General features: G+C 73.1%; 50 protein-coding genes and 1 tRNA gene (1 of these 51 running past the window's edge). 28 read left to right on the forward strand and 23 right to left on the reverse strand.

Annotated features, from left to right (window positions below):
• Together ACR807_RS02955 and ACR807_RS02960 are read right to left on the reverse strand one after the other, a co-directional pair.
• Positions 1 to 2,331, reverse strand: partial view of an NACHT domain-containing protein gene (locus ACR807_RS02955; protein ID WP_438919611.1) — the 5' portion only. 642 nt of this gene lie to the left of the window's left edge; 2,331 of the gene's 2,973 nt are visible here — the first part of the coding sequence; its start codon is at positions 2,329 to 2,331; its stop codon lies off the left edge, out of view.
• A 95-nt stretch (positions 2,332 to 2,426) separates the two neighbouring features.
• Positions 2,427 to 3,449: a hypothetical protein gene (locus ACR807_RS02960; protein ID WP_438919612.1), complete on the reverse strand. Its 1,023-nt coding sequence runs from the start codon at positions 3,447 to 3,449 to the stop codon at positions 2,427 to 2,429.
• A gap of 282 nt (positions 3,450 to 3,731) precedes the next feature.
• Here ACR807_RS02960 and ACR807_RS02965 point away from each other — a divergent pair, with 282 nt between their 5' ends.
• From ACR807_RS02965 to ACR807_RS02990, 6 genes are all read left to right on the forward strand, one after another.
• The gene (locus ACR807_RS02965) at positions 3,732 to 4,865 is read left to right on the forward strand and encodes a DUF1707 domain-containing protein (RefSeq protein ID WP_438919613.1); all 1,134 of its coding nucleotides are present in this window, start codon (positions 3,732 to 3,734) and stop codon (positions 4,863 to 4,865) included.
• The gene (locus tag ACR807_RS02970) at positions 4,858 to 8,676 is read left to right on the forward strand and encodes an FkbM family methyltransferase (RefSeq protein WP_438919614.1); all 3,819 of its coding nucleotides are present in this window, start codon (positions 4,858 to 4,860) and stop codon (positions 8,674 to 8,676) included. The genes ACR807_RS02965 and ACR807_RS02970 overlap by 8 nt, the downstream gene beginning before the upstream one ends.
• A gap of 96 nt (positions 8,677 to 8,772) precedes the next feature.
• Entirely contained in the window at positions 8,773 to 9,411 is a 639-nt protein-coding gene (locus tag ACR807_RS02975; protein WP_438919615.1) for a hypothetical protein, read from the forward strand.
• Complete coding sequence (locus tag ACR807_RS02980; protein ID WP_438919616.1) at positions 9,404 to 10,363, forward strand: hypothetical protein; 960 nt, start codon at positions 9,404 to 9,406, stop codon at positions 10,361 to 10,363. Before ACR807_RS02975 ends, ACR807_RS02980 begins: the two co-directional genes overlap by 8 nt.
• Positions 10,360 to 11,463, forward strand: a complete 1,104-nt coding sequence (locus ACR807_RS02985) for an acyltransferase family protein (RefSeq protein WP_438919617.1) — start codon at positions 10,360 to 10,362, stop codon at positions 11,461 to 11,463. Before ACR807_RS02980 ends, ACR807_RS02985 begins: the two co-directional genes overlap by 4 nt.
• Before the next feature lie 135 nt (positions 11,464 to 11,598).
• Positions 11,599 to 13,194, forward strand: coding sequence for an acyltransferase family protein (locus ACR807_RS02990; protein WP_438919618.1), 1,596 nt, complete (start codon positions 11,599 to 11,601; stop codon positions 13,192 to 13,194).
• Here the strand turns inward: ACR807_RS02990 and ACR807_RS02995 are convergent, their stop codons facing one another.
• Positions 13,195 to 14,505 (reverse strand): alginate O-acetyltransferase AlgX-related protein, encoded by a 1,311-nt coding sequence (locus ACR807_RS02995; RefSeq protein ID WP_438919619.1) that lies wholly within the window; start codon positions 14,503 to 14,505, stop codon positions 13,195 to 13,197.
• A 367-nt stretch (positions 14,506 to 14,872) separates the two neighbouring features.
• On the opposite strand from ACR807_RS02995, the gene ACR807_RS03000 reads away from it, so the two are divergent.
• The gene (locus tag ACR807_RS03000; RefSeq protein ID WP_438919620.1) at positions 14,873 to 15,247 is read left to right on the forward strand and encodes a hypothetical protein; all 375 of its coding nucleotides are present in this window, start codon (positions 14,873 to 14,875) and stop codon (positions 15,245 to 15,247) included.
• 130 nt (positions 15,248 to 15,377) lie between these two features.
• Here ACR807_RS03000 and ACR807_RS03005 read toward each other — a convergent pair whose 3' ends face one another.
• From ACR807_RS03005 to ACR807_RS03030, 6 genes are all read right to left on the reverse strand, one after another.
• A complete protein-coding gene (locus ACR807_RS03005; protein ID WP_438919621.1) occupies positions 15,378 to 16,037 on the reverse strand; it encodes a response regulator transcription factor in 660 nt (219 codons plus the stop codon).
• Positions 15,934 to 16,830, reverse strand: coding sequence for a sensor histidine kinase (locus ACR807_RS03010; RefSeq protein ID WP_438919622.1), 897 nt, complete (start codon positions 16,828 to 16,830; stop codon positions 15,934 to 15,936). The genes ACR807_RS03005 and ACR807_RS03010 overlap by 104 nt, the downstream gene beginning before the upstream one ends.
• A gap of 63 nt (positions 16,831 to 16,893) precedes the next feature.
• Positions 16,894 to 17,070 carry a DUF397 domain-containing protein gene (locus ACR807_RS03015; RefSeq protein ID WP_438919623.1) on the reverse strand — a complete coding sequence of 59 codons (177 nt, stop codon included), beginning with the start codon at positions 17,068 to 17,070 and terminating at the stop codon, positions 16,894 to 16,896.
• 16 nt (positions 17,071 to 17,086) lie between these two features.
• The gene (locus tag ACR807_RS03020; RefSeq protein ID WP_438919624.1) at positions 17,087 to 17,905 is read right to left on the reverse strand and encodes a helix-turn-helix domain-containing protein; all 819 of its coding nucleotides are present in this window, start codon (positions 17,903 to 17,905) and stop codon (positions 17,087 to 17,089) included.
• 357 nt (positions 17,906 to 18,262) lie between these two features.
• Positions 18,263 to 20,053, reverse strand: a complete 1,791-nt coding sequence (locus ACR807_RS03025) for a gamma-glutamyltransferase family protein (RefSeq protein ID WP_438919625.1) — start codon at positions 20,051 to 20,053, stop codon at positions 18,263 to 18,265.
• A gap of 66 nt (positions 20,054 to 20,119) precedes the next feature.
• Positions 20,120 to 21,427, reverse strand: coding sequence for a UDP-glucose dehydrogenase family protein (locus ACR807_RS03030; RefSeq protein WP_438919626.1), 1,308 nt, complete (start codon positions 21,425 to 21,427; stop codon positions 20,120 to 20,122).
• Positions 21,428 to 21,710: 283 nt separating this feature from the next.
• Between ACR807_RS03030 and ACR807_RS03035 the strand changes: the two genes are divergently transcribed.
• A complete protein-coding gene (locus ACR807_RS03035; RefSeq protein ID WP_438919627.1) occupies positions 21,711 to 22,463 on the forward strand; it encodes an SDR family NAD(P)-dependent oxidoreductase in 753 nt (250 codons plus the stop codon).
• 194 nt (positions 22,464 to 22,657) lie between these two features.
• Here ACR807_RS03035 and ACR807_RS03040 read toward each other — a convergent pair whose 3' ends face one another.
• Entirely contained in the window at positions 22,658 to 24,292 is a 1,635-nt protein-coding gene (locus tag ACR807_RS03040) for a TM0106 family RecB-like putative nuclease (protein WP_438919628.1), read from the reverse strand.
• A 159-nt stretch (positions 24,293 to 24,451) separates the two neighbouring features.
• Between ACR807_RS03040 and ACR807_RS03045 the strand changes: the two genes are divergently transcribed.
• From ACR807_RS03045 to ACR807_RS03070, 6 genes are all read left to right on the forward strand, one after another.
• Complete coding sequence (locus tag ACR807_RS03045) at positions 24,452 to 24,892, forward strand: DUF6474 family protein (RefSeq protein WP_438919629.1); 441 nt, start codon at positions 24,452 to 24,454, stop codon at positions 24,890 to 24,892.
• Positions 24,893 to 24,960: 68 nt separating this feature from the next.
• Positions 24,961 to 25,503: a hypothetical protein gene (locus ACR807_RS03050; RefSeq protein WP_438919630.1), complete on the forward strand. Its 543-nt coding sequence runs from the start codon at positions 24,961 to 24,963 to the stop codon at positions 25,501 to 25,503.
• Between the two features lie 30 nt (positions 25,504 to 25,533).
• Complete coding sequence (locus ACR807_RS03055; RefSeq protein ID WP_438919631.1) at positions 25,534 to 26,286, forward strand: YcnI family copper-binding membrane protein; 753 nt, start codon at positions 25,534 to 25,536, stop codon at positions 26,284 to 26,286.
• On the forward strand, positions 26,283 to 26,840 hold the full coding sequence (locus ACR807_RS03060; RefSeq protein ID WP_438919632.1) for a copper resistance CopC family protein: 558 nt from the start codon (positions 26,283 to 26,285) through the stop codon (positions 26,838 to 26,840). Before ACR807_RS03055 ends, ACR807_RS03060 begins: the two co-directional genes overlap by 4 nt.
• Entirely contained in the window at positions 26,837 to 27,859 is a 1,023-nt protein-coding gene (locus ACR807_RS03065; protein WP_438919633.1) for a CopD family protein, read from the forward strand. Before ACR807_RS03060 ends, ACR807_RS03065 begins: the two co-directional genes overlap by 4 nt.
• Positions 27,860 to 27,933: 74 nt before the next feature.
• Complete coding sequence (locus ACR807_RS03070) at positions 27,934 to 28,734, forward strand: NAD(P)H-binding protein (RefSeq protein ID WP_438919634.1); 801 nt, start codon at positions 27,934 to 27,936, stop codon at positions 28,732 to 28,734.
• Positions 28,735 to 28,740: 6 nt separating this feature from the next.
• Here the strand turns inward: ACR807_RS03070 and ACR807_RS03075 are convergent, their stop codons facing one another.
• From ACR807_RS03075 to ACR807_RS03085, 3 genes are all read right to left on the reverse strand, one after another.
• Complete coding sequence (locus ACR807_RS03075) at positions 28,741 to 29,034, reverse strand: hypothetical protein (RefSeq protein ID WP_438919635.1); 294 nt, start codon at positions 29,032 to 29,034, stop codon at positions 28,741 to 28,743.
• Positions 29,035 to 29,132: 98 nt separating this feature from the next.
• Complete coding sequence (locus ACR807_RS03080; protein WP_438919657.1) at positions 29,133 to 30,023, reverse strand: aminoglycoside phosphotransferase family protein; 891 nt, start codon at positions 30,021 to 30,023, stop codon at positions 29,133 to 29,135.
• A gap of 14 nt (positions 30,024 to 30,037) precedes the next feature.
• Complete coding sequence (locus tag ACR807_RS03085; protein WP_438919636.1) at positions 30,038 to 31,360, reverse strand: NsdA family TPR-like regulatory protein; 1,323 nt, start codon at positions 31,358 to 31,360, stop codon at positions 30,038 to 30,040.
• Positions 31,361 to 31,635: 275 nt separating this feature from the next.
• Between ACR807_RS03085 and ACR807_RS03090 the strand changes: the two genes are divergently transcribed.
• Together ACR807_RS03090 and ACR807_RS03095 are read left to right on the forward strand one after the other, a co-directional pair.
• Positions 31,636 to 31,953: a hypothetical protein gene (locus ACR807_RS03090; RefSeq protein ID WP_438919637.1), complete on the forward strand. Its 318-nt coding sequence runs from the start codon at positions 31,636 to 31,638 to the stop codon at positions 31,951 to 31,953.
• A 13-nt stretch (positions 31,954 to 31,966) separates the two neighbouring features.
• Positions 31,967 to 32,329, forward strand: a complete 363-nt coding sequence (locus ACR807_RS03095) for a hypothetical protein (protein ID WP_310310641.1) — start codon at positions 31,967 to 31,969, stop codon at positions 32,327 to 32,329.
• A 543-nt stretch (positions 32,330 to 32,872) separates the two neighbouring features.
• Here ACR807_RS03095 and ACR807_RS03100 read toward each other — a convergent pair.
• From ACR807_RS03100 to ACR807_RS03110, 3 genes are read right to left on the reverse strand one after another with little or no spacing between them, the layout of a single operon-like run.
• Positions 32,873 to 33,664, reverse strand: a complete 792-nt coding sequence (locus ACR807_RS03100; protein ID WP_438919638.1) for an SDR family NAD(P)-dependent oxidoreductase — start codon at positions 33,662 to 33,664, stop codon at positions 32,873 to 32,875.
• Positions 33,665 to 33,683: 19 nt separating this feature from the next.
• Positions 33,684 to 34,916, reverse strand: coding sequence for an MFS transporter (locus ACR807_RS03105; protein ID WP_438919639.1), 1,233 nt, complete (start codon positions 34,914 to 34,916; stop codon positions 33,684 to 33,686).
• Positions 34,913 to 36,172 (reverse strand): family 1 glycosylhydrolase, encoded by a 1,260-nt coding sequence (locus ACR807_RS03110; RefSeq protein WP_438919640.1) that lies wholly within the window; start codon positions 36,170 to 36,172, stop codon positions 34,913 to 34,915. Before ACR807_RS03110 ends, ACR807_RS03105 begins: the two co-directional genes overlap by 4 nt.
• Before the next feature lie 102 nt (positions 36,173 to 36,274).
• On the opposite strand from ACR807_RS03110, the gene ACR807_RS03115 reads away from it, so the two are divergent.
• Positions 36,275 to 36,889 carry a TetR/AcrR family transcriptional regulator gene (locus ACR807_RS03115; protein WP_438919641.1) on the forward strand — a complete coding sequence of 205 codons (615 nt, stop codon included), beginning with the start codon at positions 36,275 to 36,277 and terminating at the stop codon, positions 36,887 to 36,889.
• 6 nt (positions 36,890 to 36,895) lie between these two features.
• Here the strand turns inward: ACR807_RS03115 and ACR807_RS03120 are convergent, their stop codons facing one another.
• Positions 36,896 to 38,083, reverse strand: a complete 1,188-nt coding sequence (locus ACR807_RS03120; protein ID WP_438919642.1) for an amino acid deaminase/aldolase — start codon at positions 38,081 to 38,083, stop codon at positions 36,896 to 36,898.
• A gap of 72 nt (positions 38,084 to 38,155) precedes the next feature.
• Here ACR807_RS03120 and ACR807_RS03125 point away from each other — a divergent pair, with 72 nt between their 5' ends.
• The gene (locus ACR807_RS03125) at positions 38,156 to 39,505 is read left to right on the forward strand and encodes a D-arabinono-1,4-lactone oxidase (protein WP_438919658.1); all 1,350 of its coding nucleotides are present in this window, start codon (positions 38,156 to 38,158) and stop codon (positions 39,503 to 39,505) included.
• Here the strand turns inward: ACR807_RS03125 and ACR807_RS03130 are convergent.
• The 3 genes from ACR807_RS03130 to ACR807_RS03140 all read right to left on the reverse strand — a co-directional run bounded on the left by ACR807_RS03130 (position 39,460) and on the right by ACR807_RS03140 (position 41,273).
• The gene (locus ACR807_RS03130) at positions 39,460 to 40,098 is read right to left on the reverse strand and encodes an NAD(P)H-binding protein (protein ID WP_438919643.1); all 639 of its coding nucleotides are present in this window, start codon (positions 40,096 to 40,098) and stop codon (positions 39,460 to 39,462) included. The genes ACR807_RS03125 and ACR807_RS03130 overlap by 46 nt on opposite strands.
• A 14-nt stretch (positions 40,099 to 40,112) precedes the next feature.
• Entirely contained in the window at positions 40,113 to 40,730 is a 618-nt protein-coding gene (locus ACR807_RS03135; RefSeq protein WP_438919644.1) for a hypothetical protein, read from the reverse strand.
• A 457-nt stretch (positions 40,731 to 41,187) separates the two neighbouring features.
• Positions 41,188 to 41,273, reverse strand: a tRNA-Leu gene (locus ACR807_RS03140).
• Positions 41,274 to 41,389: 116 nt separating this feature from the next.
• Between ACR807_RS03140 and ACR807_RS03145 the strand changes: the two genes are divergently transcribed.
• The 7 genes from ACR807_RS03145 to pknB all read left to right on the forward strand — a co-directional run bounded on the left by ACR807_RS03145 (position 41,390) and on the right by pknB (position 51,131).
• The gene (locus tag ACR807_RS03145; protein ID WP_438919645.1) at positions 41,390 to 42,574 is read left to right on the forward strand and encodes an FHA domain-containing protein; all 1,185 of its coding nucleotides are present in this window, start codon (positions 41,390 to 41,392) and stop codon (positions 42,572 to 42,574) included.
• Between the two features lie 71 nt (positions 42,575 to 42,645).
• Positions 42,646 to 43,110, forward strand: a complete 465-nt coding sequence (locus tag ACR807_RS03150; RefSeq protein ID WP_438919646.1) for an FHA domain-containing protein FhaB/FipA — start codon at positions 42,646 to 42,648, stop codon at positions 43,108 to 43,110.
• The gene (locus ACR807_RS03155) at positions 43,107 to 44,537 is read left to right on the forward strand and encodes a PP2C family protein-serine/threonine phosphatase (RefSeq protein WP_438919647.1); all 1,431 of its coding nucleotides are present in this window, start codon (positions 43,107 to 43,109) and stop codon (positions 44,535 to 44,537) included. The genes ACR807_RS03150 and ACR807_RS03155 overlap by 4 nt, the downstream gene beginning before the upstream one ends.
• A gap of 4 nt (positions 44,538 to 44,541) precedes the next feature.
• A complete protein-coding gene (locus ACR807_RS03160; protein WP_438919648.1) occupies positions 44,542 to 46,005 on the forward strand; it encodes an FtsW/RodA/SpoVE family cell cycle protein in 1,464 nt (487 codons plus the stop codon).
• The gene (locus ACR807_RS03165) at positions 46,002 to 47,471 is read left to right on the forward strand and encodes a peptidoglycan D,D-transpeptidase FtsI family protein (protein WP_438919649.1); all 1,470 of its coding nucleotides are present in this window, start codon (positions 46,002 to 46,004) and stop codon (positions 47,469 to 47,471) included. Before ACR807_RS03160 ends, ACR807_RS03165 begins: the two co-directional genes overlap by 4 nt.
• Positions 47,471 to 49,018, forward strand: a complete 1,548-nt coding sequence (locus ACR807_RS03170) for a serine/threonine-protein kinase (RefSeq protein ID WP_438919650.1) — start codon at positions 47,471 to 47,473, stop codon at positions 49,016 to 49,018. The genes ACR807_RS03165 and ACR807_RS03170 overlap by 1 nt, the downstream gene beginning before the upstream one ends.
• Positions 49,019 to 49,109: 91 nt before the next feature.
• The gene (pknB, locus tag ACR807_RS03175; protein ID WP_438919651.1) at positions 49,110 to 51,131 is read left to right on the forward strand and encodes a Stk1 family PASTA domain-containing Ser/Thr kinase; all 2,022 of its coding nucleotides are present in this window, start codon (positions 49,110 to 49,112) and stop codon (positions 51,129 to 51,131) included.
• Positions 51,132 to 51,244: 113 nt separating this feature from the next.
• Here the strand turns inward: pknB and ACR807_RS03180 are convergent, their stop codons facing one another.
• On the reverse strand, positions 51,245 to 51,889 hold the full coding sequence (locus ACR807_RS03180) for an aminodeoxychorismate/anthranilate synthase component II (protein WP_438919652.1): 645 nt from the start codon (positions 51,887 to 51,889) through the stop codon (positions 51,245 to 51,247).
• 66 nt (positions 51,890 to 51,955) lie between these two features.
• Between ACR807_RS03180 and ACR807_RS03185 the strand changes: the two genes are divergently transcribed.
• Complete coding sequence (locus ACR807_RS03185) at positions 51,956 to 53,302, forward strand: FAD-dependent oxidoreductase (RefSeq protein WP_438919653.1); 1,347 nt, start codon at positions 51,956 to 51,958, stop codon at positions 53,300 to 53,302.
• A 3-nt stretch (positions 53,303 to 53,305) separates the two neighbouring features.
• On the opposite strand, the gene ACR807_RS03190 is transcribed toward ACR807_RS03185, so the two are convergent.
• Both ACR807_RS03190 and ACR807_RS03195 read right to left on the reverse strand, forming a co-directional pair.
• On the reverse strand, positions 53,306 to 53,464 hold the full coding sequence (locus tag ACR807_RS03190) for a hypothetical protein (protein WP_170185175.1): 159 nt from the start codon (positions 53,462 to 53,464) through the stop codon (positions 53,306 to 53,308).
• Entirely contained in the window at positions 53,464 to 54,810 is a 1,347-nt protein-coding gene (locus ACR807_RS03195; RefSeq protein ID WP_438919654.1) for a class E sortase, read from the reverse strand. Before ACR807_RS03195 ends, ACR807_RS03190 begins: the two co-directional genes overlap by 1 nt.
• Before the next feature lie 578 nt (positions 54,811 to 55,388).
• On the opposite strand from ACR807_RS03195, the gene crgA reads away from it, so the two are divergent.
• Positions 55,389 to 55,655 (forward strand): cell division protein CrgA, encoded by a 267-nt coding sequence (gene crgA, locus ACR807_RS03200; RefSeq protein WP_306744149.1) that lies wholly within the window; start codon positions 55,389 to 55,391, stop codon positions 55,653 to 55,655.
• A gap of 215 nt (positions 55,656 to 55,870) precedes the next feature.
• Positions 55,871 to 56,275, forward strand: a 405-nt coding sequence (locus ACR807_RS03205) for a PH domain-containing protein (RefSeq protein ID WP_438919655.1), incomplete at its 3' end; no start/stop codon positions are given.

The raw sequence follows: 56,275 nt of genomic DNA on the forward strand, positions 1-56,275 counted from the left end.
ACCCTCCGGATCGCCTGCGACGTCGACTTCCGCGCCCAGTGCGACCAGGTTGGCCGAGTAGAGGGCCAAGCGGCGGATGTGGTCGACCGGTGTCGGGCTGTACAGCTCGTACCTCTGCGAGGTAGGCCGTCTCCGGTACGAGGCGTACAACTCGGTCAACAGTCGTCGCACGGGCTCCTGCTCATCGCGGAAGCCGGAAAGGATCTCCCCCACGAACCCCAGAGTGGATTTGCGTACCGCCAACACCTGGTGGGACAGAACGGCGCGGAGGAGGTCGTCATCAGGTTCGCGTGCACCGAACTTTCCCCCATAGGCCGCGTCGGCGGCGACACGGAGGGCACGCACCACGAACCGGGCGACGAGGTACTCGACGAACGTGGCGTGCAGGAATTCGTAGGCCCGCTCGGCGGTGTCGTCCCCCAGCAGGTTCGCCTCCGCCGTGTGCACGAAGAAGAACTCGCCCAGCAACCGCTTTCCCTGCCCCGATGCCCCGCGCGATACGACTTCCAGGGCTTCCAGGTCCGCTTGGAGGTCCGCCTCGCGCAGGTGCTGCACGCCCCGGTTGACCATGGCCAGCGCAGCGACCGACAACCGGTGGACCTGCTCCTCCACCTCCGCCTCCACGTCACCCGGCGGCACGGAGCGCTTCGAGACCTCGCGACGGGCGAAGTTGTCGAAGATCCGCTCGTACAGCACCGACTTCGACGTGCCCTCCTCCAGGACCGGCGTGGTCGGGTCGGCCGCGTAGATCGCCAGCATCAGCAGCAGCAGCGGTTGGCCGGCCAGGTCGGGCTGCCGCAGCGCCTCCTCCCTGGTCAGTGCCCGCACGCGGCCGTCGCCGACCGCCGCCGCGTTGGTCCGTCGCCAGACGTCGAGCCAGGTCCCGATCTGCGCCTCGTCGAACTCCTCCAGCTTCACCACCGTCACGCCGTCCGGGATGGTCACGCGGTCGGCCACGACGGTCCGCGACGTCACGACGAACGCCACCGGCCGGTCCTGCAGCGCCTCGACCCGCTGGAACTCGGCCACCTCCCGCAGGTAGGCGCTCCGGTCGTGCTGCGCGGCCTGGAGCAGTTCGTCCAGGCCGTCGAGGATCACGACCCGCAGCGCGTTCGCGCTCTGGTCGGTCAGCTCGTGCCACCGGACCCGGCGGTGCGTCGCGTTGTCGAGCGCCTGCTGGACCTGGTCGAGGATCGGCGCCTCGGCCTCGACCGACCGCAGCGGCACGCGGACGACGGTGTGGTCGGCGGCCGGCAACCGGGCCGCCAGGACCTTGGTGAGCAGCGATTTCCCCGCTCCCGGGTGGCCGAGCAGGAGCAGCGGCACGCGGGTCGCGTCCGGGGAGAGGAGGTAGGACGTGATCATCACGTCGAAGTCGTCCGCCACCGGCAGCTCGTCCCACCAGTTCTCGTCGGCGGGGCGGCACCCCGGCACGTGGGGCGCGATCCGGTACCTCGGGTTCACGAAGACCTCGCCGACCGGCGGGAACGTGATGTCCGTCCCGTAGCGCTCGGCGTCGGTCGGCACGACCGGCAGGTCCAGCACACCGACGTTGGCGCGCCGCAGGGCAGTCGGTTGGTCCGGACCGACGTCCTGCCGCGCGACCAGGCCGAGCAGCGCTTCGACCCGCCGCAACGCGTCGGTCGGCGCGGTCAGCAGGGCGCGGGTGGCGGCGTGCTCGCCCAGCGAGCTCCAGATCGCGAACTCCGGCACCTCCGCCGCCAGGGTCACGTACATCGACTCGTACCGACCGCAGGCCGACGCCGGGAGCCCGTCCAGGTCCCCGCCCGGCCAGGCGGCAAGCCCTCTCAGGAAGGCGACCGTGCGGGCGTCCAGAATGCCGAACCAGGCGCGCAACGACTCCAGGTTCTCGTGGAACCCCCGGGTCGGCGACGGGATCGGGACCTCGTTCGACAGCACCCACCCGACCGCGTCCCCGCCGGCCAGGACGCGCCGCTCGCGCTGGGTGATCGCCAACTCCTTCACCAGCGGACGGCCCACGGCCTCCTCGAACACCTCGAAGTACGCGGCCACGACGATGGTCGTGTGGGCGGCGGCCACGAGTTCGCGGCGTTCCAGACCGGACACGCCGGCCAATCGCCCCGACAGGGACGAGACCAGGGACCGGAGCAGCCCCATCGCCTCGTTCTTCTGGTCGACCCACCCCCACAGCGGCGCGACGACCGCCAACCCGGCGGGCCCCAGCGCGGCCGCACCCGCCCCGAGCACGGCCCCGCCCAACGCCTTGTCGAGCAACCCGACCCACTCGGGGTCGTACTTGCCGAGGACGCGCAGCGCACCCTCGAACGTCAGCGACGGCTCCTTGCGCAACGCGGACTCCCCCGGTGCGGGAACAGGACTACCAGGGGTAGTCGTCCGCGACCCGGGTGGTCGTTAGCGCAGCAGGCGGAACAGCCGGGGGCAGGTCACCGGAGATCGGCAGTGGTGCCGGCGGTCTCCAACGCGTGGAGCGACGTGTACCGCTGCCGCTGCACGAACGCCGATCCACGGCCGGTCCCCCCGTGCGGCAGCGCCGCGCCCAACCGGCGGTGGGAGGGATGTCCCGGGGAGGTCAGCAGGAAGACCTGGTAGCGACCATCCGTCCAGCTCGCGATCGATGCGTCGATCACCTCGGCGATCCTGCGGTCCGCGCGGTCGTCCGAGCCGCGCAGCCGAGCCGCCTCCTCGGGGCTCCACTCGACGTTGTCACGCCGGTGGAGCACGGCGGGGACCTCCTGCTTGACTTCGCGGTCGGCGTAGAAGGCGATGCGGTCGACCGGTCGGAAGGCTCGTCCGGCCTGGCAGACGTAGGCCCGGCAGCTCTCGTAAAGGGACCAGGCGTGCTTCGCCGGCACGACGACGGTGTCCTCCAGCGTCACCGGTCGCTGCGCGTACACCGTCATCACGGCGCTGAGCCGTTCGAGCCAGGCGGCGGCGTCCGCGTCGATGAAGGCGGCGAGCTCGAAGATCTGACGGATCTCGAAGGGGATGTCGACGTTGATCGTCGAGTCGTGGTGGGCGAGGCGGTTGCGGAACTTCCGGACCCGCTCGACGGCGACCGCCACCTGCTTGCGCTTGCCCGACGAGTGCGGGAACGCCCGGTGCAGGCAGTCGCGCCACAGTTCTTCGTACTTCGGCCCGAGCAGCCCGGACCAGAACCCGAAGCTCAACCCCGCCACGATCTGGTGCCTGGACTCCTTGCGCTGGGGCAGGAGGCGTTCCCGGACCGCGGCGACGGCGCCGGCGACGTGCTCTCCACCCGGGGTGGGCAGGAGGAACCACGGGATACCGCACTCGTCTTCCCGGAAGTGCTCGCGCAGGCAGCGGTCGAGGGCGTTGCGGAGAAGCACCTCCAGGTGACCCACGACCTCGAAGGCCGCGGACGAGGTCCGGGCGCTCCACTCGTAGAGGGCGATCGCCGCGCTCTTGTCGCCACCGGCATCCCGCAAATAGGGGCCATCCGCGGCTCGGAGAGCATGTTCCACACGGCCGGGACGTCGACCTCGACGGGCGGCATGTCGAAATGTTATCGTTGGTGACGAACGCCCCAGTGCCGCCTCTGCTCGCATGCGCCTGGGGCTTCTTCACGTCCGCGAGCCGGTCCACGAGTCGCGTCCGGGTTCGGACGGTGGGCCGCCGGCAACGACCGCATCACAAGTGCCGGATGCCGACAACAGCCGAAAGCGCATGAGCAACAATGGCGCTCGCGCGGCAACCCCTGGAGGAACGGAATGTCCTGGCAAGAGGACCTGGCTGAGCTCGACCGCACGCTGGCGGAGGGGCGGATCAGCGCCGACGAGTACCGCCGTCGCCGGGACGAGCTCCTCGCGGCCGCGACGAGCAGCGGCACGGTCGGGGCGGGCGGCACACCGGCGGCCCCCCAGCAGCCGCAGAGCGGTCCGTTCGCGCCGCCCGTGCGGTGGGACGCGGTCCCTCCCCGGCCGCAGACGCCGAACCCGGACGCCACCCAGGTCGTCAACAACAACCAGGCCAGCGCCGACAAGACGCAGGTCGTGAGCGGGCAGCAGCGCGGGCAGGACGCGGACCGCACGCAGTACGTGGCGCCGATCACGCCGCCGCCCGGGATGCCGCAGCAGCCGCCGCCGCAGCAGGGCTGGCAGTCCGGCCCGCCGGTGGGCACGCCGCCGTGGGGCGGGGACAGCTTCTCCCCCGTCGACCAGAACCCCTCGTGGATCGCCCAGGGGCCCGAGGTGTTCGACGAGGGCGGTGGCGGTGGCAAGGGCAAGGTCATCGGCATCGTCCTCGCGGTCGTCCTGCTCGCGGGCCTCGCGTTCGGCGCCTACTGGCTGTGGGGCCGCGACAACGGCTCGACCCAGGCCGGCGGCGACACGACGACGTCGAGCACGCCCACCACCACGTCCTCCACGCCGCCGCCGGACCCGCTGCCGGTCGGCGAGATCCCCGGCAAGGTGAGCACCAACAAGGCGGTCACCGACTTCACCGCGGTGCCGAACCTCAAGTACCTGCTCGACTCGGAGGCCGCCCTCTACACGGCGGCGGGCGGCACCAAGACCAAGCTCGCCCAGTTCACCCTGGACGACGGGTCCAAGGGCATCGTGCTGATCGTGCAGGCCACCGACGCGACCGCGGCGGCCACGGCCGTGCAGGGCCTGTTCAACACGCAGGTCAACAACGGCATGACGCAGTTCAACGGCGGCCCCGCCGGCGTGTCGACCGGTGAGATCGACGCGGCGGGCGGCCAGAACGCCCGCGTGCGCGGCCACTACAGCAGCAAGGACCTGATCGTCCGCGTGGACGTGGCGGCGCCGACCCTGGCCGCCGCGCAGAAGGGCTACGAGCAGGCCCTGGAGGCGCAGCTCGAGGTGCTGCCGACCGATGGCTGAGCGCACCACGGGCACGACGGGCACGACAGGCACCGCGCACGCCGCTGACGGCACGAGCACGAGCGGCGCGAGCACGAGCGGCGCGAGCACGAGCGGCGCGAGCACGAGCGGCGCGAGCGGCAGCGGTGCGGGCGGTGGGCGCGCGGTGATCGCGTGCACCATCGTCGCCCGCAACTACCTGCCCGCCGCGCGCGTCCTCGCCGCGTCCTACCTGGAGCACCACCCCGACCCGGACCACGGCTTCGTGATCCTGGTCGTGGACGCCCCGCGCGGCGAGGGCGAGATCGGCGACCGGGTGCGGGTCGTCGGCCCGGAGGCCACCGGCATCTCCGAGGACGACTACCTGCGGATGGCCACCGCCTACAACGTCACCGAGATGGCGACGGCGGTGAAGCCGTACCTGCTGCGCGCGCTCCGCGCGGACGCCGACGTGGTGATCTTCCTCGACCCGGACATCCAGGTGTTCGCGCCGATGCCGGAGCTGGCCGAGCTGGCCCGCGCGCACGGCATCGTGCTGACCCCGCACTTCCTCAACCCGCTGCCGCGCGACGGCAAGGACCCGAGCGAAGCCGCGATCATGGGCGCGGGCATCTTCAACCTCGGGTTCGTGGCCACCGGCCCCGGCGCGGAGCCGTTCCTGGACTTCTGGGCCGAGCGCCTGCGCCACGACGCGGTCGTGGCCCCGGAGAGGCAGCTGTTCACCGACCAGCGGTGGGTGGACCAGGTGCCCGCGCTGTTCGACAACCACGTGCTGCGCGACCCCGGCTTCAACGTCGCCTACTGGAACGTCCACGAGCGCCCGGTCGAGCGGGACGCCGACGGGGTGCTGACCGCGGGCGGCCACCGGCTGCGGTTCTTCCACTACAGCGGCTACCGGCCGGAGCGCCCGTGGTTGCTGTCCCACCACACGCCGACCCGGCCACGCGTGGTGCTGTCCGAGCACCCCGTGGTGCGCGAGCTGTGCGACGCCTACGGCGCCCTGCTCCAGGCCAACGGCTACGCGAAGACGCTGGGCGCGATCCCCTACGGCTTCGCGCAGATGGCCGACGGCACGAAGATCGGCCAGGCCGTGCGCACCCTCTACCGCGACGCGTGGGAGGAGGCCGAGCGCAAGGGCAAGCCGAACCCGCCGCACGCGTTCGGCCCGGACGGCGGCGCCGCGCTGCGCCGCTGGCTCGCCGAGCCCGCCGACGACGCGCCGCTGGGCACCACGCTGAACCGCCTGGTCAGCACGCTGTGGGAGTCCCGCCCCGACCTGCGCGAGGCGTTCCCGCTGCCGCACAGCCGCGACGCCGCGCCGTTCGCGTCCTGGTGCGCCGGTTCCGGCGTGAAGGAGGCGCAGCTCCCGACGTGGGCGCTGCCCTCCGAGCCGGTCGCCCCGAGCGAGCCGACGGACGAGTTCGGCGTCAACGTCGTGGGCTACCTGACGGCGGAGCTGGGCGTCGGCGAGATGGCGCGCCTCGTGCACGACGCCATCGCCGAGTCCGGCGTGCCGGTGGCCTCCGTGGTGGAGGACCGCCTGGTGTCCAACCGCACGGGCCTGGACGAGCCGGGCACGGTCGGCGAGCCGCGGTTCCCGGTGAGCCTGCTGTGCGTGAACGCCGACCAGACGCGGGCCGTGCTGGACCACCAGCCGCACGTGGGCCACCACCGCTACCGGATCGGCCTGTGGGCGTGGGAGCTGGAGGAGTTCCCCGGCGAGATGCACCACGCGTTCGACCTGGTCGACGAGGTGTGGACGGTCAGCGAGTTCTGCCGCGAGGCCATCGCCAAGCACACGTCGATCCCGGTGAAGGCGATCCCGGTGCCGGTGCGCGACCCCGGCCCGGTGGACCGGCCGCCGCGCCGCGCGGGCGACCCGGTGACGTTCCTGTTCGCGTTCGACTTCTTCAGCATCGGGCAGCGCAAGAACCCGTGGGGCCTGGTCGACGCGTTCCAGCGCGCCTTCGAGGGCCGCGACGACGTGCGCCTGGTGCTCAAGGCGATCAACGGCGACAAGAACCCGCACACGGCCGAGCGCCTGCGGGTGCGCGTCGTGGACGACCCGCGCATCGAGCTGGTCGAGCGGTACCTGTCCGTGGCGGAGCTGGACGAGCTGTACGCGACGAGCAGCGCCTACGTGTCGCTGCACCGCAGCGAGGGCTTCGGCCTGACCGTCGCCGAGGCGATGGCGCGCGCCATGCCGGTGATCTCCACCGACTACTCCAGCACGACGGAGTTCCTGGACGGGCGCACCGGCTGGCCGGTCCCGCACCGGCTGGTCCGGGTGGGCGCGGGCAACGGCCCGTACCCGGCGGACGCGCTGTGGGCCGAACCCGACCTGGACGCCGCCGCCCGCGCCATGCGCGAGGTCGCGGACAACCCGGCCGAGGCCGAGCGGCGCGGTCGCGCGGCCCGCGAGCACATCCTGCGCACGCGGTCCGTCGGGAACGCGGCGCGGTGGATGCGCGAGCAGCTGCGCGCCGCCCACGACAGCTGGAAGAACCAGGGCGGCGCGGGCTACCGGGCCGCCGTGCCGGGCGCCGACGTGCTGCGACCGCTGCGCGACGCCAAGCAGGCGCTGCTGTGGCGCGCCGAGGCGGGCACCGCGTCCCGCACGCCGCTCGCCCCCGCGCTGCGCCGCGCCGTGCTGCGCGCCATCGACCACTACGACGTGCACCAGCGCAAGGTGATGGGCACGCTCGTCGGCGGCGTCGAGGACACGCTGAGCGCGGTCGTGTCGCGGCTGGAGGCCGTGGAGGCGGGGGTCGAGTCGACCCGCTGGGTCAACGAGGGCCTGAAGGACCGGCTGTCGTCGATGCGCGCCGACGTGGACTCGGTGCGCGACTCGACCACCCGGGTGGAGCGGCAGCTCGACGAGAGCCTGGAGCGCGTGTGGTCCCGGCTGGCGGACGACGAGCGCGCCGCGCACGACGGGTTCGCCGCCCGCGACCTGCGGCTCGACGACGGGCAGCGGCGCGCCGCCGAGGGTGAGCAGCGGGTCGCCGAGCTGGCGAAGGCGCTGGACGCGGTGCAGGACGCGGCACGGCTGCGGCACGCCCCGGTGCCCGCGGGCGCCGACGTGGTGGTGTGCGACGCGGGCGCGCTGCTGCTGCCCGCGGACGACGTGGTGCGGCCGTGGCTGTCCTACCACCGGTCGTGGGAGGTCGAGGAGGCCGAGCTGATGGCCCGGCTGGTCGGCGACGGCGCGTTCGTCGACATCGGCGCGCACGTCGGCTACCACACGCTGCGCCTGTTCCAGCGGGCCGCGGGCGTCACGGGCGCGGTGGCGGTCGAGGCCAACCCGGTCAACGCCGAGTTCCTGCGCCGCAACGTCGCCGCGAACCTCGGCCCCGAGACCGCGGCGCTGGTGGACGTGCTGCCGCTCGCCGCGTGGGACGAGGACGGCAGCGTCCGCCTCGTGCAGGCGGAGGACGGCAACAGCGGCGACCACCGGGCGCACGCCGCGGACGACGGCACCGAGGGCGGCGTCGTGGTGCCGGCCGTGCGGCTGGACGGGCGGCCGGAGATCACCGGCCGGCGCGTCACGCTGGTCAAGGTGGACCTCCAGGGCCGCGACCACCGGGCCCTCGCCGGCCTGGCGGGCGTGCTCGAACGGGACCGCCCGCACGTGGTGTGCGAGTTCTGCCCGAGCGCCGTCGTCGAGCTGGGCGACGACCCGGGCCAGGTCCTGCTCGGCTACCGCAAGCTCGGCTACGCGCCGGTCCCGCTCGGGGGCGACCCCGAGGTCGACCACGCCGACGACGACCTCGTGCGGCAGGCGGAGGACGCGCCCACCGGCTTCGTCACGCTGTGGCTTCGCCCACTCTGACCTCACGTTTCGCTGTCAGGACGGGGTGTCCTCCTGCGACACTCGTGCACGACGCGCCGTGAGGGGGCGGTCGGGCGCGAGCGTGGAGGGGGCGCAGTGAAGGTGTCGGGTACGCGCGCGTCCGCGTGGGGCGGGGTGCCGGCGGTGGTGCTGGTCGTCGCCGCCATGGTGGGCGCGTGGGCGCTGTGGGGCGGTCAGCCGCTGCCGGCGAGCGCGCGCAACGTGCCGCCGTCGGGCGAGGCGGGCCGGTTGGCCGCCGACCCGCTGGCGGTGGCCGACTTCGGGTCGGCGACCGAGTCCTACGAGCACGTGCGCGCGTTCGAGGACCTGGTGGGGCTGCGGTTCCTGAACCAGGCCGAGGTCGACGCCTACCGGGGCGCCGGTGCGGGCGCGGCGCGGATGACGCTGTCGTCGCGCCGGCCGGAGGGCCGCGTGCTGGTGACCGTGGTGCGGGTCGCCGACCGCGAGACCGCGCTGGCCACCGCGTTCCGGCTGGACGAGCTCCAGTTCGACTTCGGGCTGGAGCGCGCCGAGCCGGAGCACGGCGTCACGCGCGTCACCCGGGTCCTCTTCGGACCCGACACCGACCCGGCGGTCCGGCCCACGGTCCGCGCCCACTACGTGCACGGCGACCTGGTCGTGCGGGTCGAGCTGAACGCGCGGTCCCGCGACCTGATGTCCCGCTTCGGCGACGTGCTGGCGGTGCAGTTGAAGGCGTTGGCCGCCGATGGCTGACGTGGACGTGGAGGTGCGCACGCCCCCGGGCGTGCGGGTCGTGGCGGCGGTGGCGGTGGTGCTCCTGGCGCACAGCTACCTGTTCGGCCTGTGGGCGAGCCGGGACGGCCAGTCGCCCTGGCTGCTGCTGCTCGTGCGGACCTGGGTGAACCAGCCGACGGGCGTGGGCGAGGACTTCGGCTTCCTGGCGACGGCGCTGCTGCTGCTCGCGGCCGGGTACGCGGCGGGCGGTCCGGGCCACCGGGTCGCGCGCCTGCTGCGCCGGGCCGTGCCGGTGGTGGCGTGCGCCGCCCTGGCCGCCGCGCTGCTGGACCTGCTGGGCGCGCACCCGCTCGTGGAGACACCGGTGACCGCGCCGGTCGCGGCGGTGGCGCTGTTCGGCCTGCTGGCCGCGGCGCTGCGCCCGCTGACGCGGACGCCGTGGCTGCGGGCGCCGTGGCTGCGGGTCGCGGTGCTGCTGGAGCTGGCGTGCGCGGTGGTGCTGCTGGTCGGCTGGGCGGTCGACGCGGGCGGCCCGGGGTTCCTCCGGCCGGTCGGACCGGTCGCCGCGCTGGTGCCGCTGCTCGTGGTGGGGCAGCTGGCCCGGCTGGTGCGCGACGGCCTGGTCACCGTGCCGCAGGGCGCGGGGCTCGGGCTCGCCGCGCTCGCCGTGCTGGTGGTGGCGGACCGGACGACGCCGGACGCGGCCGGCTACTGGCACCCGCTCGGCGCGGTGCTCGCGGTGCTGCTGTTCCTGATCGCGCTGCCGCGCGGCGGCGCCTGGGCGGACGCGCGGCCGGTGCGGTGGTTGAGCGACCGCGCCCTGCCGCTGTACGCCTCGGTCCCGGTGGTCGGCTACGCGGCGGTCGACCTGCTGGGCGCGCTGCCGCTCGTGCTCGCCGTGCCGCTCGGCGCGGGTGTCGCCGGGCTCGCCGCCGAAGGGCTGCACCGGCTTTCGGGGAGGGTGTCGTGAGCGCGCCGACGGTGGAGATCGCGGTGACCCCACCGCGCCGCGACCAGTACCTGCACGGCCTCGACCTGCTGCGGGTGATCGCGTCGTGCGCGGTCGTGCTGACGCACCTGGTCGCCTGGTTCGCGCTGAACGACGAGGACTTCTGGCTGTCCACGCTCCTCCAGGGCGCCGTGATCGACCCGCTGCACCTCAACCCGCGCCTGTCGTTCTTCGGCGTCGCGCTGTTCCTCGTGGTCAGCGGCGTCGTGGTGACGCACGTGGCGAACCGCGAGCGGCCCGTGCAGTTCCTGCGCCGCCGCGTGGTGCGCCTGGTGCCGCTGCTGTGGGTCGTGACGCCGCTGGTGTGGGTGCTGATCAACCTCGGGCAGCGGGTGTCGTCGGCCCGCGAGGGGGACCTGGACCTGGGCGACCTGGTCAGCGGGCTGTTCCTGGCGAACTACTTCCAGGACCCGCCGGTGGCGCTGGTCGCGGTCACCTGGACGCTCCAGATCCAGGTGGTCTTCTACTGCTACGTCGCGCTCACCATCCCCGTGCTGCGCCGGCACGCGTGGCTGCCGCCGCTGGCGGCGGTGCCGCTGTGCTTCGCCACGCTGCTGCTCACCAACGGCACCGGCACGGTGGTGGGCCACCAGATCGGCCAGTTCGGCGCGTACCTGCCGGTGCTGTGCATCGGCCAGCTGATCTCGCTGGTGCACTCGGGCCGGGTCCGCCCGTGGGCGGGCGTCGGGATCGGCGCGGCCCACTTCCTGCTGTTCACGTGGGTGGACAAGGTCGGCGGGTACACGTTCCAGGGCGACTCGGTGCCGCGCACGCTGCTGTTCGCGGTGCTGCTGACCGTGCTGCTGGTGGCGGCGGGCGGGCCGGTGAGCCGGTCGGCGTTCGTGCGCGGCTGGTCGAAGCGGACCTACGCCATCTACCTGATCCACCTCAGCGCGATGTACCCGATGTTCGACGCGCTCATGCCGCACTGGGACCACACCGTCGTCGCGGTGCTGGGCCTGCTGGCCACGGCGCTGGCGGCCGAGGTGCTGCACCGGTTGGTGGAGAGACCGGCCGACCGCGCGATCCGGAAGTGGGAGCGGCGCGAGCGCACGGCGTGACCGGTTCCCGTCGCGCGGGAGACACGGGCGGGCACGCTTCGTTAGCATGCTCGGCGTAACCGGGGAGCGACTGGAAGGGGTAAGCCCCTGAAAGGCCACGACCCCGCGCCGGGGGACGAGACGACCGCCGCCGTGGTGAAGACGCGCATCGCGTTCATCGACATCGGCCGCGGCATCGCCGCGCTGCTCGTCTTCTACAGCCACCTCGCCGAGCAGTGGATCGCCAAGCGCGAAGCCGGTCCCACGCCCGTGGTGGACTTCGTCGACGGGCTGACGAGCGACCCCGTGCACATGGGGCTCCAGGGCATCGGGCAGATCGCCGTGCCGTTCTTCTTCCTGGTCAGCGGGTACGTGGTGACGCCGGTGGCGCTGCGCCAGGGCGGGCGCGGCTTCGGCCTCAACCGCCTGGTGCGGGTGTACGTGCCGATGACGTTCACCGTGCTGCTCACCGCCCTGGTGATCCTGCTCGGCGCGGCGCCGCTGGCGGGCGGCAAGGAGCCCGTCGTCACGCTGTGGACCGTCATCACCAACTCGCTGGTGGTCAACTACCTGATCGTGCCGCAGGTCGTGCTGGTCGGCGTGGCGTGGACGCTCGTCGTGGAGATCCTCTTCTACGTCCTGCTGGTGGCGCTGCTGCCGCTGCTGCGCCGCGCGCCGGCGGCGGCCATCGCGGTGCAGCTGGCGTTCGTGCTCGTCGTGGTGCTGACGGCGCGCGACCTCGGCCCGTCGTGGCTGCTGTTCGCGGTGAACGCCTCGTACGTGGTCATCCCGGTCATCGGCCAGGTCGTGTGGGCGACGACGACCAAGCGGGTGCCGCTGTGGCAGGGCGGGGTGTTCGTCGGGCTGGCGTGGGCGCTGTACGTGCTGGCCGACCACCTGCAGTTCGGCCGGCTGGACACGTCGTACAACCTGGCGCTGGCGTTCGCGTTCCTGTGCTTCCTGATGGGCATGTTCGCCGAACCGCGGCTCGCCCAGCGCAAGGTGTGGACGGCGCTGTCCGAGCGCAGCTACTCGATCTACCTGCTGCACGGCGTGGTCGCGTTCGTGGTGCTCGACCTGCTGCGGCCCGGCGTGCCGCTGCTGCTCGCGGTGCCGATCGCGGTGGCGGTGACGTTCGGCGTGGTGGAGCTGAGCTACCGGTACGTGGAGAAGCCGAGCCACGTGCTGGCCCGGCGGCTGTCCCGGTGGGCCTCGCCCAAGCCCGCGCCCAAGCCCGCGCCGAAGGCCGCCACCGAGGCGGAGGACGGGGCCGAGGCGGAGGACGGGGCGGAGGACGAGCACTGGCCGGACGAGGACGAACCCGACGAGGACGAGCCCGACGAGATCCCCGCGGACTCGCCGGCCGACGCCCCCGCCGAGGTGCCGGTCGCGGTCCCGGCCGGCCGGGCGCGCCCGCGCGCGGAGGAGCCGACCGAGGTGCTCGCGCCGGTCCGACGCGTACCGCCCCGACCGCGCGGCGACATCCCGCCCCCGCGCCGACCGCTGCCTCCCCCGCCGGTCCGGGCAGAGCGGCAGCCGAGGCACGCGGAGCAGCAGCCGAGGCGGCGGGTGCCCCCGCCACCCCCGGTCGAGCGGCCCACCGAACCCATCCCGGCGGTCCCGCCCGCACCCGCACCCGCACCCGCGCCCGAGCCCCGGCGGCGCAGGCGGCTGGACGAGACGGCGACCGGCATCAGCGTGGAGTCGCTGCTGGCCCTCAACGCCGACGCACGCCACCGGCGGGGCCGCTAGCTAGCGGGGGTTCGCGGCCAGTTCCTCGGCGATCACGCCGATGGCGTCGGGGTTCAGGATCGGGTTGATGCCGCCCAGCAGGTTGCGCTCGGCCGCTTCGAGGACCACCACGTCCGTGCCGGCGAGCATCCTGCCCACCGCGCGCGGGTCGGCGACGACGCCGTCCACGTGCTGGATGGTGATGTCGGTGAAGCCCGCCACCAGGTACTGCGCGGTGTAGAAGGCGAACGAGTCGCCGAGCACGCCGACCTTCTTGCCCACCACGCCCTTGCCGGCCGGCTGGGTGAAGCGCTGCGGCTGCCTCGGGTCGCCGTTGACGGCGCGGCTGCGCGTGGTCGAGCCGTCCGGCTTCACGTCGTACGCCTGCATCTCCTCGCGCTCGGTCCGCCCGAGCAGCGGCGCGAGGTCGCCCTGCCGCTCGACCTTGGACGACGGCTCGACCTTCCAGCTCGACGTGCGCCCCGCCTGGACCGCGTCGACCACCGCGCGCACCATCACCAGGCCGCCGTCGTGCGTCCAGTGGCTGTCGTACTTGCTGTAGACCGGGGCCTTGATCCGCTCGGCCTCCGCCTTCATGCCCTTGCGCAGGTCGATCGCCCCGGTCTTGGGCCCGAGCTGGCGCCAGAAGTAGTCGGACGCGCGCTCGTGGCACGTCTTGCCGAAGTACCGGCCGGGCAGGTACTCGGGCATGACCGTGCTCTTGTTCGGGGCGACGGTCAGCACGAACTTCCGCCCCGACGCCTCCACGGCCTGCCGGAGCGCGGCCAGCCGCGCGAACACCTCGTCGGTCCGGAGGGACGGCTCGCACGCGTCCTCGACGTCGTCCCCGAGGTAGAGCCAGTCGTCCTTGCCCACGATGGCGCGCACGTACGCGGTGGGTTCGGGCTGGTCGAGCGACGGGTCCTTCGGCGGCAGCGGGATCGGGCCGCTCGGCTGGTCCTGGCGCTGCTTGGTCGGCGGCGGCGGCGCGTCGCCGAACAGGCGGTTGACCGCGTTGTCGACGGCGACGGCCTTGTCGCGGAACGGGATGTGGTCGTTCGCCCAGGAGTTGAGGCCGGTGAAGAAGCCCCAGCCGGCGGTGATCGACGGGAGGTCGGCGAGCTTGCGGTTCTCGAACTCGGCCGGGCGGACGCCGACGACCAGCAGCAGCGCGGGGACGCAGAAGAACACGACGGCGGCGACGAGCGCGCCGTGCTGCCGGTCGCTGTGGCGCGGGCGGTACAGGGCGTGGTCCCTCGGGAGCAGCGACTCCGGCGTCGGGGGGAGCGCCGACCGCACCACCGGCTTCGCCCTGGTGTCGTCTGCGTGCACGACCCGAGCCTAGTTGCCGGTCACGTCGCCCGTCCGGGGGTCACCGCAAGGTGGGGATTGATAGGGGCCGCCGGGTGCAACCCACGCCCCATGGCGAACGTCTCCCACGGTGACAGCGGAACCGACCCCTGCGGAGGAACGCATGTGGCCGACTGTGAGCCTCGTCACGCTTGGCGCACTCGCATTTGTGGTGCGCACCGTTCGCGTACTGCGGTCCTCTTCGAAATCGACGGCACGCCCCATCGGTATTGACTCAGCCCCACCGGTCTAGTCCCTATGGCGGATTGTCCACTTGCCGTACGATCATTTTCAGGTCGAACGGGCCCGTGCCTGCTTAGGGGACCTCGGAACAAGAGGTAGGTGCATCATGGATCTCGCACTGAGCAAGGTGATCGAGCTGCGCGAGAGCGGGTTCCAGTTCCTGCACCTGCGGGACGAGGACGGGCAGCTCGACCGCATCATGGCGTTCAAGCAGCGCCGCGGGTTCATCGACTCGATCCTCTTCTGGTCCGAGACCGAGGCCCGCGCGGGCAGGCTGCCGGCCGTCCGGGACAGCCAGCGCGCGGCCCAGGCCGTCTGGATCTACGAGGGACCGCTGGTCGAGGCCGTGGACCGGCTGCTGGACCTGCCGGAGCCCGGTTCGCGCAACGCGCCCACCCTGATGAAGCGGACGGCGTCCGACCTCGCGGTCGTGACCACCCTGCCGTTCAGCATGAAGCTGCCCCCCGGCGCCATCGCCTAGACATCCCGCGTTAACGTCACCCGCCGCACACAAAATGCGGCGGGTAGTCGTCGTTTCGTCACGGTGAGTAGTTTCACGCCTTTGTTGCGCAATTCTCCGGCGTGAACTAAACGACCGTAAGCAGGAATATTCACCCTCGCCGGGGCGAGACCAAACCTGATTCATAGGCCAGCACGACGAGTTGCGCGCGGTCCCGCGCGGCCAGTTTGGTCATCACCCGGCTGACGTGGGTGCGGGACGTGGCGGGGCTGATCACGAGGTGCGCGGCGATCTCGTCGTTCGACAGGCCGGCCGCCACGAGCGCGAGCACCTCCCGTTCCCGCGCGGTCAGCTCGCGCAGCGCCGCCGGGTCGGGCCGGCGGAACTCCGGTCTCCCCGCGTACTCCCCGATCAGCTTCCGGGTGACGCTCGGCGCGAGCAGGGCGTCACCGGCGGCGACGACGCGCAGGGCGTGCAGCAGCTCCACCGGGTCGGCGTCCTTGAGCAGGAAGCCCGACGCGCCCGCCCGGATCGCCTCGAACACGTACTCGTCCGCGGTGAACGTGGTCAGCACCAGCACCCTCACCCCGGGCAGCTCGGCGCACACCCGCCTGGTCGCGGCGAGGCCGTCGGTGCCGGGCATCCGGATGTCCATCACCACGACGTCCGGCCGGTGCTCGTGGGCGAGCCGCACGGCCTCCGCGCCGTCACCCGCCTCGCCGACGACCTCGAAACCGTCCTCGGTGTCCAGCAGCAGCCGGAAACCCGCGCGCACGAGCGCCTGGTCGTCGGCCAGCACGACCCTGATCACCACGGACCTCCCACGGCAGCACGGCGCGGACCCGGAACCCGGTGGCGGTCGGGCCGGCGTCGAGCGCGCCACCGAGCGCTTCGACGCGTTCGCGCATCCCCCGCAGGCCCTCGCCCGCGCCCTGCGGGGCGCGACCCCCGCTCCCGTCGTCGGTGACGGTCAGGACCAGGCCGTCGTCGGCGCGCTCGAACCCCACCACCACCTCGGTCGCGTCGGGCGCGTACCGCACGGCGTTGGTCAGCGCCTCCTGCACCACCCGGTACGCGGCGGCGTCGACGCTCGCGGGCAGCTCCCCCGGATCGCCGACCACGCGGGCGTTCGCCACCGGCCGGACCAGCTCGTGGAGCCGGGCCAGGCCGGGCACGGGGGTGGTGCCCGCACCGGTCCGCAGCACGCCGAGCGTGGCCCGGAGGTCGTCGAGCGCGTGCCCGCTGGCCTCCTTGATCGCCCGCAGCGCCTTGACCGCCTCCTCGGGGCGGCGGTCGGCGACGTGCGCGGCCACCCCGGCCTGCACGTTGATCACGGCGAGGCTGTGCGCGACCACGTCGTGCACCTCGCGCGCGATCCGCAGCCGCTCCTCCTCCACCTGGCGCCCCCGCCGCTCGGCCACCCTGGTCCGCCCCAGGGACAGCACGGCGAACGCGGGCGCGAGGATCACCGGCCCGACGTGGCCGGTCGCGTAGTAGAGCCAGGTCGAGGCCCCGGTGACCCAGATGACGGCCACCGGGTAGCGCGCACGCCAGATCAGCGGCGCGAACGTCGCCGCGAACCAGACCCCGGTCAGCCATCCCACGGCTCGAACGTACGGGAGGGCGGGCGGCCGGACATCGGACCGGGGTCCGAGATCCGGCGTACGTCAGCGGTCGTACGCGCCCTGCTTGGCGGCGGTCAGGAAGGCCGGCCAGTCAGCGAGCGCGACGGTGGGCCCGGCGGGGTTCTTGGAGTCGCGGACCAGGGCCGCGCGACCGTCGAGGGCGACCTCGACGCAGTTCCCGTTGCCGCCGGTGTTGCTGCGCGTGCTCTTGCGCCACATGGCACACCCCGATCCCTCATCGCTCCGCCGCCAGTCTCTCGATCCGCTCGGCGGATTCCGCCGGGGACAACGCCAGCTTCGAGAGGTGGGTGAAAGTCAGCTTAGCCACCTTGACCTTCGACGGGTCCTCCACGTGGAGCGACCCGGCGGCGTGCTCGATGTAGAGCACCGACCGGTCGAACTCCACCGGGAAGTCCAGCACGGTGAAGGGACCCATCTGGCCGTCGTTGGGCCCCGCCCCCCACGGCAGGAGCTGGACGGTGACGTTGTCCCGCTCCGCCTCCTCCCGGATGAGCGCCAACTGCGCCGCCGAGGCGTGGGCGAGGGCGCCTTCGGCCATGATCGCGTGCAGGGCGAGCGGCTCATCGGCCGACAACCGCTGCCGGCGGGTCAGCCGCACCTCGATCTGGTTCTCCACCCACTTCCGCGACCGCTGCACCCGCGCCCGCGCGAACCCCGCCCGGAGGTAGTCCTCGGACTGGAGCAGCCCCGTCACGTACATGACCTGGTAGTCCGAGACCCTCGCGGCGTCGTGCTCCAGGCTGATGTAGCCCTGGTCGTCCAGGTCGTACTTGGTCCACCAGCCCTGTTCCGTCGCCCGCGCGTGCATCTCCAGGTACGGCTCCCACTGGGAGAGCGGCACGCGGTAGACGTCCAGCATCGCGCGCACGGCGTGGTAGTCCGGCTTCTGCCCCAGCTCGATGCGGCTGAGCTTGCGGTGGTCGTAGTTCAACGCCTCCGCCGCCTCGTGCTGCGACATCCCGGCCCGCTTCCGCAGCTCCTTCAGCACCTCGCCGAGCCTGCGCAGCCGTTGGTCCGTCACGATCCTCGGCACCCGCCACCTCCCGTGATCATGGATGAGGCGACGCTACGACCGGCAGGACCGGATTCGGGATTCCCACCAGCCGTCGACCGGCCCGGTGATCACCGGGGCGGGTGAACAAATCCACTCGCCCGGATTGCGGAGCTTGAAGCGGGCACCCCCGGTGCGGAATTTTTCGCCCGTGAACCCCGGGAAGACCACCGCGGTCGCCCTCGGCGGCACCGCCGTCGTGCTGGAGCCGGGCTCCAGCCGCTGAGCCGGAACGGTCCCGGCCCCCTCCCCCTCGGGCCGGGGCCGTTCCAACCCCCGACGTCGGCGAACCGGCGTCAGCGAACCGGCGTCAGCGAACCCGATGTCGGCGAACCGGCGTCAGCGACCGACCGCGTACCCCTGGGCACCGCGCGGGTTGGCCGCGCCGCGCAGCAGGCCGCCCCGCGGGTCCCGCGCCACGGCCGACATGCGCCCCAGCGCCCACGGCCCCGCGTCGACCACCGAGTGGCCGCGCTCGCGCAGTTCCCCGATCCCGCCGAAGCGGGACTCGACCACGACCTCGCCCGGCGTCCACGAGCGCGGGAAGAACGAGCTGGGGAACGCGTTGGTGTGCCACATCGGCGAGTCGATGGCCTCCTGGAGGTTCATCCCGCCGGCGGTGTGCGCGAGCCAGAACCCGAGCTGCCACTGGTCCTGCTGGTCGCCGCCCGGCGTGCCGAACGCGAGCGCGGGCAGGCCGTCGCGCAGCGCCAGCGACGGCGACAGGGTGATCCGGGGGCGCTTGCCGGGGGCCAGCGAGTTCGGCAGGCCCTCGTCGAGCCAGAACATCTGCGCCCGGCTGCCCAGGCAGAAGCCCAGCGACGGGATGGTCGGCGACGACTGGAGCCAGCCGCCGGACGGGGTGGCGGACACGACGTTGCCCCAGCGGTCGACCACGTCGACGTGGACGGTGTCGCCGCGCACGGTCCCGGTGCGGCCGACGGTGGGTTCGCCGATCGCGCCGAGGCTGTCCTTCTCCACCGGGGCCACCGGGCCGCGCAGCACGTGCGCGGGCAGCCGCGGGTCCGCGCCCAGCGGCGAGCCGGGGCGCAGGTCGAGCGAGGCGGTGTCGGTGACGAGCGCGCGCCGCGCGTCGGCGTACTCGCGGGACAGCAGCACGTCGAGCGGCACGTCGCCGGTGTCGCCGTACCACGCCTCGCGGTCGGCGAACGCGAGCTTGGCGCTCTCCACGGCGAGGTGCACGGTGTCCGCGGTGGGCACGCCGTCGACGTAGCCGATCCGGTCGGCGAAGCCCTCCAGCAGCCGCAGCTGCTGGAGCAGCACGGGTCCCTGGGTCCACGCGCCGGGCTTCGCGACGGTCCACGGGCCGAAGTCGGCCGTCACGGCGTCCTCGTAGGTCGCCGCCCACGAGGCCATGTCGTCGCCGGTGAGCACGCCCGCGTGGTCCCGGCCGGAGTCGTCGCGGCGCGCGGTGCGGAAGAAGTCGTCGACCTGGGCGGCGACGAAGCCCTGCGACCAGGCGCGGCGCCCGGCCTCGATCTGCGCCTCGCGGTCGGACCCGGCGGCCTCGGCGGCGGCGAGCAGCCACTCCCAGGTGTCGGCGAGCCTGGTGTTGCGGAAGCGCTCCCCGGCGGCCGGCGGCACGCCGCCGGGGAGCCACAGCTCCGCCGACGTCGTCCAGTGGTCGCGGAACAGGTCGGCGACGGTGGAGATGGTGGCGCTCACGCGCTCCAGCAGCGGGAAGCCGTCACGGGCGTAGCCGATGGCGTACCCGAGGACGTCGCGCAGGGACTTGGTGCCGTAGTCGCGCAGCAGGGTCAGCCAGCCGTCCCACGCGCCGGGCACGGTGGCCGCGAGCAGGCCGCTGCCGGGCACGAGGTCGAGCCCGAGGTCCCGGTAGTGCGCGATCGTCGCGCCGGCGGGGGCGACGCCCTGGCCGCACAGCACCCTGGGCGTGGTCTCGCCGGCGGCGGCGAACACCGCGGGCACCTCGCCGCCGGGGCCGTTGAGGTGCGGTTCCACCACTTGCAGCACGAAGCCGACGGCGACGGCGGCGTCGAAGGCGTTGCCGCCGTCCTCCAGCACGGCCATGCCCGCGGAGGACGCGAGCCAGTGCGTCGACGCGACCATGCCGTGCGTGCCGACGAGTTCAGGGCGGGTGGTGAACATTTCGACAACGTACGTCGCGGCACCCGATTTTGTTAACCCTGCTAACGAGGTTGTCCCCCTGAAGATCTACTGAACGCGAACGGTGCTCGCGCCGCGCACCGGTCCGCGGCCCGGTGCCAGCAGCACCAGGCCCGCCCGGCGCAGGGCGTCCGGGTCCAGGTGGTTGCGGGTGTCCAGCACCGTCGACCCGGCCATCCCCGCCGCGACCCGCGCCCAGTCGAGCGCGCGGAACTCGGGCCACTCCGTGAGCAGCACCACGGCGTCCGCACCGCGCACCGCCGCGTACGGGTCGTCCACCACGGTCATGCCGACCAGCGGCCGGTCCACCTGCGGGTCGTGCGCGACCAGCTCCGCGCCCTCGAACGCGAGCAGCTCCGCCACGGCCAGCGCGGGCGAGTCGCGCAGGTCGTTCGTGCCCGCCTTGAACACGAGGCCCAGCACGCCGATCCGCCTGCCCGCGAGCGGCCCGACGGCGGCGCGCAGCCTGTCCACCACCCGTCGCTGCTGCCGGGCGTTCGTCTCGATGGTGGCCTTGACCAGCGAGAAGTCCACGCCGACCGACTCGGCGATGCGCACCATGGCGTGCGTGTCCTTGGGCAGGCACGACCCGCCCCAGCCGGGACCCGGCCGCAGGAACGACTGGCCGATGCGCCGGTCGTGGCCCATGCCCTCGGTGACCGAGGTGACGTCCGCGCCGACCAGCTCGCACAGCTCGGCGACCGCGTTCACGTACGACAGCTTCATCGCCAGGAAGCAGTTGGCCGCGTACTTGACCACCTCGGCGCTGGCCGCGTCCATCAGCACGGTCGGCGCGCCGAGCCTCGCGAACAGGGCGGCGACCCGTTCGGCGGCCGGCGGCGAGTCGGAGCCGACCACGATCCGGTCGGGGTGCAGGAAGTCCCGCACCGCGCTGCCCTCGCGCAGGAACTCCGGGTTGGACACCACGGCCACGTCGTCGCGGCCGAGCAGGGCGGCGATCCGGGCGGACGTGCCGACCGGCACCGTGGACTTGCACACGACGACCGCGCCGCGCGGCAGCACGTCCCGGACCTCCGCGGCCACCGCCTCCACCGCGGACAGGTCCGCCGCGCCGCCCGCGCCCATCGGCGTGGGCAGGCACAGGAACACCACCTCGGCATCGGCCACGGCGTGCCGCGCGCCCACCACGAAGTCGAGCCGGCCCGCCGCCCGGCCCCGCGCCACCAGGTCGGCGAGGTCGGGTTCGAGGATGTCGACCTGCCCGGCGCGCAGCCGGGCGACCTTCAGCGCGTCCACGTCCGCGCACACGACCCGATGACCGAGGGAGGCCAGGCACGCCCCCGTCGTCAGGCCCACGTAACCCGTTCCCACGACCGCGATCCGCCGGACGAACATGCCGCCGACGGTGCCGGCCGAAGTTTGCGGCGGGTCGAACTCCAGCTGTATGCGGAGAGTGAGATCGGTGGTCCCCCGGGTGCACGCCGGAACACCTCTCGCGGTGGACGCGCGTTCACGCTGGTCGCGGGCAGGGTCGGGGGTGTGGAACTCCTCGTGGTGGTGGTGACGTTCGTCGGGCTGGCGGTGCTGGCGGCCGTGCCGTTGGTCGCACTGCTGCACCTCTCGGAGCGCCGGGAGCTGAACGACCGTTAACCTCCTGTCCGTCGGACAGGAGGAATGCATGGAGATCTCGGGTACCGCGGCGATCGTCACCGGCGGCGCGTCCGGTCTGGGTGCGGCGACCGCACGGGCGCTGGCCGCGCGCGGCGCGTCCGTGTTCGCGCTCGACCTCAGGGTGGAGGGCGCCGAAGCGGTCGAGGGCGTCACCTACGTCGCGGCGGACGTGACCTCGGAGGAGGACGTCCAGGCCGCCGTCGACGCCGCCGCCGGCTCCGGCGCGCCGCTGCGGGTCGTGGTGAACTGCGCGGGCATCGGCCCGTCCACGCGGACCGTCGGCAAGTCCGGCCCGCACCCCCTCGACCTGTACCGCAAGGTCCTGGACGTCAACGTGGTCGGCACGTTCAACGTGCTGCGGCTCGCGGCGGCGGCCATGGGCCGGACCGAGCCGCTGGAGCACGGGCAGCGCGGGGTGGTGGTCAACACGGCGTCGATCGCGGCGTACGACGGGCAGATCGGCCAGGTCGCGTACGCGTCGTCCAAGGCGGCGGTGGTCGGCATGACCCTGCCCGCGGCGCGCGACCTGTCATCGGTCGGCGTGCGGGTGATGACGATCGCGCCGGGGATTGTGGACACGCCCATGCTGGCCACGGTCTCCGAGGAGTTCCGCGCCGGCCTGGCGGCGGGCGTGCCGTTCCCGAAGCGCCTCGCCCTGCCCGACGAGTACGCCGCCCTGGCCGTCTCCATCGTCGAGCACGACTACCTGAACGGCGAGGTCATCCGCATGGACGGCGCCCTCCGCATGTCCCCCCGCTAACCCGCGAGAGTCCAACGCTCAGACCCCGAGAGTCCAACGCTCAGGTCGCGAGAGTCCAACGCTCAGGACCTCTGAGTTCTACGTTCGCGGCTAACGCCGTTAGTCCCGAACGCAGAACTCAGGGGGCCTGGAAGTTGGACTCTCGGGGCCTGGAGGTACGACTCTCGGGGCCTGGGGGTTGGACTCTCGCGGGGTCAGAGGTCGCCGGCGAAGGGGAGGTCGTCCATCGCGTCCGACGTCATCCAGGCGCGCAGGGCGTGGGTGGCGCGGACGTCGTCCTCGTTGTACTCCAGCAGCCTGCGGGCCTGGTCCGGGTCGGGGGTCTGGCCGTCCACGCCGACCGCGTCGCGGTACCAGCGCATCGAGTTCTCGCCGCCGGCCTCCGGGTCGCGCCACCGGAACCCCGCGACCGGGGCGATCGTCTTCAGGCCCTTGCCGTGGGCGCACAGGAACTGCTGCTGCACGATGCCGAACAGGTCGACCCACGCGTCGGACGAGATGAACTCGCGCACCTGGGCGACGGTGGGGATGCCCGGCCTGCCCTTGAACCGCTGGGCGGACCCCAGCAGCCACCGGTTCTCGGCCAGCTCGTTGTAGCAGTAGGCGCGGAAGGTCAGGCCGCGCGCGCGGGCCCGCAGCCGCACGCCGGTGAGCCAGCCCCAGAACTCGGCGAACGAACGGGCCTCGTCGTCGCACGGCAGCGGCTCCCAGGTGGCGAACGCCCGGTAGCCGGGCTCCTCGCCGACGTCCGCGCCGGACAGCAGGCAGCCCCACATGTACGCGCCGAGGTCGCCGAAGCTCTCCATGTCCACGTCGACCTCGACGTCGGCGCGCGGCACGTCCATCGACGGCACGCGGCGCACCACGGTCAGGTCGCGCAGCCAGGCGCGGGCCAGCACGACGGCGTCCGCGTGCAGCATCCCGACGAGCGGCGTCACCGGCTCGGCCGGGTCGAGCCGGGCCAGGTCGTCCACGGTGACCACGCCGACCTTGCGCAGCGCCACGGCGTCCTCGCCGCGCACGACGAGGCTCACGTCCCGGGCCTCCCTCAGGTCGCCCTCGCACACCGGCCACCACGGGCAGCTGCGGCACTCCACGATCCGCGACGGCCTGGCCAGCGGCTGCGCGCCGGTCGCGGCGGCCGCCGCCACGGCCAGCCGGTCGGAGAACCGCGAGTCGTACTCGGCGAGCGCCGTGCGCCCGCCCGGCCAGGTCGGGGCCTCCAGGTCGTGCCAGACGACGACGTCGGCGTCCATGCCGACCACACCGCCCGTCGCACGGCCCCGCGCGGCGAACCCGGCGGCCTGGAGCTGCCGCTGGGCGTGCGCGAGGCGGAGCTGGTCGCGGGGCTGCGGGCGGACCTTGCGCAGCGGGTCGACGCGCGCGCCGCCGGGCAGCGGGTAGGACAGCGGCGACGTCCGCGCGCCCTGCCCGGGGTCGCTCACCTTGTGCCGGACGACGAGCACCGGCACGTACCCGGTGCTCTCCTTCACGAGCAGGTCGATGCCGCCGCGCCGCCCGCCCAGCGGGTCGCGCGGCAGGGCCGCTCCCCAGATGAACGGCACCCCCGCCCGCATGGCGGCGGCGGTGACGCGTTCCCGGTCGGCGCTCGGCACGTCCTGCGGGATCTCCATCAGGTCGGAGCCGACGACCCGGCCCAGCGCGGTCGCGACGACGCGCCGGTGGTCGGTCGCGTCGGCCTTGCGCTGCACGCCCGTGGGGTCGGGCGGGAGCTTGGGCGCCTCCCGCATGGTCGGATCGTGTTCGAGGTGCACCCGCCGCCGGCAACGAGTGACCACACCGGCGTCGAGCTGCACCTGGGAAGTCACCCCGGAAGCGTAAGCCGTGCGTTGTGTGCTTGTACCGGCAACCTCACCGACCCGGGCGACCCCACCGACCCGGCAACCTCACCGACCCGGGCGACCCGGCGTGGTCGAGTCGATCTTTTGCCCGAACGGCTCTAGGGTCTGCGGTGAGGAGGTGCCGCCGTGGCGCGTGCGAAGGGCAAGGGGTTCACCCCGAGCCGGGCGAAGAACCTCGTGGGCGTGGCCAAGGTGCTGGCGCCGGCGCTGATCCCGGTGGTGGCGCCGATCGCCGTCCGGGCCGCCGCGCTCCTCAGCGACCGCTACGACCACTTCCGGGCGTCGCGCCTCGGCGTGCCGGTGGACGAGCTGACCAGGTACTCGGGCCACGGCGCCCGCCTGCACGCCCGCGTCGCCGGGTTCACCGAGGCCCTCGACCAGCTGCGCGACACCGAGCGCGGGTACGTGGAGGCGACCGAGCGGCGGCTGGGCCAGCTGATGGCGGCCGTGCGGGCGGCGGAGCGCATGCCGTCCCCGCGCCGGCGCGCCGCCCACCGCGCCGTGGCCGCGGACCTGGACGCCCTGGAGGCCGACCTGCTCAAGCGCCTCGGCGTGCGGGGGGACTGAGCGGCGGGACCGACGCCCCTTCGGACGGGGGCTCCCGCCGGCGTGACCCGACCTCCTAGGCTCTGCGTGTGACCAGACGGCCCGCTCCCACCCGCTCCGCGCGGGCGGCGTTGCTGGCCGTCACCTCGTCGGCACTCACCGTCACCGCGCACGGCGCGGCGGGCGGCGAGGTCACCGAGTTCGCGCCGGCCCTGCCGTTGACGCTGCTCGTCGCGTTCGCGGGCACCGCGTTCGCCGACCGCGGCCGGCGGCCGTGGACGGTGCTGGCCACGCTCGGCGTCGCCCAGGTGGGGCAGCACCTGCTGCTCGGCCTCGGCCACCACACCGCCGACGGACCCGGCCTCGGGTTCAGCCCGACCGCCATGACCGCCGCGCACGTCGTCGCCGCGCTGCTCACCGGCCTGCTGCTGGCCAGGGCGGACGCGGCGCTGGGCGCGCTGGGCGCGGTCGCGCGCAGGCTCGTGCCGCTGCCGCCCACCCCGCCCGCGCCGGTCGGCGCGGTGGCCGTCCCGGTGCCGTCGTCAACCCCGGACCGGCTGGTCGGCGTGCTGCTGCGCCGCGTGAACGGCCGCCGCGGTCCTCCCCCGCTCCTGATCACCCGAGTCCCCTAGAACCCTCTGGTACCCAGGAGCAACAACTCCATGTCGATCAAGCGATCCGGCGTGCGCGCGCTCGCCCGGGGCGGCGCCGTGCTGGCCACCGCCGGTTTCCTCGTGCTCGGGACGGCCGGCCTGGCGTCCGCGCACGTCACCGCGTCCACGCCCGCCCCCGCCAAGCAGGGCGGCTACACCAAGGTCACGCTGCGGGTGCCGAACGAGCGCCCCGACGCGGGCACGGTCAAGCTGGAGCTGACCCTGCCCGCCGAGTACCCGCTGGCCTCGGTCAGCACCAGGCCCGTCCCCGGCTGGAAGGCCGAGGCGGTCAAGGAGAAGCTGGCCACCCCGGTCACCAGCCACGGCCGCGAGGTGACCGAGGCCGTCCGCACCGTCACGTGGACCGCCGACCCGGGCACCCGCGTCGAGCCCGGCCAGTTCAACGAGTTCGACCTGTCCATCGGCCCGCTGCCGGACAACACCGAGCAGCTGCTGCTGCCCACCAAGCAGACCTACGACAGCGGCGAGGTCGTGGACTGGAACGCCCCGCCGCCCGCCGAGGGCGGTGACGAGCCGGAGCGCCCCGCGCCCGTGCTGAACCTCGTCAAGGCGGACGGCGACGCCCACGGGGCCGCGGTCGCCACGGCGTCGGCGGACCCGCACGGCACGACGGCCGCCGCGGCGACCGACGACACCGCCCGCTGGCTGGGCGGCGCCGGGCTCGCGGTCGGCGCGCTCGGCCTCGGGTTGGGTGCGGGAGCCGTGCTGCGGTCCCGTCGAGCGGGCAAGCCGACCGCATGAGGCGCGTCGTCTCGCTGCTGCTGACCGGCCTGGTCGCGGGTCTCGTCGTGCTCGGCACGGCCGTTCCCGCGTCCGCGCACAACGTGCTGGTCAGCAGCGACCCGAAGGACGGGGCGCGGCTGGGGTCCGGGCCGACGGCGATCACGCTGACCTTCGACCAGCCGGTGCAGGCCGGGGAGAAGTTCAACACGGTCACCGTCACCGGCCCGGAGGGCACGCGCTGGGAGGCGGAGGGCGAGCCGACGGTCAAGAACAACAGCGTCACCTTCGCGGTGCGCCCGCTGGGGCCGGCCGCGGAGTACGCGGTCGGCTACCGCGTCCTGTCGGCGGACGGCCACCCGGTGACCGGGTCGCTCAAGTTCACCACCTCGGTGGCGGGCGACGGCACCCCCGCGCCCGTCACGTCCTCCGGCACCGCGGGTTCGGCGTCCTCGCCGGACGGTGACGGGGGCGTGCCGCTCTGGGTGTGGATCGCGGCGGCCGTCGTGCTGCTGGGCGGCGGCGTGTTCCTCGCGCTGCGCGGCGGCGCGCCGAAGGGGAACGCCGGGCGATGACCGCGGACCGGACCACCACCCCCGCGAACCGGTACTGGGTCGCCGGCGGCCTGCTCGCGGGCGGCGCCGTCGGCGTCCTGCTGGGCTTCGGCCTGTCCACCACCCCCGAGGTGGTCGGCGTGGCCGAGCCGGGGGTGGTGGTCCGCGTCGGCCACCCGCTCGTCCGCACCCTGCTCGACCTGGCCGCGACGGTCGTCGTCGGCCTGTCGCTGCTGCCGAAGCTGCTCGGCTTCACCCGTCCCGCGATGACCGAGCCGGTGCTGCGCGTGGCCCGACCGGCGGCCGTCGTGGCGGCGGCGGTGTGGGCGCTCACGGCGCTGCTGTCGATCGTGATCAGGGCCTACGAGACCAGGCCGGACGCCGAGCTGACCATGCCGATGGTCGTGGACTACGTCCAGCGGGTCGGCGCGGGCCAGGGACTGCTGTTCAGCGCCGTGTGCGCCTCGGTCTACGTCGTGATCGGCGTGCTGGCCGTGCGGCGCGGCGAGTCGGTGCCGGCCGAGCTGCGCATCCTGATCTCCATGTTCGGCCTCCTGCCGCTGCCGGTGACGGGGCACGCGTCGAACTGGAAGTACCACGACTACTCCATGATCTCGATGGAGCTGCACGTGCTGGGCGCGGCGGCGTGGACGGGCGGGCTGGCGGCCCTGGTGGTGCTGGTCGCCCACCGGCGGGGGCTGCTGGCGGAGGCGCTGCCGAAGTTCTCGAAGCTGGCCACGATCGCGTTGGCGCTGGTCACGGTGACCGGGCTGTTCAACGGCGTGCTGGAGCTGGCCCTGAACCCGGTGATCAGCCTGCCGGGTTCGCTGGTCACCACCTCGTACGGCCTGGTGCTGCTCGGCAAGGCGGTGTGCGCGGTGGCGCTGGGGCTGCTGGGGGCGAACATCCGGTGGCGGCTGCTGCCGCACGTCGCGCAGCACAGGACCACGGCGCTGGTGGGGTGGGCGGCGGTGGAGCTGGCCGTCATGGGGGTGGCGTTCGGCCTGGCCGTCGTGCTGTCCCGCGCCCCGGTGGCCTGACGCCCGCCTGCCCCGCACCCCGTGCGACCAGGTGCGACGCGCGACTGTCGGGGGTCTGTGGTGAGGTCGGGGGCATGGCTGGGAAACCGATCCTCGTACTGGGCGCCACCGGCACGACCGGCAGCCGGGTGGCCGACCTGCTCGACGCGGCCGGTCACGACGTCAGGCGCGCGTCGCGGCGCGGCGAGGTGCCGTTCGACTGGGGCGACCGGGTCACCTGGGCGCACGCGCTGACCGGCGTCGAACGGGTGTACCTGATGGCGCCGCACGAGCTGCCCGTCGACCCCGACTTCGTGCTGGAGGCGGTCAACCGGGGCGTGCGGCGGTTCGTGCTGCTGTCCAGCCGGGCGATCGAGGAGATGCGCGACGAGCGGCTGCTGGCCGCCGAACAGCTGGTCGCCTCGTCCGGGGTCGACTGGACCGCGGTGCGGCCCGACTGGTTCGACCAGAACTTCGACGAGGGGTTCTTCCGCGAGTCGGTGGTGGCGGGCGAGCTGGTGCTGCCCTTCGGCGAGCGGCGGGTGGCGTTCGTCGACGCCGGGGACATCGCGGCGGTGGCCGCGGCGGCGCTCGTGGAGGACGGGCACGCGGGGCGCACCTACGAGGTGACCGGGCCGGAGGCGTTGTCGTTCCCGGCCGCCCTGGAGGAGATCGGGCGGGTCAGCGGGCGGCGGGTCGCGTTCCGCGGCACGGCCGACGACTACCGGGCCGTCGTGCCGCCCGAGGTGGCCGAGGCGCAGGTCGCGGCGTGGGACGCGTGGGGCGAGTCGGACGTGACCGACGCCGTGGAGCGGGTCGCGGGGCGCCCGCCCAAGTCGTTCCGCGCGTACGCCGAGGACGCGTGGGCGAACGGCGCCTGGCGGCCCAAGCGCTGACCGGTCCTAGTCGCTGACCACGCGGGACGAGCGGGTCTCGCGCAGGTGGGTCAGGGCGGACACGGCGGACCTGCCCCGGCGCTCCAGCTCGCGCGCGTCGATCCAGCCGTTGGCGAAGTAGCGGTAGTCCTGGGCGAGCTTCACCAGCTCGGCGAGGTGGTCGGCGGACCGGCGGCGCCGCTGCTCGTCGAACGACGCCAGCAGCGGCAGCTGGGTGTCGACGACCTCGTCGAGCATCTTCGCGGACTGGAGCGCCCGCCTCGTGCGCCTGCGCTTCGCCCCGAGCAGATCCACGACCACGCTGCACCTCGCCGACCCCGTCACGCGCATCCCCGTCGATGCGTCATTCGCGCGACGCGGCCCGGGCGTTACCGGTTCGTTCTCCCACGGGGCCGCGTTCAGCGGTAGGGGCTCCACGGCGTCGTCGTGTCGCCGGCGCGCAGGGCGTTCAGCCGGCGGTGCAGTTCCGCGCCCACGTCGGGGTGGCTGCGCACGATCGGCAGCACGCTCGTGGTCAGCTTCAGCTCCCTGACCTCGCGCAGCACCGGGAACCCGGGCCAGGTCACGACGTCGAAGCCGTACTCGCGGGCCAGCTGGCGGTGCCAGCGGACGGGGTGGCCGAACCGGGCGACGCCCACCGGCAGCGTGCTCAGGTCCCACTCGCGGGGTCCGGTGCTGGTGGAGTCGAAGTCGCAGATCACCGGACCCGCCGGGCTCGGGATCAGGTTGCCGAGGTGCGCGTCGCCGTGCACCACGCCCTGCGGCAGCACCGTGCGCAACCCGGCCAGGCGCTCCGCCAGGTCCGCGATCCGCTCCTCCAGGAACCGGCGGTCGGGGTCGGCCAGCTCCTCGGCGTCCGCGATCCGCCGCCGCACGTCGTCCAGCGGCGCCCAGCGCGGCAGCTCGAAGTCCGGCGCGGGCAGCGCGTGCACCTGCCGCAGCACCCGGCCGAGGTCGTGGCCGTCGACGGGACGCCCGCCCGACGGCACCGCGTGCCACACCGTGGCCAGGTGCTCGCCCACGGCCAGCGGCTGGGGGAAGTCCTCCACGAGCCGCACCGCGGGCACGTCGTGCGCGGCGAGCCACCGCGCGACCCGGACCACCTTGCCCGCCCGGTGGCGCAGGTTCATCGACCCCACGATGCGGACCACCACGCGGTCGGCGGGCAGGTCGAACACGGCGTTGCCGGTGAACTTCACGAGGCGCGCGCCCCGGCCGTCCAGGCCGAGCCGCGCGCACAGCCGCTCCAGCACACCGGTCAGCGCCTCGGGCGTGAACCGGCCGTCCAGGAGGCCGTCGGTGATCAAGCCGCGCTGTCGGAGCCGGTGAACTTCGCCACCCGTTCGGCCAGCTCACGCGCGTCCGGGTTGTTGCGGCGCTTCTCCGCCTCCTTCTGGAGCGGGATCATCCGGTCCTTCGTGCGGACCGACTTGAGGCCCTCGGACAGCTCGATCGCCTGGCGGCCCATGCGGGCGCCGTGGTCGATGTCGCCGTCGAGCAGGTGGTTGATCGACAGCGACGTCAGGTTGAACGAGCGGCTGCGGCTCATGTCCTCGCCGAACCCGTTGATCGCCTTCGTCAGCGCGGGCACGGCGGTGCGCGTGTACTTCACGTCCACCGTCTGCGCCAGCTCGGTGTGCACCGTGCCGATCATCGCCGACAGGTCGTTCGCGTCGAAGAACTTCGCCCACGCCGGGGCGTCGCCGACGTTCGCGCGGGCGAACTCGTCACGGGCCCGGCCGAGCAGCTTCAGCGCCTGCGTGTCGGACCCCATCTTCGCGTAGGCCCACGCCTCGTTGGCGCACAGGATGCCCACCGCCAGCTCGGAACCCGAGTTCTGCGCGGCCAGCTGGCCCAGCTGGAACACCTTCAACGCGTCGTCCGGCGCGTCCTGGTGCAGGTAGACGCGCCCCATCCGGTACAGGATGTTCGCGACCAGCTCCTCCTTGCGGCCCTGCTTCGCGAGGCCGAGCGCCTGGCCGAAGTGGTTGCGGGCGGAGTCGTACAGGCCGGTGTCGAAGGAGGTCCAGCCGGCGAGGTTGTGCAGGTCGGCCAGGGCGACGTAGAGGCGCTCCTTGACCAGGTCGGTGGCGTTGGCGCCGAGCATCTGCTGCCCCCACGACAGCTGCGCGACGACGGCGTCGCGGCACGAGCCGCCGCCGTACTGGTAGTCCAGGGTGCGCAGGGCGCGGGTGGCGGCCTCGACCTGCCGGACGTCGGTCATGCCGATGCGGCCGGGAGCCGGAGTCTGCGCGGGCGACGAAGCCCAAGACCCGGAGTCCGTACCGAACACGGCCGCGCCGACGGTGATGGCGGCGGCGTGCGCGAGGAACTTCCTTCGCTTCACCGACTCGTCCTCCTCAGAATGGGGTGCCTCCGATGTGGCGGCCACCCGCACTGCCGTGGCCTCGTCGTAGGCGAGGCCCATGTATCCCCTCGGGACACCCAAGCCGGCGGCGATCCGCGCGAGGACGTCGTAGGCCATGACCTGACGCCCCTTGAGGATCTCCGACACTTCGGACTGCGACTGGCCCGTCAACGCCGCGATCTGGCGCTGCGACACGCCGTGCCGTCGCAGCAGCCGGTACACCGCGCTGATCTCGCGACGCGCCAGCGCGTCACGCATCTCCTGCTGGTCCCAGACCTCTGGTGCAACAGGAGAACTGTGCGAACCGATGGTGTTCAATTGCGCCCCCTCACAGTCCCTTGGGCGTCAACGGCAGAGTAGGGGCACTCCCCCGACTGCGAGAAGTACCGATCGGCGAGGCTGATCGGCCCTGCCGAACTCCGGTGACCGCTTAACGTAGGACGCATACCGGCCAACGCTGTGACATCCCGATCCGGGTTGAATCATCGCAATCTGGGTTCCGGTAAGCGAGTGAGCACGGAGAGGACACGGCAGTGGACCTGATCGAACGGGCGGTGACCACCCCCGGTGGCGCGGTCGTCGCGGGTACCGCTGTCGCCGCTCCGGCTCCGGTGTCCGTCCAGGGGTCGACCGACCTCGACCCGGGATGGCGCGGCACGACCGGGCAACGTCGCTGGTGGCGGATCCGCTGCAGCGACGTGGTCGACCGGGAGCGCTGCCTCACCGTGCTGGTCGACCGGGGCCGCGTGGTCCTGGTCGGTCCGCCGGGTGAGACGGCGGTCCTCTCGGCCGACCAACTTGTACAGCTCAGGGCCGCGCTACGTGAAGCCGCCGAGCAGGCGGAAAGGTGACGGTGACGTTTCGGTGGACGAGATCCTCGGACAAGTTCTTCGCAACGCGGTGTGGGAACGGCTGGACCTGCTCACCGAGCTGGCCAACGAGGCCGACGCCCCGTCCCTCCTGTCGGTGGCACGTTCCGAGCTCCCTCGGTTGACCGAGGGCTGGCGGGCGCTGCTCGCCGCGCACGAACCGGACGAGAAGGGCAACTGCCCCGAGTGCTCCGGACGGTGGCGGCAGCAGAAGAGCCCGTGCTCGGTGTGGCGCGCCGCGTACGAACACCTGGTCGCGGGCGGTTTGGCCCCGCGCCCGGCTCGCCACCTCCGATCGGCGCCGGTGACCCCTCCTGTCACCAGGTCCCGCCGAGGAGTCGTGGCTCGAGCCCACTAACGGGCGGTTTCGACCTGTCGTTCCCCCGACGCGACCAGGTCGAACACCCGCCTACTGGCCGGCGGTCCGGGACGTGCGAACCCCCGACCGCGACGAACGGATCGCCGGCCGGCTAGACCACGTCCCTGCCGGACCGCGTGCCAGCGGCCCGGCAGGGACGGCACGAAGGATCGTCCACCAACTGAACACCCAGACATCCGCGGGCCGGTGTTGTGCACACCTTCCCTCCCCGACCGGCACCGGTCCGCGGGCACCACGTCGGCCCCGGTGTCCGCCCCTCCCGCGCGGACACCGGGGCCGTTTCCACGTGGGGGCCGCGGCACCGACCAGCGGCACCGATCACCCGTGGACCACCGGCCACGACCAGGCCCGCCAGACCCTCCCCCACAGGCTCGTGACCAGCACTTTCCTGTCACGAGCCCGTCACAGCGCCGGCAAGCGTTCCCGTACCGCACACCGATGCGGTGGATGACCTGCCAGGATCGGCGGACGGTCGTCGACGGCCCACGACCCGCCCCCCGGACCAGCGGGGCGGGCGACGTTTCAGCGGTGGGTGCCGGTTCTCCAGGTCAGGTAGCCGGTCAACCCCGGCGCGAGGCGCCCCAGCACGTCGAAGGCCCTCAGCTGCCACGGGAAGACGGCTGTCCGGTGGTCGTGCTCCACCGCCCGAGCGATCCTCACCGCCACCTGCTCCGGGCTCACCGTGGGGATCAGGCGCGCGATGGCGGGGATCCGCTCCTCCGCACCCGGGTTGTTGGCGAAGTACCGGCTGCTGACCTTGCCCGGGATCACCTCGGTCACGCCCACGCCGGTCCCCCGCAGGTCCAGGCGCAGGGCCGCCACCAGGCCGCGCAGGGCGTAGCGGGAGGCGGCGTAGGCGGTGGCGCCGGGGATCGGCAGGCGGGAGACCGGGGAGTTGACCACGACGACCCTCGCCTGCGGCCTGGCCCTCATGCCCGGCAGGAACGCCCTGGTCACGTGCAGCGCCGCGGTGAACGGCAGGGCGATCATGGCGGTCAGCTCGTCGACCGGCGTCTCGTCCAGGAACAGCCAGCGGCCGGCGCCGGCGTTGTTGACGAGGACGTCGGGCGCCCCGAACCGGTCCCGCACGCGGGCCGCCAGGGCGGTCACCTGCGCCGGGTCCGCCAGGTCCGCGGGCACGGCGGTGGCCCGCCCGCCGGCTCGCCCGATCGCGGTCACGTGCTCGTCCAGTGCTGCCGCGTCACGGGCGACCAGCACCACCACCGCGCCCCGTGACGCGAGGTCGCGGGCGGTGGCGGCACCGATGCCCTGGGACGCGCCGGTCACCACGACGATCTTGTCCTGCAGTCTCAACGACGACTCCGATGGTGCTTCACGGGACCGAGCGGACCCTGGCGATGCAGGCTGCGGCGCACAGGGTGGCCACCGCGGACGTGGCGAACAGGCCCCGGTAGCCGCCCAGTGAGGTGAGGATGCCGGTCGTCAGGAACGGGGCGACGACCTGGGGCAGGGAGTTGGCGACGTTCAGCACGCCGAGGTCCTTGGCGCGGTCGGCGGCGGCCGGGAGGACCTGGGTGAGCAGGGCCAGCGCCACGGCCCAGTACGCGCCGAAGCCGACGCCGAGGAGGGGTGCGGCGACCAGCGCGGACGCCCAGGTGGGCCAGGCGGCCAGGAGGAGGGCGGCGAAGGCCATGACGACGGCGGACAGCAGGACGTACGGGCGGCGGCGGCCGGTGCGGTCGGAGTGGGCGCCGACGACGAGCGCCCCGGCCGCGAGGGCGGCGCCGTAGAGCAGCATCAGGACCAGGAGGCCGTCTTCGGGGGACGGGTGGTGGACGACGTCCCCGAGGAAGTAGAGCAGGTAGAGGGTGCCGAAGGCGTTGCCCAGGTTGATCGTGAAGTGGGCGGCCCAGGCCCACGCGAAGTCGGGGTGGCGGCGCGGGGAGACCCACAGCTCGCGGACGCGCAGGGCGGGGCGGGCGGTCTTCGGCAGGCGGGCGTCGGGGGTGGTCGCGACGAAGGCGAGCGCGCCGAGGACGACGACGAGCGCGCACGCCAGGTAGCCGGCGGTGAGCCCGGTGACGAGGACGGTGACGACGACCGCGCCGAGGACCGTGCCGAGCATCTGGGAGATGCCGACGAGGCCGCCGACCTTGGCGCGCTGCCGCACCGGCACGCGGTCGGGCACGGCGGAGGTGAGGGACGCGAGCATCCCGTTGAGCCCGGCCTGGACGAGGCACCAGCCGACGACGACGGCGGCCACCGAACCGGCCGTCGCGAGGACGACGAGGCCGGCCGCGCCGAGGAGCGCGCCCGCGAGGGTCCACGGGTGGCGCCTGCCGAAGCGGGACGTGGTGCGGTCCGACGCCAGCCCGATGAGCGGGTTGGCGATCAGCGCCGCGAGCGCCCCGACGCCCATGACCAGGCCGAACACGGCTTCCTTGGCGGTGGCGTCGAGCAGTTCGGCCTGGCGGGGCAGCAGCACCTGGACGGGCGCGTAGATCGCGAGCCACAGGCCGAGGTTGGCCAGGAACAGCAGCGCGGTCCACGACCGGCGGACGGGGACGACGGGTTCGGCGAGGGCGTCGACGGGGACGGGCTTCACGAGGTGGTCCGGGCGATCCGGTCGCGGTACCAGCGGTAGGACGCGCGGGGCGTGCGCCGCTGGGTCCCGTAGTCGACGTGGACGAGGCCGAAGCGCTGCGAGTAGCCCGAGTCCCACTCGAAGTTGTCGAGCAGCGACCACACGAAGTAGCCGCGGACGCCGGCGGCGAGGGCGGCGTCGACGTGCGCGTCGAGGTAGGCGATGCGGTCGGTGTCCTCGGTGGCGTGGGGGTAGCTGCACCCGTTCTCCGTCACGTAGACGGGCGGCAGGTCGACGAAGCGGTCCCTCAGCTGGGAGATCATCCCGGTCAGCCCCGAGGGGACGACGGGCCAGCCGAACCCGGTCCTGGGGTGCTCGTCGATGTCGACCAGCTCGAAGGGCAGCGGGTTCTCCCCGGACGGGGCGCGCAGCCGGGTCGGGTTGTAGTAGTTGACGCCGTAGAAGTCGAGCGGGGCGGAGATGACGTCCAGGTCGCCGTCGCGCACGGGCAGCCGGTCGGCCAGGGAGTCGGGGTAGCGGCCGGCCAGCACGGGGTCGGCGTAGAGCCAGTTGTGCAGGTCGGAGTACGCGGAGGCGGCGTCGGCGTCGGCGTCCGCCGGGGACGCCGGCTGCGCGGGGGTGTGGTTGTTGGCGGTGCCGACGGCGCGGGCGCCGGCCGCGCGGAGCGCCTGGACGGCGAGGCCGTGGCCGAGGTTGAGGTGGTGGGCGGTGGGCAGGGCGTCGAACAGCAGCGCCTTGCCGGGCGCGTGCTGCCCGGTGGCGTAGCCCAGGAGGGTGACCATGGCGGGTTCGTTGACCGGCACCCACAGCGCGACGCGGTCGGCGAGGTGGTCGGCGACCCGCGCGGCGTGGTCGGCGAAGCGGTGGGCGGTGTCGCGCTCCAGCCAGCCGCCGGCGTCCTCGACCGCGCGCGGGGTGTCCCAGTGGTACAGCGTCGCGACGGGCGCGATGCCGGCGTCGAGCAGCTCGTCGACGAGCCGGTCGTAGAACGCGAGGTCGCCGGCGAGCACGCGCGGCCACGAGACGGAGAACCGGTAGGCGCCGACGCCGAGGTCCCGCACGAGGGCGACGTCCTCGCGGTAGCGGTGGTAGTGGTCGCAGGCGACGGAGGCGTCGTGTCCCCCGAACGCGGGAAAGTCGTCCCACGAGGAGGGCTGCCGGCCGGCCGCCGTGAAGGCGCCCTCGATCTGGAAGGCCGAGGTGGAGACGCCCCAGAGGAAGTGGTCGGGCAGGGTCACGGGCGCCTCCCAGAACATGAAAGTGATTCGGATCGTAGGCGTGTTGCGCGGTGAAGTGAAGTGGGGACGGCCGCGACCGGGCACTATGGAATCCCGCAGTCCATCGCCGCAGGAGTCACCGTGACCAGTACGACCCCACTGCGCCGGCAGCCGGTGCAGCAGCGCAGCGCCAAGCGCGTCGAGCGGATGCTCGAAGCCTGCGCCCAGCTCATCGAGGAGGTCGGCTACGACGGGGTCACCACCACGCTCATCGCCGAACGGGCGGGCGTGGCGGTCGGGTCGCTCTACCAGTTCTTCCCGGACAAGCGGGCCGTGGTGCAGGCGCTGACCCTGCGCAACCTGGAGAAGTTCATCCAGACCGTGGACGGCCGCTTCACGTCCACGGCGCTGGAGCACTGGTGGGACGCGGTCGACACGATCTTCGACGTCTACGTCTCGATGCACCGCGAGGTGCCCGCGTTCTCGAAGCTGCACTTCGGCGACGTCGTCGACCTGCGCCTACTCGACGACCGGCGCGACAACAACACGGTCATCTCCGACCGGATCTCGGAGATGATCGCGGAGAAGTTCGACATCCCGCTCGACGACATCCAGCTGCCGATATCCATCGCGGTGGAGGCGGCCGACGGCGTGCTCAACCTCGCGTTCCGCCGCGACGCCGCGGGCGACCAGAAGATCCTGGACGAGGCCAAGGCGATGGTCCGGGGCTACCTGTCCACCCGGCTGCCCGACTGACCCGCCCTAACCGAACGACCGGCCCTCGCCGCGGTACGTCGGCACGGTCCGCTCCACGACGTCGCCGCGCACCACGTGGTAGTGCGTGAACCGCTCGGCGAGCTCCCCGGCCTTGGCGTGCCGCAGCCACACCCGGTCGCCCAGGCGCAACGAGTCGGCGGCCCGCCCGGCGACGGGCGTCTGCACCTCGCCCGCGCCCTCCAGCGGCAGCAGCTCCAGGCCCGCGGGCAGGTACGGCGAGGGCCGGCGGTCGGGGGTCGCGGTGCCGGAGGCGATGTAGCCGCCGGCGAACAGCGTGGCCACGTCGCGCGCGGGCCGGCGCACGACGGGCAGCGCGAACAGCACGGCGGGCCGGGGCCGGAAGCCGCGGTAGCCGTCGAACAGGGTGGGCCCGACGAGGCCGGACCCCGCGGCCAGCTCGGTGACGGACGGGTCGGCGCCGGTGACCTCCAGGCTGCCGGTGCCGCCGCCGTTGACGAACTCCAGCTCGGCGACCCGCCGCACGGCGTGCACGGCGGCGGAGCGGCGTTCGACCAGCTCGGCGGCCGAGCGCTTCTGCATCCAGCGCAGCACCGCGCCGCGCAGCGGCCTGCCGGGCGGCTGGTCGCCCAGGCCCGCGATCTGCCCCTCGTACGCCATCACGCCGACCAGCCGGAACCCCGGCCGGCGGACGATCGCCTCGGCGAGGGCGCGGGCCTGGCGCGGGGTGTGCACCGGGGAGCGGCGCGGCCCGACGTGCAGGCCGGGCAGCGGTCGCCACGACACGTCCAGCTCCAGGCACACCCGGATCTCGGGGTGGTCCTCCCCCAGCGCCGCGCGCACCAGGTCGAGGTGGTCGGTCGAGTCGACCACGATCGTGACGCGGCGGCGCGCGACCTCGTCGGCGGCCAGCGCCCGCAGCGCGCCGTGGTCGACGGTCGGGTACGCGACCAGCAGGTCCTCGGACAGGTCGACGGAGGACAGCCACAGCGCCTCGGCCAGCGAGTAGCACATGACCCCGGCGTACCCGGGCCGGGCGAGGACGCGCTCCAGCAGCGCGCGGACCCGCACGGACTTGCTGGCCACCCGGATCGGGCGCCCCCCGGCGCGGCGGACGAGGTCGTCCGCGTTGCCGTCGAAGGCGTCCAGGTCGACGATCGCGAACGGAGGGTCGAACTCCTTCGTCGCGGCGTCGAGGCGCGTGCGGGGCTGCATGGTCCTCACCGTACTTGAAAGGTGAATTCCTTTCACCTACGGTGCGTGGAACGCGTCACACCGGAGGTGGGCATGGGGTCCTCGTGGACGAACTGGGCGCGCACCGCGTCCGCGAACCCGCACCGGGTGGAGCACCCGGCGAGCGTCGACGAGCTGGTTGCGGCCGTCGTCGGCTCCTCCGCCGTGCGCCCGCGCGGCAGCGGGCACTCGTTCACGCCCATCGCCGTCGCCCCCGGCACCGCGATCGACCTCGACGCCTGGACCGGTGTCGTCGACGTCGACGACACCCTCGTCACGGTCCGCTCCGGCACGACGCTGCGCCAGCTCAACGCCCTGCTCGACGTGCTCGGCCTGGCCCTGGCCAACCTCGGCGACATCGACGCGCAGACCGTCGCCGGCGCCGTCTCCACCGGCACCCACGGCACCGGCGCGCGGCTGGGCGGCCTGGCCACCCAGGTCGAGGCGCTGGAGCTGGTGCTCGCCGACGGCTCGGTCGTCCGCTGCTCGGCGGAGGAGCGGCCCGACCTGTTCCAGGCGGCCCGGATCGGCCTCGGCGCGCTCGGCGTGATCAGCACCGTCACCCTGCGGTGCGTGCCCGCGTTCGTGCTGCACGCCCGCGAGGCGCCCGGCCGGCTCGACGCCGTGCTGGAGGAGTTCGACCACCTCACCGCCGTCGAGGACCACGTGGAGTTCCACTGGTTCCCGCACTCCGACCGGGTGATCCTCAAGCGCAACAACCGGGTCGACGAACCGGCCGCTCCGCTGTCCGCGGCGCGCCGGTTCTACGAGTACGAGGTGATGGAGAACGGCGCGTTCGGCCTGGTCTGCCGGCTGGCCAGGGCCGTGCCGGGCACCACCAGGGCGCTCAACCGGGTGTGCGGGTCGCTGGTCTCCGAACGCGTCTACCGCGACGCGTCCCACCGCGTGTTCACCACGCCCCGCCGGGTCAGGTTCGTGGAGACCGAGTACGCCGTGCCCCGGGCCGCGCTGCACGACGTGCTGCGCGAGCTGCGGACCGCGGTCGACCGGCTCGACCACGGCGTGATCGTGCCCGTGGAGGTGCGGGTCGCGCGGGGCGACGACATCTGGCTGTCCACCGCCCACGGCCGCGACACCGCCTACGTCGCCGTGCACCAGTACCTCGGGATGCCGCACAGGCGGTACTTCGACGCGTTCGAGCGGATCGCGGGCGCGGTCGGCGGTCGGCCGCACTGGGGCAAGCTGCACAGCCTCACCGCGACCGACCTGCGCGACCGCTACCCGCGCTTCGACGACTTCCTCCGGGTCCGCGACGAGGTCGACCCGGCCGGCAAGTTCGCCAACGACCACCTCGACCGCGTGCTCGGGAAAGCCGGCTGGGGCGAGCCGGGACCGGCTCAGAACGCCTCGGCGACCGGGGTGTCACCGGAGATCAGCTCGTAGGTCCGGCGGACCGTGCCCGGCCGGTCCAGCAGGGCCAGCACGACCGCCGCCACGTCGCCGCGCGGTACGGAACCCCGCACCGTCGCGGGGGCCTCCACGACCTCCACGAGGCCGGTCGGCTCGTCGTCGGTCAGCCGGCCCGGCCGCAGGATCGTCCAGTCCAGGTCCCGCTCGCGCAGGTCCTCCTCCGCCGCGCCCTTGGCGCGCAGGTAGGCGTCGAACGCCTCGTCACCCGTGGTCCGGCCGATGCCGGTGCTGCTGACCTGCACGAACCGCCGCACCCCGGCCAGCTGCGCGGCCTGCGCGAACAGGGCCGACGCACCCCGGTCGACGGTGTCCTTGCGCGCCGTCCCGCTGCCCGCGCCGGCTCCCGCGGCGAACAGCGCCGCGTCCGCGCCGGCAAGGTGCTCCGCGACCGAAGCGGCGTCCGCCGCCTCCAGGTCGCAGTGCACGGGCACCGCGCCCGCGTCCTCGACGTCCGCGAAGTGGTCCGGGTTGCGCACCAGCGCCGTGGCGCCGTCGCCCCGCGCGGCCACCAGCCGCTCCACCAGCAACGCGATCTTGCCGTGCCCACCCGCGATCACCAGACGCATACCGCGACGGTAGATCAGGACGCGGTGGCCAGCACCCGCTCGTAGACCAGTTCATTCACCCAACGGGTGGTGGCGGTGTCCTCGACCGGCACGGTCTCGTTGCGGCCGGCCACGTCCGTGGTCAGGTTCAGCTCGTCGTCGGCCAGCAGCACCGAGACGCCGTAGCGGCGGACCCGGGGCAGGCAGTTGGCCAGGTAGTCGTGCGTGAACGCCACCGAGGACGGCAGCACGGCGGCGGCGTTGCCGAAGCGGGCGAACGGCACCGCGGAGGCCAGCGCGGTCCGCCAGTGGCGGGCGACGGCCAGCACGCCGACGATCCGCACCGCGGTGGGCGGCACCCGGCCGTCCATCTCCGGCCACACCCACGTGGACACCGTCGTGCGGTCCGGCTCGGGGGCCGCGCCCAGGCACAGCCGCTCGGCGTGCGCGTCGGCCAGGAGCTCCGCGACCACGACCACCCGCCGGCCCATCAGCACCATCTCGGGCAGCACCACGCCGTGCCAGCCGAGGCGGACCGCCGCCGCGGCGGCCAGTTCCTCCGCGGAACCGGGCAGTTCGGGAACGGGGATCGCGGTCGCCGACAGCGCCCTGGTGTCGTCGGTGTCCGCGATCCGTGCTGGTGTGCTGCTCACGCCAGGGCCTCCTCGGCAAACCACGGCGGTGCGTCCGCCGCGTTTCGACTCGTGCTCTGGATAAGGCGTACCAGGTGCCAACCGCCTCGGAGCCGCTCCTGCGATCGACGGCGTCGAGCGGTCGGTAACCGGTCGAACGCCCGGCGGACGACTTCGGTCCGGCGGTGCTGCCGTCTGGGTGACCCCGGTCGTCGGGGTGGCCCCGAAGTCGTGCTCAGGGTGTGCCCGCCCCGCCTGGAATACCCCGCCGGGAGGGCCCCGGACCCGGACCGGAGACCGCATCGGCGACCGCTCGCCGCACCAGAACGACCGACCGTCCGCGGTGCCGCCACGAACGGCGGCACCCGGTCGGGTGACTGAGATCACGTGATCACGGTGGGCAGAAAAGATCACCGGAAGGTGCGCGCGAAAAAACGGGGAAGTCCCACCCACATGCAGTGGGTGGGACTTCCCCGTATGGTGGGCGAGGGGGGAGTTGAACCCCCACGTCCTTTCGGACACACGGACCTGAACCGTGCGCGTCTGCCATTCCGCCACTCGCCCGGAGCGACGTGGAGAACACTAGCACGGCCCCCGGCCGGGTTACCAATTGGCCCGTGTACCGGCACGTCGCCCCGGATACGATCGGTAGCAGAAGTCGACCGAGTCGGAGGGTTGCCGTGGGCCTCGTACAGCGCTTCGAGCGCCGTCTCGAAGGCATCGTCGGCAACACCTTCGCCAGGGTGTTCGGCGGCAACGTCGTCCCGCAGGAGGTCGCGCAGGCGCTCCAGCGGGAGGCGGAGGGCAACATCCGCGAGTTGGCGGGTGGCCGGTTGCTCGCCCCGAACCACTTCAAGGTCCTGCTGGGCCCGCAGGACCACGATCGGCTTGCCGGGGACGGCCAGGATGAACTACGCATCACGCAACTCCTGGGGGACTCCGTCCGGGAGCACCTCGAGGAGAGCGGATGGGACACCTATGGTGACGTCGTAGTCTCCCTGGAGCGCTCCGACGCGCTGCACACGGGACAGTTCCGAACCAGCTCGTCCGTCGACCCCGACGTGAAAGTTGCCAGCCGACGGTCAGCACCACCTCGCACTTCTGGAGACGCTTCCATGAGCCAGCCTCCCGGCTACGGACAAGGACAGGGCCAGCCCGGCTACGACCCCTACGCCCAGGGCGGCTACGGCCAGCAGCAGGGCTACGACCAGGGTTACGCCCAGCAGCAGCCCGGCTACGACCAGCAGCAGCAGGGCTACGGGCAGCAACCCGGCTACGACCAGGGTTACGGCCAGCAGCAGCCCGGCTACGGCCAGCCCGGCTACGACCCGGGCTACGGCCAGCAGCCCGGGTACGACCAGGGCTACGGGCAGCAGCAGCCCGGGTACGACCAGGGCTACGGCCAGCAGGGCTACGACCAGGGTTACGGCCAGCAGCAGCAGGGCTACGACCAGGGCTACGCCCAGCAGCCCGGCTACGGCCAGCAGGGCTACGACCAGGGCTACGGCCAGCAGCCCGGCTACGCCGACCCGTCGCAGGGCTACGCCCCGCCGGCGGTCCAGTCGGGCCCGCGCCAGCTGACCGCCACCCTGCACCTGGACGACGGCTCCAACCGCACCTACAACCTCAAGCAGGGCGGCAACGTGGTCGGCCGCGGCCAGGAGGCCGACTTCCGGCTCCCGGACACCGGCGTCTCCAGGAGGCACCTGGAGATCACCTGGGACGGGCACAGTGCGATGCTCGCTGATCTCGGTTCGACAAACGGCACCACGGTGAACGGCACACCAGTGCAGACTTGGCAGCTCGCGGAAGGCGACGTCGTCCGCATCGGGCACTCGTCGCTGGTCTTCCGCACCGCGGGCTGACCCGGGTCGGTGTTGTGGGTGGTCGAGTCGGCGTGGCGTGACGGCACTCAAGTCAGGAGCGGTTACAACCGGTGCCAGAGCTGGTGATGCAGCTGACCAGAGCGGGTTTCCTCATCCTGCTCTGGTTGTTCGTGTTGGCTGCCCTTCGTGTGGTCCGCTCCGACCTGTACGCGGCGTCGGGGCTGCGCGTCCCGACGCCGAAGTTCGGCAGGAGCGCCGTCAAGAAAGACGTCCGCGGCAACAAGGCTGCCCGGCAGCTCGTCGTCACCCACGGCGCGCTGGCGGGCACCCGCATCTCCCTGGACGGGCGGCCGATCCTGATCGGCCGCGCCGACGACTCCACGCTCGTGCTGGACGACGACTTCGCGTCGACCCGGCACGCGCGCCTGTCGATGCGCGGCACCGACTGGTACGTGGAGGACCTGGGCTCCACGAACGGCACATACCTCGACCGGGCGAAGGTCACGGCCCCACTCCGGGTCCCGCTCGGCTCCCCGATCCGAATCGGCAAAACGGTGATCGAGCTGCGCTCATGACCCTCGTCCTTCGATACGCGGCCCGCAGCGACCGCGGCCTGGTGCGCTCCAACAACCAGGACTCCGTGTACGCGGGCCCCCGCCTGCTCGCGCTCGCCGACGGCATGGGCGGCCACGCCGCGGGCGAGGTCGCCAGCAAGGTGGTCATCGCCGCCCTGGCCCCGCTCGACGACGACGAGCCCGGCGACGACCTGCTCGGCCAGCTCCGCGACGCGGTGATCGCCGGCAACGGCGCGATCTCCGAGCTCGTGCAGAGCGACCCCGACCTGGACGGCATGGGCACCACGCTCACCGCCGTGCTGTTCGCGGGCAACCGGCTGGGCATGGTGCACATCGGCGACTCGCGCGCCTACATGATGCGCAACGGCACCTTCACGCAGATCACGCACGACGACACGTTCGTGCAGTCGTTGATCGACGAGGGCCGGATCACCGAGGAGGAGGCGGCCACGCACCCGCAGCGCTCGCTGCTGCTGCGCGCGCTGACCGGCCACGAGGTGGAGCCGAGGCTGATGGTGCGGGAGGCCCGGCCGGGCGACCGCTACCTGCTGTGCTCGGACGGCCTGTCCGGCGTCGTCACCATGGAGACGCTGGAGGAGGCCATCCGCATCCCGGACCCGCAGGCGTGCGCGGACCGGATGATCGAGCTGGCCCTCAAGGGCGGTGGCCCGGACAACGTCACGGTGGTCGTCGCGGACGTGGTCGACGTCGACTTCGGCGACGACGCCCCGATAGTGGGCGGCGCGGCCGGCGACGGCAGCGAGGACCCGCCGCCACCCGACTCGCCCGCCTCCCGGGCGAGCTCGATGACCGGGCCGAGGCCCGCTCCCCCGCGGGTCGACCCCGTGCAACCGCCGCCGGACCCCCGGCGGCGGCGCGGTAACCGGATCAAGGCGTTCGCGCTGGTCCTGTTCGTGTTCCTGCTGCTGGCCGCGGCGGGTCTCGGCACGCGCTGGTACGTGCTGCGCCAGTACTACGTGGGCGTGGGCGACACCGGCGAGGTGTCGGTGTTCCGCGGCGTCACGGGCAGCGTGTTCGGCTTCGCCCTGCACTCCCGGGTCGAGGGCTCGTGCCCGCCCGGCGCGCAGGCGTGCGAGCCGATCCGCGTGGACGACCTGAAGGTCGCCACCCGGGACGTGGTGCGCAACGGCATCACCGACGTGGACGGCATCGAGGGCGCGCGCGAGGCGATCCGCCGGCTGCGCACCGAGCAGACGCTGCCGTTCTGCTCGTCGGGCCAGACCGGCACGACGACGTCGACCACCGCCGCGCCGCCCACCACCACGGGCACGGGCGCCACCACGACGGCCGAGGTGCCCCCGGCGGGGGCGACCACGACCGAGACCACCACGTCCACCACTCCGGAGGGGACTCCCCTCACCACGCCCGTGCAGAAGCCGGGCACGGACTGCCGAAGGGGTCAGTAGTCGCATGGGTTCGCCCGTCCCCGGCGCGGAGGGCACACCGCTCGCGGCGGCGAGCAGCACGTCGCCTGGTCTGAAGCCGCCCACGAGACGGGGCACCGAACTCTTCATGCTCGGGTTCGCCACCGTGCTCGTCACCGGCGCCCTGATCCTGGTCGAAGCGAACCAGGAGAAGGAGCTGACCATGCGCATCGTGTGGCTCGGCCTCGCCTACCTGGGCCTGCTGACCGCCGCGCACCTCGCGGTGCGCCGGTGGGCGCCGTACGCGGACCCGGTGATCCTGCCCTGCGTCGCGCTGCTCAACGGCCTCGGCCTGGTCATGATCCACCGGATCGACCTGGCCATGGCGGACGTCAAGATGCCGAACGGCGACCTGTGGGACCCGGCGGCGGGCAAGCAGGTGCTGTGGACGGCCATCGCGGTCGTGCTGTTCTGCGCCGCGCTCAAGGTGCTGTCCGACCACCGCACGCTGGCCCGCTACGGGTACACGTTCGGCTTCCTCGGCCTGGTGGCCCTGGTGCTGCCCGGTGTGCTGCCGAGCGCCATCGCGCCCGAGATCAACGGCGCGAAGATCTGGCTGAGCTTCGGCGCGTTCTCCATCCAGCCGGGTGAGTTCGCGAAGATCCTGCTGATGGTCTTCTTCGCCGCGTTCCTGGTGTCGAAGCGGGACCTGTTCACGATCGCGGGCCGCCGGGTGCTGGGCCTGGACCTGCCGCGGGCGCGCGACCTGGGTCCGCTGATCGCCGCCTGGATGGTCGGCGTGAGCATCATGGTGCTCCAGAAGGACCTGGGCTCGTCGCTGCTGTTCTTCGGCATCGTGCTGGTGCTGCTGTACGTGGCGACCGAGCGCGCCGCGTGGGTCGTGCTGGGCGTGGTCATGTTCTGCGTGGGCGCGTTCGTGGCGTGGAAGCTGTTCGGCCACGTGCAGGTCCGCGTGGACAACTGGCTGGACCCGTTCGCCGACCCGTACGGCAAGGGCCACCAGATCCTCCAGTCCCTGTTCGGCCTGGGCACCGGCGGCCTGTTCGGCGCTGGCCTGGGCGGCGGGCGGCCGGACGAGATCCCGGAGGCGAACACCGACTTCATCACCGCCGTGATCGGCGAGGAGCTGGGCTTCGTCGGCCTGTCCGCGGTGCTGCTGATCTACACCGTGCTGGCGCTGCGCGGCCTGCGGACAGCGCTGTCCGTGCGGGACACGTTCGGCAAGCTGCTCGGCGGCGGCCTCGCGTTCGCCGTGGCGTTCCAGATCTTCATCATCGTCGGCGGCGTGACGAAGCTGATCCCGATGACCGGCATCACGGCGCCGTTCCTGTCCAAGGGCGGCTCGTCGCTGCTGGCGAACTACATCCTGGTGGCGCTGCTGCTGCGCATCTCGGACGCCGCGCGCGCGCCGAAGACCACGCCGAAGCCGAGGCCGCAGCAGCCGGCCATCGCCGACCAGTTCACTGTCATGGTGGAGCGTCCCAAATGAACACACCGCTCCGCCGGGTCGGCCTCGCCATGATGGCGATGTTCCTCCTGCTGCTGGGCAACGCCACGTACGTGCAGGTCATCAAGGCCGACGACTACCGCAAGAACCCGTTGAACTCGCGGGTGATCCTGGACCAGTACTCCCGGGAACGCGGTCAGATCATCGCCTCGGACGGCACGCCGCTGGCCGCCGTGCAGCGGACCGACGACCGCCTGGAGTACCTGCGGACGTACGCCAACGGGCCGGTGTACGCGCCGGTCACCGGCTACTTCTCGCTGATCTACGGCACCGGCGGCCTGGAGCGCGCCGAGGACGACCTGCTCAACGGGTCGGATGACCGGCTGTTCGCGCGCCGCCTGTCGGACCTGATCACGGGCCGCGACCCCAAGGGCGGCAACATCCAGCTGACCATCGACGCGAAGCTCCAGCAGGCGGCGTTCGACCAGCTCTCCAGCCAGGGCCTGACCGGCACGGTGGTGGCGATCAAGCCGCAGACGGGCGAGATCCTGGCGATGGCCAGCACCCCGTCGTACGACCCGAACGAGCTGGCCAGTCACGACGGGGACGTGCAGGAAGAGGCGTGGCTGCGGCTCAACGGCGACGAGTCCGAGCCGATGCTCAACCGCGCGGTGCGCCAGATCTACCCGCCCGGCTCGACGTTCAAGCTGGTCGTGGCGGCGGCGGCGCTCGCCGAGGGCAGGACGAAGGAGAGCGAGGTCGACGGCCGCCCGTCGATCACGCTGCCCGGCACGAACACGCCGCTGCCGAACTTCAACGACACGATCTGCGGCAACGGCGTCACGGCCACGTTGCAGGAGGCGCTGGCGAAGTCGTGCAACACGGCGTTCGCGGTGCTGGCCAACGAGCTGGGCCCGGACAAGCTGCGCGCGCAGGCGGCGAAGTTCGGCATCGGCGAGCAGGACCTGGAGATCCCGCTGCCGGTGGAGCCGTCCGGCCTGGGCGAGATGTCGGACAAGCCGTCGGTCTACCAGACGGGCATCGGCCAGAAGGACGTCCGGGTCACGCCGCTGGCCAACGCCGTGATGGCGGCGACCATCGCCAACGGCGGCACGCGGATGCAGCCGCACCTCGTGCAGAAGGTCCTGGCCGCCGACTTCGAGGCGATCAGCGAGACCGGCCCGGACGAGGTCGACGAGGCGATGGAGCCGGAGCAGGCCGCCGCGCTGCGCGACATGATGGTCGCCTCGGAGAACAACACGTCGGGCGGCGGCAAGCTGTCCGGCGTGCAGATCGCGTCCAAGACCGGCACCGCCGAGCACGGCGAGAACGTGCGGGCCACCAAGCCCCACGCCTGGTACGTCGGGTTCGCGCCCGCCGAGAACCCGGAGATCGCGATCGCGGTCATCGTGGAGAACGGCGGCCAGCAGGGCCTGGCGGCCACCGGCGGGCGGGTGGCCGCGCCGATCGGGCGCGCGGTCATCGGCGCCTACCTCGGGGGACGCTGATGCTGACCTCCGGCCAGTTGCTCGCCGAGCGGTACCGCCTGGGCAAGCGGATCGCCGTCGGCGGCATGGGCGAGGTCTGGGAGGCCGACGACACCCGGCTGGACCGCCGGGTCGCGGTGAAGGTGCTCAAGGCGGAGCTGTCGGGGGACGCCGAGTTCCTCAACCGGTTCCGCATCGAGGCGCGCACCACGGCGTCGCTGAACCACCCGGGCATCGCCGCGGTGCACGACTACGGCGAGACCGCGTCGGTGCCGGACGGGCCGGAGGACACCGCGTACCTGGTGATGGAGCTGGTCGAGGGCGAGCCGCTGGCGGCGATCATCGCCCGCGGCAGGCTCAACGCGGACCGCACGCTCGACGTGCTGGAGCAGGCGGGCAACGCGCTCCAGGCCGCGCACGAGCGGGGCCTCGTGCACCGGGACGTGAAGCCGGGCAACATCCTGGTGACGCCCGCGGGCAAGGTGAAGATCACCGACTTCGGCATCGCGAAGGCGGCTGACGCGGCACCGGTGACGCACAGCGGCATGGTGATGGGCACCGCCCACTACATCGCGCCCGAGCAGGCCCTGGGGCACGCGGCGGAACCGGCGTCGGACGTGTACGCGCTGGCCGTGTGCGGGTACGAGTGCCTGACCGGGCACCGGCCGTTCCTGTCGGAGAACGCGGTGACGGTCGCGATGATGCACATCCGCGACATCGCGCCGCCGCTGCCGCCGGACGTGCCGCCGGGTCCGCGCGCGCTGATCGAGGCGACGCTGGTGAAGGACCCGCGGCAGCGGTACCGCAACGGCGGCGAGTTCGCGCTGGCGGTGGGCGCGGTGCGGGCGGGCCAGCCGCTGCCCGCGCCGTCCGGGTTCGCGATGGTGGTCGGCGCCCAGCAGCTGGGGCAGCAGGCGGGCCAGTCGCCGACCGGCCAGCAGCAGCAGCTGGGCCAGCAGTTGGGGCAGCCGATGACGCCGCCGCAGCAGCCGATGACCGGGCAGCCCCTGGCCGGGCAGCCGATGACGCCGCCGCAGATGGCCCCGCCGCAGCACACCCACCCGGGGGTGCCGGTGAGCCACCCGGGCTCCCGCCCGGGGATGCAACCGGTCCCACCTGGGATGAACACTCCGCACACGGGCGCTTTCCGTCCGTTGCCGCCCGCCCCGGGCCCACCGGGGCGCAACCGCGCCCTCCTGTGGGTTATGGTCGCTGTGCTGGTGGCCGTCCTACTGGTGCTCGGCGTGGTCGCCCTGCGCGCCCTGGGTGACGACGACGAGGTGCCCGGCGGCGCGAGCGGGCAGAGCACGACGAGCGCCCGACCACTGGACGACTCCACCGATCGGCTCCCCGGAAAACCGAAGGTGACGATCACGAAGTCGGACTACGTCGACCTGCCGGTGGACGAGGCGGCGAAGAGGCTGTCCGGGTACGGCTTGGAGCCCGAGGTGCACTCCGTGGACGGGGGCGCGCCGGGTGACGAGGCGAGGTGCCTGGTGTCGGACCTGGCGCCGACCGGTGAGGTCGCGATCGGTTCGCGGGTCACGGTGACCTGTGTACCGACCTGAGGCCGAGACGGTACGGACGCACCGGAGCGGCAGGCACGCGAAGGCAAGGCTTGAGGGTGAGACCGTTGACGAGGAGCGGGACGAAGCACTGATGAGCACTCCGCGACTGCTCTCCAACCGCTACGAACTGGGTGAGACGCTCGGCTACGGCGGTATGTCGGAGGTGCACAAGGGCCGGGACGTCCGGCTCGGCCGCGACGTCGCCATCAAGGTGCTGCGCGCTGACCTCGCCCGGGACGCCCAGTTCCAGGAGCGGTTCCGCCGGGAGGCGCAGAACTCCGCGGCGTTGAACCACCCCGCGATCGTCGCGGTCTACGACACCGGCGAGACGCAGACCGAGTACGGCCCGCTGCCCTACATCGTCATGGAGTTCGTCGACGGCCGCACGCTGCGCGACATCGTCAAGACGCAGGGCCCGCTGTCCGGCAAGCGCGCCATGGAGGTCATGGCGGACGTGTCGGCGGCACTGGACTTCAGCCACCGGCACGGCATCGTGCACCGGGACGTGAAGCCCGCCAACGTGATGATCACGAAGTCCGGCGCGGTGAAGGTGATGGACTTCGGCATCGCCCGCGCCGTGCACGACGGGCAGGCGGCCGTCACCCAGACCGCGGCGGTCATCGGCACCGCCCAGTACCTGTCGCCGGAGCAGGCGCGCGGCGAGGCCGTGGACGGCCGCTCCGACGTGTACGCGTCGGGCTGCGTGCTGTTCGAGCTGCTGACCGGCGAGCCGCCGTTCACCGGCGACTCGCCCGTGGCGGTGGCCTACCAGCACGTGCGGGAGGAGCCCAAGTCGCCGTCGTCGCTGAACCCGAAGGTGACGCCCGCGCTGGACGCGATCGTGCTCAAGGCGATGTCCAAGGGCCCCGCGAACCGCTACCAGTCGGCCGCCGAGATGCGCGCCGACCTGGTGCGCGTGCTGTCCGGGCAGCGGCCGTCGGCGCCCGCCGTGATGACGGCCGAGGAACGCACCGCGATGCTGAACCAGTCGTCGTCGTCGCGCACCGAGGTGGTCGGCGGCGGGGGCGGTGGCCGGCACCGGCCGCAGGGGCAGCGCGACGACCCGGACGAGTACGACCCGCTGTCCGAGGAGGAGGCGGAGCGGCGCGCCCGGCGCAAGAAGACGATCATGATCGCGGTGGTCGCCGCGCTGTGCGTCGCGGTGATCGCGCTCGCCGCCTGGATCACCGCCACGCTGGTCGGCGGCGGCGAGGGCGAGGAGACGCCCGGGGCGAGCGACAAGGTCAAGGTCCCCTCGGTGGTGGACATGACGCAGGCCGCCGCGACCGCCGCGCTCCAGGACGTGGGCCTGACCGCGCAGGTCGAGGTGGTGCCGTGCCAGCCGGGCGCCCCGGTCGCGTGCACCGCCGAGCAGATCGGCAAGGTCGTGGAGACCGACCCGCCCGCCAACCGCGAGGTCGACAAGCGGAGCCCGGTGAAGCTGCTCGTCGGCACGAACCCCGACCAGGTCGAGGTGCCGAGCGTCGCGGGCCTGAGCCCGACGGAGGCGCAGAAGAAGCTGGAGGCCGAGCAGTGGGGCTTCCAGCAGAGCACCGAGACCGTCGAGGTCGCCGACGCGAGCCAGGTCGGCAGGGTCGTGGAGCAGACCCCCGCCCCCGGCACGAGGGCGCCGAAGGGCAGCACCATCACCGTGGTCCTGGGCAAGGCGCCGGACACCGCGCAGCTGCCGGACGTGACCGGGCAGACCGCGGAGAACGCGCGCCGCACCCTGGAGGGCAACGGCTTCAAGGTGCAGGTCAAGGAGGTCGACAGCGCCGAGAACCAGGGTGAGGTCGTCGCCCAGGACCCGGCGCCGGGACGCGTGGAGAAGGGCATCCTCGTCACGCTGAGCGTGTCGAAGGAGAACCAGTTCATCATGCCCGACCTGCGCGGGATGACCGAGAACCAGGCGCGGACGAAGCTCAACCAGGCCGGGTGGACGGGCAACGACCTCGTGGTCAGCGACCGCGAGCCGACCACCGACATCAGCCAGCGGGACAAGATCGTGGACCAGGAGATCAAGCCGAACACGCCGGCGGCGAAGACCGCGCGGATCAACGTGATCCTGGCCGAGCTGGGCGTGGGCGGCGGACCGACGACCACGTCGAGGTAGGCGGACGCGCGGAAGGCCCCCTCCCCGGTCCGGGGCAGGGGGCCTTCCGCGTGCTCAGGGGGTTCCGCGTGCTCAGGGGTTCCGCGTGCTCGGGGGGTGGCGGGCCGGTGGGCTCAGCCCTGGTGGGCCGCGGCGGCGAGTTGGCGCATCCCGTTCTCCAACCGCGCCACGGTCGCCTCGGGCACCTCGAAGCCGCAGGTGCGCAGCCAGTTCGCGAGCATCCGGTGGCCGCCCTCGGTCAGCACGGACTCGGGGTGGAACTGGACGCCCTCGACCGGCAGCTCGCGGTGCCGCATCGCCATGACCACGCCCGTCTCCGTGCGGGCGGTGACCTCGAACCCGGCCGGGATCGTGTCCGGCAGCACGGTCAGCGAGTGGTAGCGGGTGGCGGTGAAGGGGTTCGGCACGCCGGCCAGCACGCCGACGCCGTCGTGGTGCACGACGCTCGTCTTGCCGTGCAGCAGCTCCGGCGCGAGGTCGACCGTGCCGCCCCAGACCGCGCCGATGGCCTGGTGGCCGAGGCACACGCCGAGGACCGGCACGCCGGTGTCCGCGCAGCGGCGGATCACGTCCATGCTCCGGCCCGCCCGGTCCGGCGTGCTGGGCCCGGGGCTGACGAGGACGCCGCCGAACCCGCCGACCTCCTCCGGGTCCACCTCGTCATTGCGGCGGACCACGCACTCGACCCCGAGCTGGGCGAGGTACTGGACGAGGTTGTAGACGAAGCTGTCGTAGTTGTCGACCACGAGCACGCGCATGCCCGCCAGCGTAGCCGTGACGCACCTCTCGCCAGAAGTGAGCTTAGGCTCACCTAATCTTGAGGTATGAACCGTTCCCTGCGCGTCGCCGTGGTCGGCGCCGGTCCCGCCGGCCTCTACGCGGCGGACAGCCTGGTCAAGTCGGACGCGGACGTCGAGATCGACATCTTCGACAAGGTGCCCGCCCCGTACGGGCTGATCCGGTACGGCGTCGCGCCGGACCACCCCCGCATCAAGGGCATCGTCAACGCCCTCCAGCGCATCCTGGACCGGCCGGAGGTGCGGTTCTTCGGCAACGTCGAGTACGGCGTCGACGTGAAGCTCGACGAGCTGAGGCAGTTCTACGACGCGGTGGTCTTCTCCACCGGCGCCGAGAAGGACCGCCCCCTCGACATCCCGGGCATCGACCTGGACGGCTCGTACGGCGCCGCCGACTTCGTGTCCTGGTACGACGGGCACCCCGACGTGCCGCGCACCTGGCCGCTGCGCGCCCGGCAGGTCGCCGTCCTCGGCGTCGGCAACGTCGCGCTCGACGTGGCCCGCGTGCTCGCCAAGACCGCCGACGAGCTGCTCACCACCGAGATCCCCGACAACGTCCACGCGGGCCTCGCCGCGAACCCCGTCACCGACGTCCACGTGTTCGGCCGCCGCGGTCCCGCGCAGGCCAAGTTCACCCCGCTGGAGCTGCGCGAGCTGGACCACTCGCCGAACGTCGAGGTCGTCGTGCACCCCGAGGGCATCGACTTCGACGCCGCCTCGATGGCCGCGATCCGGTCCAACAAGCAGGTCGAGATGGTCGTGAAGACCCTCCAGGAGTGGGCGATCCGCGACGCCGGCTCCCGCCCCCGGCGGCTGCACCTGCACTTCCTCCAGGCCCCGGTGGAGGTGCTCGGCGAGGACGGCTCGGTCGTCGGCCTGCGCACCGAGCGGATGGAGCTGGACGGCGACGGCGGCGTGCGCGGCACCGGCGAGCACACCGACTGGGACGTGCAGGCCGTGTACCGGGCCGTCGGCTACCTGTCCACGCACCTGGCCGACCTGCCGTTCGACCACGCGTCCGGCACCGTGCCGCACCAGGCGGGCCGCGTGCTCGACCTGGACGAGCAGGCGATGCCCGGCGTCTACGTCACCGGCTGGGTCAAGCGCGGCCCCGTCGGCCTCATCGGCCACACCAAGGGCTGCTCGCTGGAGACCGTGACCAGCCTGCTCGCCGACGCGCCCACCCTGCCCGGCGCGCCCACCCCGTCCCCGGAGGCCGTGGTGCGGTTCCTGGAGGAGCGCGGCGTGCCGTTCACCACCAACGAGGGCTGGCTGAGGCTCGACGCGCACGAGCGCGCCCTCGGCACCTCCCGCGGCCGCGAGCGGGTCAAGGTCGTCGACCGCGGCGAGATGACGGCCGTCAGCCGGGGCTGAGCCCTACTGCGGGGTGGTGACGTTGTTGAACGGGAGCTTCGGCTCCGCCCACGGGAACACCACGAACATCAGCAACGCCACCACCCCCGCGACCAGCACCAGGGCTTCGAGGACGCGCACGGGCAGCGGTCCCGGCAGGTGCCGCCAGATCCACCCGTACATCAGCTCTCCTTCATCTCTTCCGGTACGAACCCGGGCGCCTTCGGGTAGCTCATCGCCAGCACCGCGTGCACGATCAGCCGCTGCTTGTCCGAGAACCGCGGGTGGCACGTCGTCAGGGTCATCAGCGCCGCCTGCTGCGCGACCGGGACCTCGCCCGCGAAGTACGGCACCGGGCTGATCACCTCGCCCTGCGAGGGCAGCACGATCTCCTGGCCGACCGTCTTGTCGTACGGCGCGCCCAGCGGCGAGACCTTCTCGCACCTCGGGATCGACTGGCGCTCGGCCCAGCCCGCCACCTCGTCGGCCTTCGGCAGCACCCGGTAGACGAACCACTGCGCCTGCGTCTCGACCACGATCGCGTCGCACGAGCCGAGCAGGTCGAGGTCGTTGAACGGGGCCCCCTTGCCGACCCGGTGGCCCGCGACGGAGAAGTTGCCGGGGTCGCCGGGCAGCGCCGTGCCCTTGTAGTGGCCGGGGCCGATCTCCAGGTCCTTGTCCGTGGTGCCCTCGACGATCGAGAACTTGTAGTCGGGGCCGAAGACCGGGATGTACATCTTCGCGAACGCCTGGCCGTCCAGCAGCTCGTACTTGACCTCCCGCTGCGGGTCGGCCTCGACCGTGTCGGCGCCCCACTGCTCGTCGAGCGCGACGGTGGCGTCGTCCTGCTTGCCGGCCGAGATGAGGTCGGTGACGTAGACCTCGTAGACGACGAACAGCAGGATCACCAGGCCCGCCGTGATCAGCAGCTCGCCGACCGCGCGGACGGACTTGCGGGCCGCGCTCTCGGGGGGCGGGGCCGGCCGGTCGTCGGCGGCCTCGGCGTCCTCGTCGTCGTAGCCGTCGTAGTGGTCGTCGTCCTCGTAGTACTCGTCGTCGTAGTCGTCGTCGTACTCGTCCTCGACGGCCGCGATGACCTCGGTCGGCGGGTCCACCGGCCGGGGGCGCGGCGGGGGGCGGCGTGCGCCGGGGGCGGGCCCGGGGCCAGGCACGGGACCAGGCGCGGGCGCGGGGGGCAGGCTGCCGGAGAACGCGTTCGTGTACTGGGTGGCGTCGGCGTCGTGCACCGGACCGGGCTGCGCCGGGCCCTGGCGCGCCGGATCGGGCTGCGCGAACCCGGGCTGCGCGAACCCGGGCTGACCAGGGCCGGGCTGCCCAGGGCCGGGTCGGGGCCTGCGCGGGCCAGGGCTCGGCACCGCGCCGGGCGGCGGCAGGGCACCGGGCGGCGGCAGGGCACCGGGCGGCGGCGGGGCACCGGGCGGCGGCGGGACACCGAGCCGGGCGCTCAGGTCACCGGAGGCACCCTCCTCGCGCAGCGCCCGACGACCGGGCACCGGCCCAGCAGGCACCGGCCCACCGGGAACACCGTCGTCGGGCAGGGCCCGGCGGCCCGGCGCACCCGCTCCCCCGGGCCGGTCGAAGCCGGGGGCCGGCGGGGCCAGGGGGGCCGCAGGGCGATCCGATTGGCCCGGACGAGTGAATCCTCCCGGCGGGGTTCGGGGTCGCTCCTGGGCCTGCGGGGCCGGTCGGTCGAAGCCCGCGGGCGGGGTCTGGGGGCGGTCGAAGGCTCCGGGGCGGCCCGGGTGGGGGAAGCCGGCGGGTGGGGTGCCGGGCCTCGCGACACCGGCCGCGGGCGTGGGCGGGCGGTCGAAACCGCCTGGTGGCGTGGGTGGGCGGTCGTGCGGAGCGCCCGGCGGGAAGGGCTCGCGGGGCGGTTGGTCCGGGCGGGGCGTGGGTCGTGGCGACCGGCCCGACGGGCCGCCTTGCGGCGGAGGCGGGTCGTAGCTCACCGGAAGACCTCCCGTGCCGAACGTTCCAGAACTACACGCCGCTTTAGCGACCTGCTTGGTTACGTTAACGTGTTCATCCAGCAGTGGACGTGAACCCGCGCCACTGGAGACCTATCCACCCGTCAGGCGAGGACAGCATGCCCAAGTCCAAGGTCCGCAAGAAGGCCGTCTACACGGCGCCTGCCGATCGCCGCACCCCGGTGAAGGTCAAGGCAGCGGGGCCGTCCCACCCCGTCTACATCGCCGTGATGCTCGGCTTCATGCTGCTGGGGCTGGCGTGGCTGGTGGTCAACTACATCGCGGGCGACAAGGTGCCGGTGATGATGGACCTCGGGTCCTGGAACTTCGGCATCGGGTTCGCGCTGATGATCGTCGGTCTGCTGATGACCATGAAGTGGCGCTGACCAGCGCTACGCCACGTGGCCGACGGCCCGGACGTGCACCACGTCCGGGCCGTTCCGCGTCCACCTGTCGTTCACCGCGTTCACCCATCGGTCACCGAAGAACACGGCTGTAAGTCATCCCCAATGGGGACAACTCCTGTGGACAACTTTGCGCCTGATTGCACAAGCGCCGGTCCGGGGCTCCAGTTGTCCACAACTACGGAAGACTCGGAAGCGTGAACCCACCCCGTTCCTGGTCCCCGCAGCCGGGCATGGTCGGCCTCGCCTGGGGCCTGGCCGCCGTGTTGCTGCTGGTCACGGTCCTCAGCTCGGCCGCGACGAGCCGCCTCTTCCTCGGCCTGGCCACGCTCCTGCTGCTGGCGGTCGCCGGTTACGGCACGTACGTCCGGCCCCGGCTCACGGTGGACGACGACGGCCTGACCGTCCGCACCCTCACCGGCGCCCACACCCTTCCGTGGCACGAGGTGAAGGTGCGCCTGGTGCACACCCGCCGCCTCGGCCGCGAGACCCCGTCGCTGGAGCTGGACTGGCAGCGCGGCGAGGACGAGCAGCTGTTCGTGTTCACCACCGTGGACCTCGGCACGGACCCGCGCGACGTCGCCGACGTCCTGCACGCCCTG

Source organism: Saccharothrix sabaoui, from assembly GCF_051756985.1.
In the GTDB taxonomy this organism is placed as follows: domain Bacteria; phylum Actinomycetota; class Actinomycetes; order Mycobacteriales; family Pseudonocardiaceae; genus Actinosynnema.

Excerpts from the sequence above, each read along its gene's own strand:
- ACR807_RS03085 (WP_438919636.1), bottom strand. The coding sequence starts at position 31,360 with ATGCGTGACGCGCTGGCGCGTCGCGAGATCAGCGCGGTGTACCGGCTG.
- ACR807_RS03170 (WP_438919650.1), top strand. The coding sequence starts at position 47,471 with ATGCTGACCTCCGGCCAGTTGCTCGCCGAGCGGTACCGCCTGGGCAAG.
- ACR807_RS03000 (WP_438919620.1), top strand. The coding sequence starts at position 14,873 with ATGGATCTCGCACTGAGCAAGGTGATCGAGCTGCGCGAGAGCGGGTTC.
- ACR807_RS03035 (WP_438919627.1), top strand. The coding sequence starts at position 21,711 with ATGGAGATCTCGGGTACCGCGGCGATCGTCACCGGCGGCGCGTCCGGT.
- pknB (WP_438919651.1), top strand. The coding sequence starts at position 49,110 with ATGAGCACTCCGCGACTGCTCTCCAACCGCTACGAACTGGGTGAGACG.
- ACR807_RS02965 (WP_438919613.1), top strand. The coding sequence starts at position 3,732 with ATGTCCTGGCAAGAGGACCTGGCTGAGCTCGACCGCACGCTGGCGGAG.
- ACR807_RS03185 (WP_438919653.1), top strand. The coding sequence starts at position 51,956 with ATGAACCGTTCCCTGCGCGTCGCCGTGGTCGGCGCCGGTCCCGCCGGC.
- ACR807_RS03130 (WP_438919643.1), bottom strand. The coding sequence starts at position 40,098 with ATGCGTCTGGTGATCGCGGGTGGGCACGGCAAGATCGCGTTGCTGGTG.
- ACR807_RS03070 (WP_438919634.1), top strand. The coding sequence starts at position 27,934 with ATGGCTGGGAAACCGATCCTCGTACTGGGCGCCACCGGCACGACCGGC.
- ACR807_RS03160 (WP_438919648.1), top strand. The coding sequence starts at position 44,542 with ATGGGTTCGCCCGTCCCCGGCGCGGAGGGCACACCGCTCGCGGCGGCG.
- ACR807_RS03165 (WP_438919649.1), top strand. The coding sequence starts at position 46,002 with ATGAACACACCGCTCCGCCGGGTCGGCCTCGCCATGATGGCGATGTTC.
- ACR807_RS03060 (WP_438919632.1), top strand. The coding sequence starts at position 26,283 with ATGAGGCGCGTCGTCTCGCTGCTGCTGACCGGCCTGGTCGCGGGTCTC.
- ACR807_RS03125 (WP_438919658.1), top strand. The coding sequence starts at position 38,156 with ATGGGGTCCTCGTGGACGAACTGGGCGCGCACCGCGTCCGCGAACCCG.
- ACR807_RS03155 (WP_438919647.1), top strand. The coding sequence starts at position 43,107 with ATGACCCTCGTCCTTCGATACGCGGCCCGCAGCGACCGCGGCCTGGTG.
- ACR807_RS03110 (WP_438919640.1), bottom strand. The coding sequence starts at position 36,172 with ATGTTCTGGGAGGCGCCCGTGACCCTGCCCGACCACTTCCTCTGGGGC.
- ACR807_RS03065 (WP_438919633.1), top strand. The coding sequence starts at position 26,837 with ATGACCGCGGACCGGACCACCACCCCCGCGAACCGGTACTGGGTCGCC.
- ACR807_RS03190 (WP_170185175.1), bottom strand. The coding sequence starts at position 53,464 with ATGTACGGGTGGATCTGGCGGCACCTGCCGGGACCGCTGCCCGTGCGC.
- crgA (WP_306744149.1), top strand. The coding sequence starts at position 55,389 with ATGCCCAAGTCCAAGGTCCGCAAGAAGGCCGTCTACACGGCGCCTGCC.
- ACR807_RS03055 (WP_438919631.1), top strand. The coding sequence starts at position 25,534 with ATGTCGATCAAGCGATCCGGCGTGCGCGCGCTCGCCCGGGGCGGCGCC.
- ACR807_RS02970 (WP_438919614.1), top strand. The coding sequence starts at position 4,858 with ATGGCTGAGCGCACCACGGGCACGACGGGCACGACAGGCACCGCGCAC.
- ACR807_RS03030 (WP_438919626.1), bottom strand. The coding sequence starts at position 21,427 with ATGTTCGTCCGGCGGATCGCGGTCGTGGGAACGGGTTACGTGGGCCTG.
- ACR807_RS02980 (WP_438919616.1), top strand. The coding sequence starts at position 9,404 with ATGGCTGACGTGGACGTGGAGGTGCGCACGCCCCCGGGCGTGCGGGTC.
- ACR807_RS03015 (WP_438919623.1), bottom strand. The coding sequence starts at position 17,070 with ATGTGGCGCAAGAGCACGCGCAGCAACACCGGCGGCAACGGGAACTGC.
- ACR807_RS03120 (WP_438919642.1), bottom strand. The coding sequence starts at position 38,083 with ATGCAGCCCCGCACGCGCCTCGACGCCGCGACGAAGGAGTTCGACCCT.
- ACR807_RS03025 (WP_438919625.1), bottom strand. The coding sequence starts at position 20,053 with ATGTTCACCACCCGCCCTGAACTCGTCGGCACGCACGGCATGGTCGCG.
- ACR807_RS03180 (WP_438919652.1), bottom strand. The coding sequence starts at position 51,889 with ATGCGCGTGCTCGTGGTCGACAACTACGACAGCTTCGTCTACAACCTC.